This is a genomic window from Streptomyces sp. NPDC086777, from assembly GCF_040702065.1.
Lineage (GTDB): Bacteria > Actinomycetota > Actinomycetes > Streptomycetales > Streptomycetaceae > Streptomyces.
In genome coordinates, this window is record NZ_JBFBJI010000049.1 from 1 (window position 1) to 57671 (window position 57671).

Sequence of the window (57671 nt, forward strand, 5' to 3'; positions counted from 1 at the left end):
GTCGGAGACGCGGAACAAGCGGCGCAGAGTGCTGTTCATCGGCGGTGGCGTGGTCGCCACGCTGGCGATCGGCACCGCCGTCGCGATGGCCGTGGGCGGATCGAGCCTCAAGTTCTCAGCGAGTCATTTCGAAAACTCACGGCGGAGCGACTTCACCCGTCGGACGAAATCCAGTCCGAGATCGAGGTGAATCCGGATGCCAAGCGTTTCCTCATTCCCGAGGGACAACTCCACCTGATCAATTGCTCGGACTGTCGCACGGAACGACTCCGTATGTCGGTGCAACGGTTTTAGAACACGATCCGGCATTACGGGTGCGCGTGCACGCCCGTCTCATTCGTGGAGGCGATCAGGCCTTCCCGCTCTCTCGCGGCGTCCCGGGCTGTTCGTCGAATGATGCCACCGTGCAGTCGACGTTTTCTTCCGCTCCAGGCGGACCGTACGGACGGTCCGCCCTTTTTCTGCGACCAGGCAGCCTGTGTGCTCCGGATCAGTCGAGTGCACCCCATATGGATCCACAAACTTGATCACGTTATCAAATCGTGACTACCGTGTTTGCGAGATAGTGATTGACGTGCATTGAATCCGGGTGGAATCTCGGAGCTGTCAAAGGGTTCTCACAGATGGATCCATTTGATCGTCTTCTCCGGGCTGGACCCGGAACGCACATCCCCAGGCCGCGAAGCCCCGTTCATGCCGCAACGCAGGCCTCGTCGCCTTCTTGAAGGAGCGCGCTGTGAAACACCGCACAACTGCTGCCATGACCTTTGTCGTGACCAGCACCCTGATCGCTGTCCTTGCCGGCTGCAATGCCGGAACGGCCGATGCGGGTGGGGGAAAGGGAAAGACCATCGGACTGGTCCGGTTCTCGGGGTCGGACGTCTATGCCAACAGTGCACTGGACGCCATTGCCGCCTACGGCAAGAGCAAGGGCTGGAAGATTACCGAGGTGGACGCCAACGGAAGCGTCGACTCCGCCAACACGGCGTTGACCAACCTGGCCACCAAGGGTGTCGATGCGATCGCCATTTCCGTGTTCCCCACCGAGGCCCTGGCGTCGGGAGTCGCCTCGGCGCAGTCTGCAGGCATCCCCGTGGCCAACTGGGGCGGCGGCCTCGGCCCGGGTGTGCCGATCGCCGCGGACGTGTCGGTCGGCGAGCCGATGGCGAAGCGCGTGGTGGACGACCTGGGCGGCAAGGGTGCGTTGCTGGCACTCGGCTACCGTCCCGGTCTGCCCTGCCAACGCCGTGAGAAGGCCCTCGACGATGCCGTGAAGAAGACGGACATCAAGTTGGACGCTCAGCAGGTCACCATTCCCGGCCAGGTGGAGTCGGCGGACAAGGCGACGCAGGCTTGGGCGCAGGCCCACCCCAAGGGCGGCAAGCTCGCCGTGTGGTCCTGCTTCGACGATCCGGCCACAGGTGCTGTGGCCGCCCTTCAGCAGCTGGGCCGCAGCGACGTCAGGACGTACGGCCTGAACGGCACTGCCGAGGCACTGTCCCTGGTGAAGGCCGGGAAGCTGACCGCGACCGAGTGGATCGACGGGCCGTCCCAGGGACGCGAGATAGCCAAGCTGATGGAGAAGTACTGGGCAGCGCCCAAGGACTTCAAGCCGGTCGAGATCGACGGTAACTACAAGATCATCGACAAATCCAACGTGGACGGCTTCCTGGCGGATCACCCCGAGCTGAGGAAGTAGTCATGGCGACAGCGGAAACGGCGTCCGGCGCCGACGAGCCGGCACCGTCGGACCAGACGTACCCCCTGGTCATGGTGCGTGGGCTGGCAAAGAGCTACGGAGCCATTCGCGCCCTTCGTGGCGTCGACATCTCCTTCCGCCGGGGTGAGATCCACGGGCTCGTCGGAGCGAACGGAGCCGGCAAGTCCACGTTGATCCGTTGCCTGGCAGGGCTGGAACAACCCGACGACGGGTCCGTCGTGGTGGACGGCGGGACCACCCACATACAGGGGCCGGCCGGTGCGGCCGACCTCGGGTTCGCCTTCATCCACCAAGAGCTCAACCTGGTGAAGTCCTTCACGGGCGCGCAGAACATCATGCTGGGCAGCCACCAGGGTTCCATACTTCGCCCGCGACGGTTCGGCGGCGTGCCTCGGGCAGTGCTTCGTGCCGCCCGCCGGGTCGGGATCGACTTTCCTCTGGACGTTCCCGTCTTCGAACTGACCGTTCATCAGCAGTGGCTCGTCACCATCGCCCGGGCGCTCGTCGAGGACCGAGTCCTCATAGCCATGGACGAGCCGACCGCCTCGCTGGATGCGCAGGAAGCGGTGAAACTGCTCGGGGTCGCACGAGAACTGGCCGCCTCCGGTGTGGCAGTCGTATTCATCAGTCACCGCCTCGACGAGGTCACGGACGTGTGCGACAGAGTTACCGCGTTCAAGGACGGGGCGGTGTCCCTGGCGCTGCCGCGAACGGAGATCACACGCGAGAACCTCGTGCGAGCCATCGTCGGCCACGGAATCACACCCGGTGCCGGTGTCACGGCCTTCGAGCCCACGGAGCGCACGCGGGTGGCCCTGAGCCTGCAGGGCGTAAGCCGTGGACGAACGGTCCGCGACGTGTCCCTCGCCCTCCACGAGGGCGAGGTCGTCGGTATCGCCGGCCTCGTCGGATCCGGCCGGACGGAGCTGGCACGGCTGATCTTCGGTGCGGACCGGCCCGACAGCGGCACGATGGTCCTGGACGGCAAGCCGTACCGGCCCCGTTCCATCCCGTACGCCGTCAAACGGGGTGTCGCCTATGTCCCCGAGGAGCGGCGCTCCGAGGCGCTCTTCCTCACTCATTCGGTGGAGGACAACCTCCACATCACGGTCTGGGACCGCCGGCGCATCCACAGATGGTTGCCGCTCATCGGGCCCCGCTCCTCCCGAGCCGCGGCCGACGACACCTGCCGCGCCCTCGGGATCAAGACGGCCGATTCACGCAGCCCGGTCGTGGGCCTCAGCGGCGGCAACCAGCAAAAGGTCGTGATGGGACGCTGGCTGGCCACCGCGCCGAAGATCCTGATTCTGGACGAGCCCACGCGGGGGGTGGACGTGGGCGCGCGCGCGGACATCTACGCCCGCATCCGTGAGGCGAACGAATCAGGATCCGCTGTCCTTGTCATCTCCTCGGAGTTCGAAGAGCTCCTCGAATGCAACCGCGTGCTCGTCATGGCCGAAGGCCGCATCGTCGGCGAGCTGACATCCGACGAGATCACCGTCCCCAACATGCTGCACCTCTGCTATGCGTGACCCGCGTCGCGCGATCGAGAAACTGGAGCGACCTGCCATGGAAGGCACAATCGAACAATCCGCGAAGACGTCGGCTGCGCAGGGGACCGCTCCGGGCAACGCACAGCGCATCCTGGTTCTGACGGGCAGGTACGGAACCCCGGCTGTCCTGGTCCTGCTGCTGATCGGCTTCACCGCGGCCGACCCGCAGACGTTTCTGACGGGGCAGAACCTGCTGAACATCCTCAATCAGAGCGCCACACTGGCCATCGTCGCCGGCGGCCTCACCCTGCCCCTGGTGGCCGGCAAGTTCGATCTCAGCTTCGCCTCGGTGATCAGCCTCTCCGGCATCCTCGCCGTCGGTTTCCTGGAGCGCAGTGGCCTGCCGTGGCTCGCCGCCATCCTGCTGGCCCTGGTGGCTGCCGGATTCATCGGGTTGGTCAACGGTTTCCTCGTGGCTCATCTTCGGATCGACCCGATCGTCGCCACCCTCGGCACCAGCACGATGCTGCTGGGCATCAACTACGCCTATTCCAACGGCACCCCGATCACCCTCCAGGGCGGTCCCTTCACCGAGGTGGCACGCGCCTCGGTACTGGGCGTCCCCGCGCCCATCATTCTCGCGGTGATCGTGCTCGGCGGCCTGTGGGTCGCGCTGAACTTCACACTGCTCGGGCACCACATGCAGGCCGTCGGCGCCAATCAGGTGGCCGCGCGTATGGCCGGGGTACGGGTGGCCCGCACCACCGTGATCGCCTTTGTCGTCTGCGGCCTGTGCGCGGGCTTGGCCGGGATCGTGCTCTCGGCGCGCATCGGCAGTGGACAGGTCACGGCCGGCGACGGATACCTGCTGAATGCCTTCGCAGCGGTCTTCCTGGGAGCGTCGGTCCTCAGGGACGGTGATTTCCACATCCTGGGCTCGCTCGTGGGTGTACTCATCGTCACGGTCACCTTCAACGGCCTGTCCCTGCTGGGCGCCGAGTCCTACGTTCAGTTCCTCTTCCAAGGCGGGATTCTGGTGGCCGCCACGGCGTTGAGCAGCACCAGCCGGCGAATGCTGCTTGCCTCGGCGCGGCGCTGACGGGGCGAAGGGCCCGGTCCGGCCCGGCGGCGTTCACGCATCCCCGGGCGTCGCCGACAGTCGAGGCAATGGATCCATTAACCTCTCCGTCGAGGTGCGCACCACGCTAAAATTGCCGTATGCGACATGTGAATATCACAGAATTGAAACACGGCATTGTGTGTGGATCCATTGAGTGTCAAGGTGGAAGTCGTCGGAGCCTGGTCGAAGACGACACGAGCCGCGTGTCCCGCCGCTCCTCTGTGGAAGAAAGCTGATGCCATGACGCAGCCCCCGCACCCCCTCCGCGTTCCCGCGCTTGAGCCCCTGATGGAGCCCTGGATCGAGAAGCTAGGAGCCGCTCTGGACGCCCTGCAGGCCGACCGTCTCGACGATCTCGCCGCCGCGCGCGCGGCGTACGCCGACTGGTTCGCCTCGCGCTTTCCCGCACCGGACGGCGTGACCTACGAGGACGGTCAGGCCAACGGTGTACCGGTGACACGCGTGCGTCCCGGCGACACAGTGGACGGCCGGGTTCTGCTGTACCTGCACGGCGGTGGATACCTGGCGGGCGCGCCGAAGGGCTATCGCGGCCTGGTCGGCCGCTATGCCACCCGTCTGCGCGCCGAGGCTGTGATCCCCGACTACCGTCTCGCTCCGGACGCCCACTACCCGGCGGCGATCGACGACAACCTGGCCGCTTACGAAGCCCTCCTCAAGGAAGGCTGGGATCCCGGCTCCATCGTGGTGTCCGGTGACTCGGCGGGCGGGGCCATGTCCATCGCACTGATGGTCGCCGCCCGCGACGCCGGTCTGCCGCTCCCAGCGGCGGCGGTCGCGATCTCCCCCTGGGCGAACCTGGAGCACACCGGTCGGTCCATCGCGACCAAGGCCGCAGCAGACCCGCTCTGCACCCCTGAAGCCCTGCGCACGATGGCTCTCAACTACCTGGGTGACAACCCGCTCAGCAGCCCGCTGGCCTCGCCGGTGTTCGCTGATGTCAGCGGCCTGCCCCCGGTACTGGTCCAGATCGGAGAGCGCGAGATCATGCTGAGTGACGCCGTGCGCCTTGCCGAGCACCTCGCCGCCGCCCAGGTGCGGGTGAACCTGGAGGTGTGGCCCGGGATGCCACATGTGTGGCACCTGTTCTCCGGGGAACTGGCCGAGGCGGACGACGCTCTCGACTCCGCTGTGGCCTTCCTTGACGCCCGCCTCCCCGCGGCATGAACATCCCTTCCTGTCCACTGCGGCCAGAGGGTTCCCCGTGCTGATGCCGAACACGTCTGCGTCGGCAGTACGCCGTCGAGGCCGGAGAACTCCTCGGACCCGGCAAGGCGGAGAGGCACATCGCGTTGAGCAGCTCACGGTGGAACTGTCGTGGCCTGCGGAGATCGCCGCTGTCGCGGCCGGAGTCACGCGGCGCCGCTGCGAGTCCGGCGGATCCGGCGAGCCGGTCGGCGGTGCCGCAAGGTCCCGACGCATGCCGGTCCGTTCGGCGATGACGAAAGCGTCCTCGACGTCCGTCTTGGCCTCGCCTCGGTAGGAAGCCCAGGCCCGGCGTGCGGTCAGACCACCGGCTGGCCGTGGCTGAGCAGCAGAGTGGCTCCGCCGTCGTCGAGGTCAACCGCGCACGGCATGTCGGTGTCGAGTGCCAGGTGTCTGCGATCAGTTCCAGCAGTGCCGTCCTGTCGTTCAGGACCCGTCGGGACAGCAGCCATTCAGCCCGTGCTGATCACCGCGTAGTGGTGATGTTCCGTGCCGATGTCTGCTCCGGCCCGTATCCGGGGCACCGTCACCCCGGCCCGCTCGCGAGTCGTCGCCGGGCCGCGAGCGGCCAAGTCTCTCCAGCCGTCCCACGGCGCAACCTACGCGTCGAACCCGGAACCTCCGGGCTTCGCCGACCTTACAAGTGACCAGTTGGAACCCACACGAAAGGCACAGCTCCCCATGAGCAGTACCGAGACCGAGAAGCGGATCAAGGTCAACGGGACGGAACTCTTCGTCCGTGACACCGGAGAGGAGAACCTCCCCGTCGTCCTGGCCCTCCACTCGCTTTTCCTCGACGGCCGCATGTTCGAGGGCTTCAAGGACGCGGCCGCCGGCAAGTACCGGGTTGTCCGCCCCGACTTCCGCGGTCAAGGCAGGAGTTCGGCCGCCGAAGGCGACTTCATTCATCTGGACACCGTCACCGCTGACATCATCGCGCTGGCCGAAGCCCTCGGTCTCGAGCAGGTGCATCTGCTCGTGCAGTCGATGGGCGGCGACGTGGCCTTCCGGCTGGCGGTCGCCCGCCCCCAACTCGTCAAGTCGATGCTGGTCCTCGGATCCTCCGCCTGCTCCGAGCCCGCCGATCAGCTGGTGACCTTCCGGGAGTGGGTCGACGGCGTAGGCCGCCAGGGCTTCGTGGGGGACGTACTCCAGGAGACCATGGAGATCATGTTCGGAGCCACCACGCGGAGCGACCCCTCCAAGCAGGACATCATCAAGCTGTGGGAGTCGCGGATCGCCGAGGTACCCAAGACTCTGCGCCCCGCCATGGCAGGGGTCATCGAGCGTGGCACCGCCGTTCACCTGCTTCCGCAGATCGGCGTGCCCGTCTTCGTCGTGTCCGGCGAGGAGGACAAGCCACGCCCCGTCCCGTGGCAGGACGAAATGATCGAGCACCTGCCGAACGCCACCCTGTGGCGCCTTGAGGGAATCGGGCACAGTCCCATCCTGGAAGTACCGGATGTGGTCCTGCCCCGCCTCATCGAGTTCCTCGACCAGGTGGAGAAGTCGGGCTAGGAAACCCGTCGGGTCCGCCGCCGGAACGGCGCACCCGGCTCGGACAGGGAGGGCGGTGCCCTCCGCGCGGTGGCCCTCCGCGTGGAGGGCCCACCTGGCACGGCTGCCCGGACGAACCGGGCAGCCGTTGGCGTCACGCTCCGGTGCGCCGGACCTCCGCGGGGCGTACTGCCATGGCGAAGCTGAAATGGAACTGCTTGTTGATGGCGCCGAGGTATCCGACGCCGGTGATGACGTACCAGGCCTTGGCCGGGTAGTTTCCGTACTCCGTGCCCGACCAGTAGTGCTCGGCCTTCAGGTTCTCGAACGGGGCGTGGTTCGCGAAGAACTGGCCGAAGGCCGCGGCGAAGTCGAAGGCGCCGTCGTCGTCCACTGCAGGGCGCTCGGAGTCGGGAGCCGGCAGTTCCGGCATGCTGCCGTCCAGTCCCTGGAGGGCTTTGTTGCCCAGAGCCCCGTAGTACAGGCGGGTCCACTCACTGTTCTTCGTGTTGTAGCCGCACAGTGTGGTGCCGTCGAATCCGTAGTCAGCGGGCCCGTCTTCGGTCGCGGGCAGGCGCCAGCCCCCTGTCCAGGAGACCTCGTAGGCGGGGTCCAGACGGATGGCCAGGGTGCCGTCGGAGTTCAACCCCGCAGCCCACGTGAGCTGATTTTCCCAGTTGTTGAACGGTGCCGTGTAGTCGAGCCAGACGATGTCCTGAGCCTCGTCCCAGATCAACTTGTACTCGCTGCCCTGATAGGTGGCGGTCCCGATGACGTCGAGCGAGGTGCGGGTCACCCGCCCGCCGCGGACGGCGATCGCGTAGTTGAACGGCCAGTCCTTCTGGTCGTCGCCCTGGTAGCCGATGTGCGTCCCGAAGTACCAGGCGATCGCGGGATGGTCGGCATACTCGTTCAGCCAGTAGAAGTCGATCTTCAGGTTCTCGAAGGGGCCGGTCTTCTGCAGACCGGCCCCTGGCTGCGGGTACGTGCCGTCCGGCGCCTGGTTTCCCTTGTTGCCCAGGGATGTGTAGTAAAGGTGGCCCAGGTCGCTGCTCGTCACGTTGAAACCGGCGGTCGACTTACCGTCGTAGCCGAACTCGTACGCGGGGTGGGGTGTGGCGGGCAGCCGCCAGTCGCCGTCCCACTCCACGTGGACGCCGCCCTTCAGCTGGTAGGTAAGCGCGCCCTGCTCGTTCAGACTCTTGGCCCAGGCGTCGCCGGCCTCCCAGTTGAGGTGCCCGGTCGAGTAGTCGAGCCAGATGAGATTCCGCTCGGCCTCGTAAATCAGGTGGTAGCTGTTCCCTTGGTACGAGGCCGTGCCGATGACTTCCAGCGCGGCGGTCTCCGGCGTACTGGTATCAGCCGGTTTCGGGTGGGCCGACGTGGTCATGATGTGTCTCCTTCGGCTTCTGGGGTCGTGTGGCTCGGCATGCCGGGGTGCCGCCGTCGGTTCGGCGACCGGAGGGGCGTCGAGACGACGCTGCTGTGATCACTCCGCCGGGCCGCGCCGCCGTGCCGACTGCCGGGGGTGTCCGGCAGCGATCCCCGCACGGACCGAGCGACGTCCAGAGCTCGCGATGCGGCTCCTTCGAAAGAACGTGTCGCGTTGGACCGCACCGGCGCTGCGGACGCTGGCGTGGCACCGGTATGCCGCCGGACTGCGGCCACGTGCAGTGTTCTACCACCTTATGGATCCACAAGTAAGGTGCGTGTAACCGCAAGTGGCTCGTAAACAGGGACAAGATTGGTTGATTTCAGGCCTATATGGATCCATGTGGGATCCCTGGCTTGGTGCATCGCCCGGCAGTTCGCGGTGCCTCTGGAGCGGCTCTGCCGCGCGATGCCCCCTGGTCGGTCCGTGAGTCCGAGGGCCGTGGTGGGCTTTCGTGGCCGACTGGTCATCAGCGGCAGGATGGCACTAGGCTCTTAATGACCGCATGTTCACTATCGGGCGATGGCGTCGCCGCCCCGCGGTGGAAGGGGCCGCCGCCCCGACTTCGCCGAGCGGTGTCCCGCGCAATGACCTGATGAGGTGCTCCATGACCGCCCCCAACCCGCTGACCCTTGATTCCGCAGCTCAGGACCAGTTGTTCCGGCAGGCGCACACCGCTGGAACGTTCAGTGATCAGGAAGTGCCGGAGAGCACCGTGCGTGCCATCTACGACTTGGTGAAGTACGGCCCGACGTCCTTCAATCAGCAGCCCCTGCGCATCGTCCTCGTCCGCAGCCGGAAGGCTCGTGAGCGTCTGGCGTCGCACATGTTCGAACTCAACAAGGAGAAGATCCTCGCTGCGCCGCTGACCGCGATCCTGGCTGCCGACTACGAGTTCCACCAGCACCTGCCCCGCCTGGTCCCGCATGTTCCGGACGCCAAGGACACCATCTTCGCTGCCCGTGAGATGCGTGAGGCGTCCGCGGAGTTCAACGCCGCGCTGCAGACGGCGTACTTCATCGTCGGGGTGCGTGCCGCCGGCCTCGCCGCCGGTCCGATGACCGGGTACGACGCCGCGGGCCTCAGCAAGGAGTTCTTCCCGGAGGGCGACCACAAGGCCCTCGCCGTGATCAATATGGGGTTCCCGCGGGAGGGCTCGTACACCCCTCGCCTGCCACGTCTCGACTACGACGAGATCGTGTCCACCGTCTGAACGATTGCCGACGCCTGCTGAGTGTCCCCGTGGTCTGTTCCGCTGGTCTCGCGCCTCATCCAGAAGCGGGCGGGGCCTCCTGCTGCCCGGGCGGACACCGATGGGGGGCGGCGAGTGCCCTGAGCGCCAGGGTCAGCCATCGCTCCCTGTCGGTCGTGGGTGTCTGGGGGCCGGGGGAGTTGGTCAGCAGCAGAGTGAGGTCGTTTGCTGTGACATCGGCTCGGAGATCCCCGTCCTCGTGTGCGGAGGCGACCAGGAAGGCGATCGTGGATTCGGCGTGGCTCTGGACCTCAGGAGGCAGGCACGGGCCGTCTGTGAGGGTCAGTTCACGCAGCAGTCGTTCCTCTTTGATGTCCACGACAGCGCGGCGGAGCAATCCGGCGAGCTCCGTCCATCCGTCGCTGCGCCCTGCGGTGACGCGGTTCACCGCCTCGGAGTGGGTGGTGGATATCTCCTGGCCGAGCTCGGTGAGGATCGCCTCCAGCAGCTGATTCTTTGCCGGGAAGTGGCGGTAGATGGTACCGACCGCGACCCCCGCCTCGCGGGCGATCTCGTCCATCTCGACGCTGCTCCCGCGGGCCATGATCAGTGCTCGGGCCGCTCGGGTGATGCCCTCCCGGTTACGGGCCGCGTCGGCTCGCAGTCGTACTCCACCGCTTGTCATGCCGACAGCTTACCCATGACCCCCAGTAACATGAACGTGTGGTTCACTATGCGGTGTGTACCACCCATTCACGTCAAGGAGCCGGTGATGGCAACCTGGGGAACGTCTGATATACCCGATCAGCACGGTCGGACCGCCGTGGTCACGGGCGGGAACGCCGGACTGGGCTTCGAGACCGCCCGGGCCTTGGCTGAACGCGGGGCCCACGTGGTCCTGGCCTCCCGGAACGTCGGCAAGACCAAGGCCGCCGCCTCAAGGATCGAGCGGGACCTGCCCGGTGCGGAAACCAGCGTGGTAGAGCTGGACCTGGGCGATCTCGCCTCGGTTCGTGCTGCGGCCGAGCGGATCAGTGCTGACCACGAAACTCTCGATCTGTTGATCAACAATGCGGGAGTGAACAAGGTTCAGGGAGTCACCCACGACGGGTTCGAAGCGCAACTCGGAGTCAATCACCTCGGAGCCTTCGCGCTGGCCGGGCTTCTGCTCGAACGCCTCCTGTCCACCCCGGGATCACGCGTCGTCACGGTCACCAGCGTGGTGCACCGTTCGGGGCGTCTGGATCTGTCGCACCTCGGCACAACGGGCGACGACCACAAGAACTACGCGCGATCCAAACTGGCCAACCTGCTGTTCACCTACGAACTGGCACGACGACTTGCGCAGGGCGGAGCGCAGACCGTGGCGACCGCGGCCCATCCGGGCATCGCCAGCACTGACATGTCCCGCAAGGATGCTCCGCCGGTTGTGGACAGGGTCTTCAGCAATGTGCTGGGGCGTACCCCCGCGCGGGGAGCCCTGCCCAGCCTGCGTGCGGCGACCGACCCTGCTGCCGTCAACGGTGACTTCTTCGGACCGGGCGGTTTTCTCGGACTCTTCGGTACCGCCGCCAAGGTCCGCTCCGGGGGAGCTTCCCACGACGAGAACCTCCAGCAACAGCTGTGGAGGGTTTCCGAGCAGTTGACAGATGTGACCTATCGCCTTCCGGCAGCGTAGAGGACCGGGGCACTGCGTCCTGGCGGACCCCACACGGCGGCATCACCGCGGGGTCAAGGACCGGCTGCGAAGGCAGCCTCCCGGAGGGGCCCGGCCCGCCCTGGTGGAGCTCATCCGTCACCACCTCGCCGAGCAGCAGGAGCCGCGTTCCGCCGTGGAGGTCTCCACAGCGCTCGGCTGAGCGCACCAAGCAGGGCAGGTCCGTGCTCTGTTCCGGCCCACGCCGGCACCACTCCTGAGATGGAGGCGAAAGACCAGGACAGGTCGCAGCCGCCGACCGCTGACACGCTCGACCGGGCACATGGTGCCGTCTCGCCTGGGGACGTCGGCACGGCGGGCGGAGCCGGCAGACGACTGCTGTGCTCCGCCGCGCCGTCGCGGAGCCGGCTGGTGGCGGGACGGCTCTGGCCACCGAGACGGTGGTGCGTCACGGCTCCCGGTTGCGCCGCACATCGATGACAAGGCTGACGGCGAAGGAAGCGGGCAGGAGCACACCGCCCAGCACGGTCAGCCCGGTCTCTCCGAGGGACCCCTCGCGCAGGGCACCGATGACCAGTCCGAGTGCCACCGCCACCGCTGCCGTGATCTTCCAGTCGTCTCCGACGATGAAGTCGATCCAGAACCGTACGAACGCCCTCAGCGTCTTCATCCCGCCTCCTCCGAAACAGCGCGGCCGGATGCGGCACCCGGCGGACGGCGCAGAACGAGAACGAACACGCGACTCAGCAGCAGCCACAACACGAGCAGCGCAAGAATCGCCAAGTCCCCGCCGGGCCATTCGAGGGGCGCCCGACCCGCCCGGAAGACGCCCACCCCCTCAACCGCCCAGTAGGTGCCGAAGGAAGCGAGCAGCAGACCGACCCCGTATTTCAGAGCGTTCTCGTCGATCATCGCCAGCGGTTTGCGCACGATGACCGCCAGGCTCAGAACGACGATCGCAGCGATGACCGCGCCGAGGCCGGCGGCGGGTACGTCACCCGCGTTGAGCCCGAAGGTGATCACGATGAAGACGACCTCGAGGCCTTCGAGGAAGACCCCCTTGAAGGAGACCATGAACGCGAACATGTCCAGCTGTCCACGGCTCTCCCCGGCGGCTTTGGCCGCTTCCACCTCGTCACGATAGATCGCCTCCTCGTCGTGGACGGCCTTCAGTCCCGACGAGCGCAGGATGGCCTTCCTCAGCCACTGGAGCCCGAAGATCAGCAGCAGCCCTCCGATGACGAACTGCATCAGGGACGCGGGAAACCACCGGCCCAGCGCGTAGCCGGCGATCGAGGTCACGACCGCCAGCAGTGCCAGGGCCGTGGCCACTCCTGTGAAAGCCGAGCGCCAGCCGCGGGTGTACCCCATGGCCATGACGATGGTCACCGCTTCCACCATCTCCACAAAGCTGGCACCGAAACTGGTGGCGATCAGTGCCCAGGTCGCGGCATCCACGAACCCTCCTCCTCAGATGCGCGTACGCATGCCCCGCGATACTCCGGCGCCGCGTGCCGCACGTCAGATCTCCGATACGGGTACGGGCAGATCCAGATGGCGCCGTACCTCCTTGCTGAGCAGAGGAAAGACGGCTCGCCAGTCACCGACGATGCCGACGTCACTGTGCTGGAACACCTGCGCCTCGGGGTCGGTGTTGATCGCGAGGACGGTGCCGGCCCGGCCCACTCCCACCATGTGCAGGGGACTGCCCGACATTCCGGCGGCTATATAGAGGCGGGGGGATATGTTGCGGGCAGTGACCCCGACCTGCCGGGAGTGCGGCAGCCAGGACGCGTCGGTGACGGCCCGGGTGGCTGCGACCTCGGCCCGCAGCAGACCACGCAGCTCCTCCAGCTCTCCGTAGTCGGCAGGGACAATGCCACGGCCCACCCCGATCACGAACTCGGCGCGGTCGAGACAGTCGTAGTCGTCGACGCTGCTCAGCTCGCGCCGGACGACCTCCGCCTCGGTGCCGGTGAGCAGGTGACCGGCCGTCGGCAGCGGACCCTCCGGGCGCGGCTTGCGCAGGGAGAGGCATCCGGTGCGCACCGTCAGCAGCTGCACGGCCGACACGCTGTCGACATTCGCGACGTAGTGTCCTCCGCAGGGCTTGCTGCCCACCAGCCGATGAGACCGCAGGCCGGTCGCAGGTTCCGTGACGCGCAGCGAGGTCACGTCGCTGACGAGGCCGGCGCCCCATTGAACGGCGAGTCGCGCCAGCACTTCGCGCCCCCAGGCCGTGGCGGGAGCCAGGATCGCCCACGGCCTGGAAGCCGCTCCTGCGGATGCCAGCGCGGCCGAGAGGGGTCTCGGGTCGTAGCTGGTCGCGGTGAGCAGGGCGTCGGCGCCCCAGCCGAAGAGCTCCTGCCGCCCGGAGGACGGCGGGGCGATCGCGACCACCCGGGCGTTGGCACGAGCGGCGATGGCGGAGGCTTCGCCCAGCAGTGCTCGCGAGCCGGGCCCCACGTCGTTGCCCAGGGCGACGTACAAGGTCCGTGTCCTCCTCCCGGCTCCGGCCACGCCCACGGACGGCGCGGAGTCTTCTGCACTTGCATCGGATGTGACGAACACCCCCCGCCGGGCCAGGAGGCCCACAGCCTCGGCCACGTCGTGCTGCAGGTGTCCGCTGTCGATCAGCTGTCCCTGTCTGCTGCGCGACGCCGGCCGCACCCCACGCACCCGGGTGGGGCTTGTCGTGGCCGTCTGCCGGTCCAGCCCGAGAGCACTCACGTCCAGCCGCCGCACTCGCGATACGGGAGCCCATTGCTCCGGAGGCACCTTCGCCGGGGCGCAGGAGCGCTCGGCGACGGCGATGACCGCAGGCAGGCTTACGGTGATCTCCTCGACCGCCCCGTCCCGTTGCAGTCGCGCCTGCAGAACTCTCCGGGTACCGGTGTCCTGCTGAGGCGTGTCGGCAGGCCCGAGCGACAGGGCGGGCCCCACGAAGGGCAGCCCCAGCAGCTCGGCGACCATCGGGCCGACGACCCCCGTGTCACCGTCGACGGAGTTGCGGCCCACCATGATCAGGTCGGTCTCGCCCAGACCGCGCACGGCGGTCGCGAGCAGCCGGGCCGTGACCAGGCAGTCAGCGCCCGCCAGGGACGCATCACTGATGTGGACCCCCCGGTCGGCACCCCATGCCATCGCCTCACGTACGACGTCGGCCGCGCCGGGCGGCCCCATGGTGACGACCGTGCTGCTCCCGCCCGTGTCCTGCGCGAAGCTGACGGCGTGTGCCACCGCCCGGCGGCAGAACGGGTTCATCTCCGTGAACTGGGCACGGCGTGTGAGCCTGCCGTCGGCGCCGAACTCGGGGGCGGGATCGTCACGCGGAACCTGCTTGGCCAGAGCTACGGTGCGCAGGCCCCAAGCGTCGAAGGCGCTGCTGGACACGGCGGTCATGAGAGGCCGACGCCCACGACGAGGCCGACACCGTAGGTCACCGCGGCGGACAGGCCGCCGAGGAGCAGTTGCCGGGTTCCGCCGTACCACAGGGGCCGGGCGGTGAGACGGGCGACCACGGCGCCCGTGACGACGAGCGCGATCACGCTGAGAAGGAGCGTGATCATGATGTTCGAGGTGCCCAGGACGAAGGGCAGCAGTGGGATGAAGGCACCGATGGAGAAGGCGGCGAAGGAGGAACCCGCCGCCGTCCAGGGAGACGGGAGATCATCGGGGTCTATCCCGAGTTCCTCGCGCGTGTGCACGCGCCAGGCCACCTCGGAGTCGGCGGTCAGTTCACGCGCCACCTGCTTCGCGAGCGCGGGATTCAGGCCCCGGGCCTCGTAGATGGCGGTGAGCTCGGCGAGTTCTCCCTCGGGGTTCTTCTCCAGCTCACGCCGCTCGACGGCGATCTCGGCCTGGGCGAGGTCTGACTGCGAGGAGACGGAGGCATACTCGCCGGAGGCCATGGAACAGGCACCCGCGACGAGGCCGGCCAGCCCGGTCAGGATCACGCTGCTGCCGGAGGCTCCTCCGCCGACGACGCCCGCGACCAGGGAGAAGTTGGATACGAGACCGTCCATGACTCCGAAGGTTGCCGGACGGAGCCATCCGCCGGTCACGTCTCGGTGGGCATGGTGGATTTCGGGGGTGTGCGTGTGGGACAGGGACATCGAGGGTTCTCCAGTAGTGCGATTGGTGCGTGGTCGCCGTGCGAAACGCATGGCTCGAGAAGCGGGCAGGGGTGGGACGCGGCCAGGTGGCCGGGCACGGGCCTCCTGGCCGGCAGGCGGTATACGGTCAGGCCGCAGCCGGGAAGTGGCAGGCGACTTGCCGGTCGGAGGTGCCGTCGAGCGCCCGCAGCCGGGGCGTCTCGGTCGCACATCTGTCGGTGGCCAGCGGGCAGCGGGTACGGAAACGACAGCCCGACGGCGGGTCGATCGGACTGGGCACCTCGCCCTGGAGGCGGATCACGCCGCGTGCACGGGGCTGTGCCGGGTCGGGCTCGGGAATCGCGGAGAGCAAGGCGCGCGTATAGGGATGGGCCGGCCGGGCGTACACCTGCTCCACGGCCCCCTGCTCGACGATCCTGCCGAGATACATCACCGCCACTCGGTCGGCGAGATGCTCGACCACTGACAGGTCATGGGTGATGAAGAGGCATCCGAGGCCGAAGTCGCGCTGCAGCCCCGCCAGTACGTTGATGATCTGGGCCTGAACCGACACGTCCAGCGCGGAGACCGGTTCGTCACACACCAGGACCTCCGGGCGCAGGGCCAGCGCCCGGGCGATGCCGATGCGCTGCCGCTGGCCTCCGGAGAACTGGTGCGGGTAGTGATGGGCATGCGCCGGGTTGAGACCGACGGTATCCAGCAACTCCCTGGCCATCCGGGCGTGATCCGCGCGTTGCCCGACGCCATGGACGCGAAGGGGCTCACGTACGATCTGCTCGGCGGTCATCCGGGGGTTCAGACTGCTGTAGGGATCCTGGAACACGAGTTGCACATGCCGCCGCATCTCGCGCAGTGCCCGTCCCCGCAGACCGCTGAGATCCTGACCCAGGATCTCCACCGAGCCCGCTGTGGGGCGATCGAGCGCCGTGATCAGCCGGGACAGGGTCGACTTTCCACAGCCCGACTCGCCCACCAGACCGAGGATCTCTCCGCGCCGCACCTCGATGTCGACTCCGTCGACGGCCCTGACCTTAGGGCCCCGCCGGCCCGCCAGCAGGCCACTTCCTACTGGTAGATGGCGTACCAGGGAAGAGGTACGCACGGCGATGTCATCCTGCTGAACGGACGGTGGCGCGCCCGCTCTCCTGCGCAGCTCAGGCATGAGCGGACCCCCTCCGGTCGAAGGTATGGCAGGCACACGTGTGGTCCTGTCCGATCACGACCAGCGCGGGAGGCTGCGCGCAGACCTCGGCCACGTCGGGGCAACGGGGACGCAACGGGCATCCCGCCGGCAACGCCGCGAGGTCCGGTGGCTGGCCGGGGAGGGCGCTGAGCGGCCTGCCGCGGGTGCCGGGACGGGGGATCGCCGAGAGGAGGGCCCGGGTGTAGGGATGGCGCGGGGCCGAGTAGAGCTCCGAAGCGGGGGCGATCTCCGCGACCCGCCCGGCATACATGACGGCGACGTCGTCCGCGACTCCGGCCACCACACCGAGATCATGGCTGATGAGGACGAGGGCCATCTGACGCTCACGCTGCATCTCCGCCAGCAGGTCCATCACCTGTGCCTGGACGGTCACGTCCAGGGCGGTCGTGGGCTCGTCGGCGATGAGCACGTCCGGGTCCAGGGCCAGGGCCATGGCGATGACGACGCGTTGCCGCATGCCGCCGGAGAACTCGTGCGGATACTCGGAGGACCGCCGCCTCGCCTCCGGGATGCGGACGGCGTCCAGCATCTCGACCGCCCTGCGCCGGGCCGCCTGCCGGCCCAGTCCCAGGTGGGCGACGTACATCTCGGCGATCTGCTTCCCCACGGTCAGCGCCGGGTTGAGTGCCGACAGAGAGTCCTGGAAGACCATGCCGATCTTGGCACCACGGGTTCGCCGACGCTGCTGCTCCGTGAGGGAGAACATATCGACGCCGTTGATCCTGGCCGCGCCGCCGACCACGCGCGCGGAGGGCGGAAGAATGCCCATCACCGCGCGGACGGCCAGACTCTTGCCCGACCCCGACTCACCGATGACCGCGAGGGTACGCCCCCGATCAACTCGGTAACTCACCGAGTCGACCGCTCGGGCCGGTCCATGACGGGTCGGCAGTTCCACGGTCAGTTCCTCGATGGACAACGCAGGTGCGAGGGCGTCGTAACCGGGCAGCCCGGCGAGCGCGTCGCGTGTGGCAGGAGTGGTGTTCATCGCTGCTCCGGGTCGAAGGCGTGCTTGAGCGCGTCACCCAGCAGGACGAGACACAGGACGGCCGCTGAGAGGAACAGGGCTGGGAACACGAGCAGGTTCAGGTGGTCCGTGAAGTACTGCTGTGCCGAGTTGAGTTGGACGCCCCAGGAGATCGACGGGGCCCGGAGACCTACTCCGAGGAAGGTGAGACCCGCCTCCGCGGTGATCACGGCACCGATGTTGAGGCTCGCCAGAACCGCTACCGGGGTGATGGAGTTGGGCACGACGTGCCGGACGAGGATTCTGACGGGTCCCGCCCCGATGCTGCGTGCCGCGGTGATGTAGTCGAGTCCGCGGGTTTCGAGCACTGCCGATCGCATCACCCGGGTGAGGACCGGCCAGGAGAAGAGTGTCAGGACCAGGGACACGCTGAGGACGCTGTGCACGGCGAACGCCTGCAGGACGACGATCATCCCGATGAGGGTGGGAAAGCCGAAGAAGACGTCCATGACCCGGCTGATGACCATGTCGGTGACGCCGCCGAGGTAGCCCGCCAGGGAACCGAGGACGACTGCCACGATCAAGGTCAGTGCCGTGGTCAGCAAACCGATGGTCAGAGAATTGCGTGTCCCGTGGACGACGTTGGCGTACAGGTCGCATCCCTGGATGTCGAAGCCGAACGGGTGTCCGGCACGCGGCCCCAGGGCGCTGTTGTCCAAAGAACACACCCGCGGGTCGCCGTGCCCGAACCAGCCGCTGAACGCCTGCGGGCAGGCAGCCATCAGGCAGAACAGGAGGACACCGGTCAGCGGGATGAGCAGGCGGGGGCGCCGCAGCAGTTCAAGCGGTCTGACGCCATGGCGTTCGCGCACGCCGGCGGCCTGATGCGGGTCGTCGACGGGCGGGCCGCCCTCGGATGCCGATGCCGTGGCAGCGATCTCCACGTCTCCGCCCGCGCTAACCAAGGTCGATCCTGGGATTGAGGACCCCGTACAGCAGGTCGACAGCCAGGTTCACCAGCAGGAAGACCAGGACCAGGAGGGTGCTGATGCCCACGACCACAGGGCCGTTGTGCAACTGGATGCCCTGGTAGATCTGAAACCCGAGGCCGGGCAGGTTGAAGATGCCTTCGATGAGGATCGTCCCGCTGAGCAGGTACCCGAGGTTGACACCGAGCATCGACGTCACAGGGATCAGCGAATTGCGCAGGACGTGGGCGAGCATGATGCGCCTGCGTCCCAGGCCCTTGGCGACCGCGGTGTCGACAAAGCTGGAGCGCATCGTCTCCAGGACACTCGCCCGGGTCAGCCGGGCGACCTCCGGAAGTCCGAACAGCGCCAGGCAGGAGGCGGGGACGAGATAGCTGAGCGGCCAGCCGTCCGTGACCCCCGAGACCGGCAGCCATCCGAGCTTCACACCGAAGACGATCTGAGCGACGTACGCCGTGATGAAATAGGGGACTCCGAGCACCAGGGTGGAGCCGCCGAGCACGAGGAAGTCGATGATCTTGCCGGCCCGGAGAGCCGCGAGCACACCGAGCCCCACCCCCATGACCGCCATGATCACCCAGGTGGTCAGGGCGAGTTTCATGGTCACCGGCCAGCTGCCGGCGATCACCGACGCCACCTGGTTGCCGTTCAGGTCGACCCCGAAGTCACCCTGGAACAGTCCCAGAAGATAGTGGCCGTACTGGACGAGGAACGGGTCACCGAGGTGGTAGTGCTCCCTGATGGCGTTGGCCATGGAGTCCGAGACGACGGTTCCCGGCCCCGCGAGGGTCTGGACGGGATCTCCCGGCAGGGCATACACCGCGGCGTAGATGACCAGCGTGGTGCCCAGCAGGACGGGGATCGTGCTCAGTGCACGATACAGAAGGTATCGAGGCATGTCCGCACCTCCTTTTGGCTGGTCCACGGGATCAGACAGCGGGTCACTTGACGGTCACCCGGGCGAGATCGGCGTCGGCGAGGTAGTCGATGGCGACGTCGTTCACCCGGGCCGAGTGGACCAGCCCGGTCTGCGGGTAGTAGACGGGCGCCAGCGGGAAGTCGTCGAGCGCCGTGCGCGCGGCGTCCCGAGTCAGAGCATCGGCGTTTGCCGGATCGGCATGGGCGGCCTTGGCGAGTTGCGCGGCGAACTTCTTGCTGTCGTAGCCGGTGACGTTCGCGCCGGAGGAGGTGCTGAACAGGGAGTCGACCAGCGAGTAGGAACTGGGGTAGCTGGCTCCGGTGTACAGCAGGAACGGGCCACTCACGTTCTTGGCGCCCAGGGCGCTGTACATCTGATCCAGCGGCTTGGCCTCCAGGCTGATGTCCTTGATGCCCAGGTTGCTGCGCAGCTGACCGAGGACAGCCTGGAGAACCACCTGCGTGGTGGCATCCTGCTTGGTCCACAGGGTCAGCGAGCCGGTCCATCCGCCGGCCTCCCGCAGCAGTTTCCTGGCGCGCTCCGGGTCGTAGGAGCAGTAGGAGCAGTCCGGCTGTCCGCCGCCGGCCAGAACCTTCGGGACCACCCCGTCGGCCGGCTCGGCGAATCCGTGCAGGAGCGCCCGGACGATGGCGTCACGGTCGATCGCGAGGGAGAAGGCCTCCCGCACCTTCTTGTCCTGGAAGCGCTTGTCCCACAGCGGGAAGCCGAGATAGACGACCGCCGGCGCTCCGGCGGTGATGACCTGATTCCTGTACGTCTTACTCGCGGTGCTCAGGTCGTTCCCGTTCACCGTGGCGATGTCAACCGCCCCGGCGCGGAAGCTGGTGAACGCGGTGGTGTCGTTCTGGAACCCCTTGACCGTGATGGTCTGTGCGTTGCCCTTGGTGCCCGCGTACCCGTCGTAGCGTTCGAGCCGGACCTGCTGAGCACCGTTGGCGATGCCGGGAGAGGCGACCTTGTAGGGGCCGTTGCCGATGGGCAGCTTGTCGAACGCGCTGAAGTCCTTGCTCCGGAAGGCCGCCTTGGGCAGCGGTGCGAAAGGCGTTCCGGCGATCAGCGCCGGGAAGGTCGACAGCGGTGCGTTGAGGGTCACCTTCAGCGTCTTGTCGTCGATGACCTTGACGCCGGAAAGCTTGTCGGCGCTCGGCTTGCCCTTGGCCGGGTTGAGCACGTCGTAGCCCTTGAAGTTCATGAAGAGATAGTTGAAGGGCATGGCGTTGGGGGCGTACGCGGTGGCGTTCCACGCGTTCGCGAAGGACTGGGCGGTGACCTTCTCGCCGTTCTGGAACGTCCAGTCGCGCAGGGTGATGGTCCAGGTCTTCTGGTCCTTGGAGGTGATCGACCGGGCGACGGCGTCGACCACCTTCCCGGAGGCTGTGTCCACCTTTGTCAGGGGTGTCCAGATGGCCTGGGCGACACCGCTGTCGCCGGCCTGGCCGGGCAGAAAGTGACCGAGGTACGAGGTGGGAACGCCCACGGAGTAGGAGCCGCCGGAGCGGTCGCCACCGGACTCGTCCTGGCTGTCGCCGCTGCAGGAGGTCGTACCGACCAGGGCGGTGGCGGCGAGGGCGGCGATGGCTGTGGTGCGCACGGTGCCCCTGCGGGGCTGGTGGGTGTACGTCGTCATGCCAGACTCCGTTGAATGGGATCAGCAAACGGGTGTGATAGGGGACAGCACCAAGGGAGGTTCGGCTGCGCCGCGGCGCAGCCGATGTGCTTCAGCGCAGTCCTTCTTCAGCGGGTGCCGGGGGATGGTCGTTGTCCCCCAGGACGCGCAGGATGTTCTCCCCCGCCAGAGCCCTCAGTTCAGCCGGGCTCCAGTTCCGGTCCGCCAGCTCCCGCAGGAGTGCCGGATAGCTGCCGACATCGCGCAGGCCGTCGGGCATGGTGCCGGCCCCGTCGTAGTCCCCGCCGATGCCGATGTGCGCGAGACCGGCCACCTCGCGTACGTGCTCGATGTGATCGGCGACCTGAGTGAGCCGGGCATGCGGCTGCGGATGGGCCGTGGTCCAGCGCTCCCAGTGGCCGGCGGCCTCCGGAGCCCCCCATGCGAGGCCGGCCTGCGTAAGGCTCTGTTGTGCCTCGGCGTACCAGTCGGACACGTCCTGAGAGACGAAGGCCGGCACAAAGGTGATCATGCAGACGCCGCCGTTGGTCCGGAGTCGCTGCAGAACCTCGTCGGGTACGTTGCGCGGGTTGTCCACAAGTGCCCGACTGGAGGAGTGGGTGAACACTACCGGGCTCGTCGACGTGTCGAGCGCGGCGTGCATGGTGGTGGTCGCCACGTGTGAGAGGTCGACCAGCATGCCGCATTCGTTCATTGCGCGTATCACCTCGTGCCCGAATGGCGTGAGCCCGCCGACGTTCGGCACATCCGTGGCCGAATCCGCCCAGTCGACGTTCTCCGCATGGGTGAGGGTCAGATATCGCACACCGCGTTTGCGCAGGTCACGCAGCACGGTCAGGGAGTTGTCGATGCAGTGCCCGCCCTCGGCGCCGAGCAGCGAGGCGACCCGGCCGTGTGTGAGCGTGTCGCGCACGTCGTCGGCGGTGGAAGCGAAGGACAGGTGATCCGGATACCGGTCGCACATCCCTCGCACCAGGTCGATCTGAGCCAGCACTTCCCTGGTGGCGCGCGAACCCCGTATCGAGCTCGGAACGTAGACGGACCAGAACTGCGCTCCGACGCGGCCGGCGCGGAGCCGCGGCAGATCGGTCTGGAGACACGTCTGGGGTGCGGAAATGTCGAGTCGGTCGAGATCGCGGTCTGCCTTGTCCCACAGCGCCCACGGAAGATCGTTGTGGCCGTCGATGACGAGGAGATCGTCCGGCAATGCGGCGGTGTCGTTCACGGGACCATCCTGGTCGGGCCGCTGGTCGGAGTCATTGTCGAGTCCGCCGAATTCCTTCGTATTCGGCTGGGGGTGGCGACAACAAGTTTCTCGGATCATGCCGAGAGCACGGGAAAGGCCCTTTGTGCTGGCCGTCTGAGGCAAGGCTTTCCTATTCTGAGCCTCACGCTTTTCGGGCTCCCTTTTCATGGTCCAAGTCGAGGTATCGGCGCATGGCGTCCGCCAGCTCAGGGTTGTAGTGGGAGTCGGCGCGGCTGTCGAGGGCCGTGATGACGCGGGCGGCCACCGCGGGTGGCTTCTCCTGGCTGGCCTTCGCTTTGCCGACCATGTGCGCCGGAGTGAGACGGAAGCCCGTCACCCCGGGGGCGATCCGGTGGGCGTAGTCGCCGGCCTCGGCCAGGCTCCATGGCTGTGGACGATCCGCTTCGAAGTGATCGACCGTGGCGTCCAGCAGGGCAAAGGTGTCTTCCGCGGGCAGGATCTCCGGTACACCGCGTAGGTGGACCACGAAGAAGTTCCACGTCGGAACGTAGGGGCCGGTGCGGTAGAACGAGGGCGACACATAGCCGTTGGGTCCCTCGACGATCAACAGGGCTGGATGCCTGCCGAGCTCGTGCAGCTCGGCGTCGGCCCGGGCAAGATGCCCGAGCACGGTGGCGTCCGCGCGCTCAGGGTCGAGGACCACCGGCAGATGTGAGGCGACCAGCCCCGAATCCGGCACCCAACTAACCAAAGTGCACCAGGAATTGGCGCGAACCAGATCCCGGATTCCAGTCATGTCGTCGATAGCGTAAAGCGGTTGTTGCAGCATGTGTCGTCCGTGATCAGTCGAGGGCGGGGAACGGTGATACGGCGCTCGGCCGGGCCGGCCGAGCCGTGTGGACGGAACTCATTTGTCCCAGGTGGAGACGGAGCCAGGTGACAAGCCGTGTCTGGGCGTCGCTCAGATCGAGACCGAAGAGTTCTTGGATTCGCTTCATCCGATACCGCAGCGTGTTCTCGTGCACGGAGATCATCGCTGCCGCTCTTGCCGCTTCACCGAAGGAATCCAGATAGGCCAGCAGGGTTTCCGCGTAAGTGGTCGAGTGCCGCTGGTCGTAAGCGAGAATTCGCTGTACCGGGTCCGCAGGAAGTGACATTTCCGCAGCCCCTCGGCGCAGCAGTTCGATAAGGGCGATGCGGCTGTGCACATCGTCGGCGGAGGCCACGGCGACGTCGCCGGTGTCGGGTGCCGTGGCTTCAAGGACGAGATCCGCGATCCTGCGGCAGGCCGGCACCTCACCCAGGCCGGCCATCGGTCCGGCGATCCCGACATGGACGGCTGACTCGGTGGAGCGGTGGACGGCCAGGGCCATGTCATGGGCCGTCCGGCGCAGACGTTCCGGTGTCGGCCCGCCGGCGTCCGCGGCGGGTACCAGGAGATACAGAGTCCCTCCCGACATGGCGCACACGGCCCGGGAGTGCAGTGCTTCACCGTACATGCGGACGACGTCGGCGATCCTGTCGTCGCCGGCCCCGTGGGAATAGCCGCCCGCGTACCGGGTGACTGCCACCACCGTCGTGGTCATGTCGCGGTCGAGGCCCAGCTGTTCGGCGGCCGCCTGCTCCGAGATCCGGTCCTCGAGCAGGGCCGTCAGAGTCGTCGCACGGCTGTGGTACGAGGAGGTGCGGAACTCGCGTTGTCGCGCCAGTCGGAGCGCGACTGTGGGTGCGGCATCCCGCAGTGCTTCCTCGGCGGCGGGTGACAGGGCCGAATCCTGATCCAGCACCCAGAGCAGGCCGAGGACTTTACCGCCCGCCCGAACGGCCACGGCCAGGCGATCGGAGTGCAACGCTTTCGCGGGGGATATCCGCACCACGCCATGCGCGCGGCGCACCAGGTCATAGGCGTCTTCGTCCGCCGCGCCGAAGCAGGCACGCCGCCGGAGAATGGTCTGCCGTCTCGCCTGGTCGGTCTCCTGGTGCGTCAGTGTCGAGTGGGCGAGCACCCGGCCACTCGGGTCCTCAAGAACGGTGGCCCCGCCGACCGCGCACGCGATCTCGTTGGTCAGGCCGAACAGGTCGTCGTCCGGCCGCGATCCGTGAGGTCCGAGATGGCGGGCCACGGCGGCCACCGCCGCGATTACCGTGTCCAGGTGCTGCCACGCGACATCGTCGGGCGTGATCAGCAGACATACGCCGGCCGCGTTCGCCTCGTAGACAGCCGCCGAGTAATCCTCGCCCCGCGCCTTGAGGACCACGGCCCGGTAGCCCTCGGCCCCCGCCTGCCGGATGGCGTCGAGCGTATCGGCGCGGGCCGGTGAGCCGCCCACCGCGAGCAGGATGCCGTCTGCCTGCGGCGGTACGCGTTCCCCCATGTCGTGAACGACGGCGCCGGAGACGCGGCCGTCCACTCCGCGCGGTGCACAGGCCTGGTGCAGGAGGCTCTGCCCGGCCTGGGTGAGGAGGGTGGCGAGAGTGCTGGTCCACTCATGTGCCGCGGGTGCGGTGGAGTCGGATCCGGCGAAGTCACCGGAAGGTGTGTGAAGCGCCATCGTTGACCGCCTGTATGCCGAGGTTCAAGTGCTGTCCTGCCGCGGATCGATGCGATTGCGGCTGAGTCGTGGTGGCCGGCAGGTGCGAGGGCGCCCGGGGGGTGTCGGCTGAGACCCGTTGTTCGTCCGGGGAGGCGAGGCTTCACGGACACGGCTAGGGCGTCCAGGTGTGCGTGGAGAACAGGCCGGCGCGCCGCTCGTGGTCGTAGGTGTACACGCGCTCGCCCCGGACATAGGCGGCTTCGACGCGCTGCATCACATCGAGTGGGTCCCCGCTCCACACGCACAGGTCCGCGTCCTTGCCCGGCTCCAAGGAGCCGAGCCGGTCGGCGATGCCGAGCACCTGGGCGGGGTTGATGGTCAGGGACTCGATGGCGGTCGCCCGGTCGAGTCCCTCCTTGACGGCGAGGGTGGCCTGGTGGACGAGGAACTGGATGGGCACCACGCAGTGATCGGTGGCGATGCAGATCCGCACCCCCGCCGCCGCCAGTATCCCGGCGGTGCGCAGGGAGCGGTTGCGCAGTTCATTCTTGGCACGGCCTACGATCAGCGGGCCGAGGATGACGGGTATGTCGCGCTCGGCGATGAGGTCGGCCAGTTCGGCCGCCTCGGTGCCGTGGTCGATGACGAGGTCGTAGCCGAACTCCTCGGCCAGCCGGAGTGCTGTCGCGATGTCGTCGGCACGGTGGACGTGTTGCCGCCAGGGAATCTCGCGGCGCAGCACCCGGCCGAGGGCTTCCAGGTCCAGGTCGCTCGGAGTGCTCTCGCGGCGCTGCTTGTCGTAGTCCCGGGCGCGTTCGAGGGCTTGCCGGATCACGGCGGCGATGCCCATCCGGGTGCTGGGCATGCGTCCCTGGCCCCCGTAGTGCTTCTTGGGATTCTCACCGAGTGCCGACTTCATGCCGCAGGGCTCCCGCAGCACCATGTCCTCGACCGTACGGCCGGACGTGCGCAGCGCGACGCTCTGGCCTCCGATGGGGTTGCAGGAGCCCGGGTTCACCCCCACGGCCAGCACACCACCGGCGACGGCGTCACGAAAGGCGATGTCGTTGTGGTTGATTCCGTCCAGCGCCCGAAGCCGGGCGGTAACCGGATCGGTGGCTTCGTCATGGTCGTCGCCGGCCCAGCCCTCACCGTCCTCCAGCGTGCCGATGTGGGTGTGCGCGTCGATGAGTCCGGGCAGTACCCATCTGCCGTCGAGGTCGACGACGTCGGCGTCTGCCGGGACGGGCAGACTCGCGTCGCCCACGGCCTCGATCCTGCCGTCATGAATCAGCACGGTCCCGTTGTCGATGGAGCGGCCGGACACGGGTACGACGTGGCCACCGGTGAGCGCGATGGTCGAGTTGGCCATGAGGGATTGCCTTCCGAGGTGAGATCACACGGTGGAGCGGTGGTGGGCCGGGGCGGGGGAGTCGTCGGCGGGCTCGTACAGGACGCGCTCGGGAGCGTTGCGAACGGCGACGACGAGCACCACGAGGGCGAGCACGGCGTCGGCGCCGAGGGCCGAGGGAGTACTGAGCAGGCCGAGGTTGCCGGCGGCGCGGTCGGCAGCGGGATAGGAACCCAGGTAGCCGATGAGGGTGAGCCCGCCGTACCACAGCAGGATCCACCAGCCGTGGCGCAGGTGGACGGAGGTGCGTTCCCCGTCGCCGCGTTGCCGGGCGAGAACGAAGAGAGCGAACCCCATCAGGGCAACGACCATGATCTTCCAGGTGACGTCCCAGCCCGTCCAGTAGATCATCAGGTTGCACATCCATAGGGCGAGCCAGGCAAACGTGCGAGGTGCCCGCAGCCGGAACGGCCGCCGGCGTCCGCTCCCTCCCCGAGCCGTTCGGTGGCGGATGTCGTGCGGGACGTCTCGGCCATCACACGTCACCCGGCCTCCTCGTCATCCCGTCCAGCGCGCCGTACACCGTGTCGCCGTCCAGAAGCGTGGCAAGGACCGGGATGCCGGCGATCTCCTGAGAAGGCACCGACCGCGGGTCCTTGGCGAGCACCACCATGTCGGCCCTCTTGCCGGGAGACAGGGTTCCCAGGAGGCGGTCGAGGTGGCAGGCGCGGGCGGCGTCCCGGGTGTACGCGGCGAGTGCCTGTTCCACGGTGATCGCCTCGTGGGGCCCGATCGGCGATCCGGAATGGGAGCGACGCTCGACCATGAACTGCATGCCTCTCAGAGGCGCGCCGTCCGACACGGGGCGGTCCGAACTGGCGGCCAGGGGAACACCGCGCTCGACGAAGGCACGGCCCCGGTACATCCAGGGTGCCCGCTCGGGCCCCATGACGGTCGCGTAGTCGTCTCCGAACTCGTAGAGAAACGTGGGCTGGACCACGGCGAACACATCGAGGGCGGCGAGCCGGTCCAGCTGGTCCGGGCGGACCAGGCCGCAGTGCTCGATACGATGCCTGGCATCGGTCCGCGGGTTCTCGCGCTGAGCGCGCTCCAGCGCGTCGAGGGCGACATCGATCGCACGGTCACCGATGGCATGGAGGGCCACCTGCCACCCGGAAGCGTGCGCGGCACTCACGGTCCGGGCGACGTCCTCCGGATCACGCGCGAGGATCCCCGACTCGTCGCTGCCGTTGTACGGCCTGCCCAGCGCGGCGGTCCGGGCCATCATCCCGCCGTCCAGCCACATCTTCATAGCGCCGACGGACAAGCGGGCATCCCCGATCCCCGTGCGCAGTCCCAGGTCGAGTCCGATGCGGGAATCCGCTTGTGGATGCGCCGGAAGATCGTGCAACTGGTCGGCCACGACCATCAGCTGCGTCCGAAGGGACAGTCCCCGGGCGTGAGCTCGCTGGTAGTCAGCGAAGGCCGTCCGGCTGGATCCGGTGACGGCGCTGCCCACTCCTGCCTCGGCGCAGGTCGTCACGCCTTCGGCATTGCAGATACGAGCGGCGGCGAACAGCGCCGCGTCCAAGGCCGAAGGTTCGTACGGCGACCTCAGGGCCTGGACGAACCGCCTGCCGTCCTCCAGGAGGAGCCCGGTGGGCCGCCCCGCCGTGTCGCAGTCCACCCCCTCCGCTCCCCGGGCGCTGTCGGGCAGGCGGTCCAGTACTTCGCCGTTGACCACGGCGGCGTGTCCACTGGTGTGCAGGAGATGGACGAGCCGCCCCTCGGAGACTTGGTCGAGGTCGTGCCGGGTCAGGTGCCGGCCCAGCGGCCTCTGGTCGTACCCGACGGCCTCGACCCAGCCACCCGGCTCCGTGCGGCGAACCGCGTCCGTCAGGGTGCGCAGCACGGCCTCGATGCTGTCGCACGCGGCCAGGCTGACCGCTCGAGAGGCGAGCCCCGTCCACACGAGGTGGGCGTGCGCGTCGACGAATCCGGGGACCACGGTCGCTCCCCGTACGTCCACGGTGCGCCGTGCGGGGAGGTCGGTGACCTCGTCGTCCAGGCCGACGATCTGGCCGTTCCACACGCCGATGGCGTGTGCGTAGGGCCGGCGAGGGTCCATGGTGATCACCCTGGCGCCGGTGATCAGCGTATCGAGCCTCATAGGGCATCCGTTCTAGAACACTTTGGCGGGTGTGACGGAACGCTAGATTCGGCCATGTGCAACTCGCAAGGCCTGCGTTGTAATTTCCAGGTTTCTCCTGGCGGCTTTGCCTTTTCGAAACCCGCCCGTCGGGGGGTTGCTGTACTAGTACACTGGTCGCGTGGATCAAGCGATTGCTATACAGGGCCGCACTTCGCGCGAGGTGGCCGCCAGCGTGGAGGAGGCCGTACGCGAAGGGCGTGTCGCTCCGGGCGACCTGCTGCCGTCGGTCCGGTCACTCGCGGCCCGCCTGGGCCTGAGTCCGGCCACCGTCGCCGCCGCCTACCGGGACCTGCGTGGGCGAGGTGTGCTCACCGGCACCGTCGGCAAGGGCACGCGGATCAGCCCGCGTCCCCCGCTGGTCAGCAGGGTCGCTGTGCCCCTGCCGGAAGGTATTCGCGACGTCAGCGACGGCAACCCCGATCCCTCTCTCCTGCCCTCGCTGAACGACGTGGCTCACGCCCTGCGCATGCCGCCCTACCGCTATGGCGATTCCACGATGGTGTCCGGTATGAGTGAGCTGGGCGCGCGCGTCTTCGGAGAGTTCCAGCTGGCCGAGGAGCAGATCTGTCTGACCAGCGGGGCCATGGACGGGATGGAGCGGATTCTGGCCGCCTGGTTGCGCCCCGGCGACAAGGTCGTCGTCGAAGACCCCTGCTACACAGGGGTACTGGATCTGGTGCGGGCCGCGGGACTGAACCCCGTGCCCACCCTCGTCGACGACCGCGGCCTCGTGCCCGGCTCACTGCGCGACGCCCTGGCCGCACGGCCGGCGGCCGTCATCCTCACTCCACGGGCGCAGAACCCGACGGGTGCGGCGCTTGACGCCGACCGCGCTGACGAACTGGCCACTGTGCTGGACAGCCATCCCGATGTGATCGTAGTGGAGAACGACCACGCGAGCTCCGTCTCCGGAGTTCGCTATCACACGCTCATCCGGTCCCGCCGTCACTGGGCAGTGCTGCGCTCGGTCAGCAAGACCCTGGGACCGGATCTGCGGTTCGCCTTCCTCGCCGGTGACCACACCACGGTGAGCAGGGTCGAGGGCAGGCAGAAGCTGGGCGCCGGATGGGTCAGCCACGTACTCCAGCACATGGTGCTGGGCATGCTCTGCGCCCCCGAGACCGAGGAGCTCATGGCCCGGGCTCGGGACACATACACCCGGCGGCGTGAGCAGTTCATCGGTGAACTCGCGCACCGAGGCGTGAACGGGAGGGGCACCTCCGGGCTGAACGTGATGATTCCCGTGCCTGAAGAGGCCGCCACGCTCCGTCGGCTCCAGGGCCTCGGCTGGGTTCTGCGAGCCGGTGAACCACATCGTCTGGCTACACCGCCCTTCATCCGGGCGACGATCGCCACACTCGACTCCGAGGACATCACGGCGCTCGCCGACGCCGTGGCAGGCACCCTGCGGCCGAGATCACGAAGCCACTTCGCCTGATGCTGGACGGCACCGGCGCCATGGGCTGATGTGGTCTGTTCCTGTGTCACAACTGAATCGCCTTCACCTCCAGGAACTCCTCCAACCCATAGGTGCCGAGCTCCCGCCCGATGCCCGACCGCTTGTACCCCCCAAAGGGCGCGAGCGGGTTGAATCGGGCGCCGTTGATGTCCACAGCGCCGGTGCGCATGGCGCGGGCGAATCTCACCGCGTGTTTCTCATCGGCCGACCAGACGGCTCCCGCCAGGCCGAACTGCGAGTGGTTGGCGATGGCCAGGGCCTCTTCCTCGTCCGCGTAAGGCAGCACGGACAGGACAGGGCCGAAGACCTCCTGCTGCGCCACCGTGGCGTCGGGAGCGACGTCCGCGAGCACGGTCGGCGCGACGTAGTAGCCGCGTTCCATGCCCTCCGGCTGCTCCCAGCCACCGGTCACCAGCCGTGCGCCCTCGTCGACCGCCGTACGGATGAGAGCCCGTACCCGGTCCCGCTGCGCGGCCGACACCAGCGGACCGAGCCTGGTCGACTCGTCGAGAGGGTCCCCGAGGGTGTGTCGCCCGGCCGCGCTCGCGGCCAGTTCCACTGCCTCCTCGTAGGAGTCCTGGTGCACCAGCAACCGTGTCCAGGCGGTGCATGTCTGACCGGCGTTGAGGAAGGCATTGGCCACCCCGCTCTTCACCGCCGTCTCGATGTCTGCGTCAGGAAGCAGCACATTCGCGGACTTGCCACCCAGTTCCAAGGTCACTCGGGTGATATTGCGAACCGCGAGAGCGGCGGCATGCGACCCGGCCGCCACCGAGCCGGTGAAGGACAGCACGTCGATGCCGGGATGGGCTGCCAGTGCCTGACCGGCTTCGGAGCCGTACCCGGGCACCAGATTGACCACCCCCGCCGGCAGTCCCGCTTCGTGCAGGATTTCCATGAGCGCGTAGGCCGACAGCGGTGCCACCTCGCTGGGCTTGACGACCACGGTGCAGCCGGCGGCCAGCGCCGGAGCGAGCTTCGTGACGAGCTGGTGCAGCGGATAGTTCCACGGCGTGATCGCGCCGACGACGCCCGCCGGTTCCTTGGCGGCGACCGTGTTGCCGACACGTTCGTCGAAGTCGTACGTGCTCAGCAGATCCGCGTAGCTGCTCAGGACGGTCTGGGGGAGAGCCACCTGGATCCGCTTCGACGTGCGGATCGGGCATCCCATTTCCTGTGAGATCGTCGTCGCGATCTCCGACGACCGGGCGGCCAGCCCTTCCTGGGTCCGCCGCAGCAGAGCCGCCCGTTCCGCGGGCGTTGTCTGGGACCAGGTGGCGAACGCCTCCTGCGCGGCCGCGACCGCCGCGTCGATGTCGGCCGCCGTACCGCACGGCACTTCGGCGAGCCGCTCTTCCGTCGCCGGATTCTCCACCTCGATCACCTGATCGGAACACGGTGTCTCCCAGACACCGCCGATGAACAGCTGCTTTCGGTCCAGCATGAGTCCTCCTCGATCCAGGGGTAGGGCTGATATGACTGACTGAGCGCACATTCACTACACTGATGTCGACCCGAAGGAGACAAGACATGAAGGCATCGAAGCGGGCGTCCGAGGCGGGTCCCGAGAGGTTTGAGGCCACTCAGCTCGACGACGATTCCGCGAAGCTGTGGGAGTACGGCTTTTCCGAGGTCGCCCAGAAGATGCTGACATCCGCCGTGCGGTGCTTCGCCGCCAAGGGCTTTCACGCCACCACCACGCGTGACATCACCTCAGGCGCGAAGCTGAGTCCCGCGGCCCTCTACGTCCACTTCGACTCGAAGGAGGACGTGCTGTACACGATCTCCAGAGTGGGTCACAAGAGCGCGCTCGCGGTGACCCAAGGGCCGGAGGACGACGACCCCGCCCAGCACCTGCGCAGCACATTCGCTCGCTATGTGGCCTGGCATGCTCGCTACCACGTCACCGGCAGGGTGAACCAGTACGAGATGGCCGCGCTGTCTTCGGAACACTATGCGGAGATCCTCACTGTCCGGCACGAGACCAACGACGTCTTCCGTAAGATCGTCCTGCGAGGGGCCGCCGAGGGAAGTTTCGTGCCGGTGGACGTCAACCGGGTGGTGCGGGCGATGAACTCCCTCGCCATCGACCTCGTCCGCTGGTACCGGCTGGAAGGTTCCGACTCGCCCGAGCAGCTCGGAGCGTTCTATGCGGAGGTGGCCCTCGGCATGGTCACCAACCCGGCCCTCGCCGCGGCGTCCGCCTCGCCGTCCAGGCGCCGCGGAGGAAAGTGAGATCGGGCACCGCTGCCCCTCACAGACCGAGGTCACGGCCTATGAGTTCCTTCATGATCTCGTTCGATCCCGCCCAGATCTTGGTCACCCGGGCGTCCTGCCAGGCCCGCGCGACGCGATACTCGCGCATGTAGCCGTAGCCTCCGAAAAGCTGAACACATGCATCCAGTACCTCGTTCTGCACCTGTGCGGTCCACCACTTGGCCTTGGCCGCCTGCACGGCGGACAGCCGCCCCTGCGCATGAGCGAGCAGACACTGATCCACGAACGCCTGCGTCACGTCGACCTTGGTGACCAGTTCGGCCAGTACGAACTTGTTGTACTGGAAGGCCCCCACCGGTCGGCCGAACGCGTGCCGTTCCCTGGCGTAGGCGATGGTCTCCTCCAGCAACGGCCGTACGTGAGCGATGTTGGTGATCGCTCCGTTGATCCGCTCCTGGGGCAGCCGCTCCATCATGTAGGCGAATCCGCGGCCCGGTTCGCCCAGAAGCGCCGATTCGTCGAGGACGACATCGTCGAAGAACAACTCGGCGGTGTCGGACTCCGGCTGCCCGACCTTGTCCAGCTTCCGGCCTCGCCGGAAGCCCGCTTGCGCCGCCTCCACCAGGAACAGGCTGATGCCTCTGGCGCGTTCACCCGGTCCCGTGCGTGCCGCAACGACCACCAGATCCGCGCCGGTGCCGTTCGTGATGAAGGTCTTCGCGCCGTTGAGGACCCACTTACCGTTCCTGCGCACCGCCGTGGTACGCAGGGAAGCGAGGTCGGAACCACCGGACGGCTCCGTCATCGCGATGGCGCTGACCAGTTCGCCGCTGCAGAAGCCCGGCAGCCACTGCTTTCGCTGCTCCCTCGTGCCGAGCTCCACCAGATAGGGAGCGACCACGTCGTAGTGGATGCTGAGACTGGAGGCCACAGCCGCGCCGACGGCTGCCAGTTCCTCCGTCAGCACCGCGCTGAAGCGGTAGTCGCCGGCGTCGCTCCCGCCGTACTCCTCCGGTACCCCCAGACCGAGGAACCCCTGCCGGCCGGCTTCCCGCCACACCTCGCGGGGCAGAAAACGGTCCTCGATGGCCTGCTCGTGGACGGGCTTCACGTGCCGGTCCACATACGTTCGTACTGATGCGCGGAACGCATCATGATCGCCATTGAATACAGTACGCACTTCGCAACCTCCACTTACTAAGCGCACAGTCACCTTGAGGTCATACGCAACCGCTGTCAAGCAAGGATTCTAAATGTGCAGGTCAGATGCCTGTTGAGGCTTCAATGCCTGCACCCTTCTTGACATCCGGTCCGCACGCAGATGACTATGCGCTCATTCACGCCGCCCCGACTGTCGCATTCGGACAGAGGGAGCAAGGCATGCCGTCGCAGCCGAGGAGATGCACTGTGATCGCCCCCAGGAAGAACGGCACCATCGAGTGCGAACAGAGAGGCGGTGTCCTGCTCGTCACCTTCAACCGGCCCGAGTCCCTCAACGCCCTGACGCTGGACATGGACGCCCAGTACCGCGAGGTGCTGTCAGCGGCTGCGGCCGACCCGGACGTGCGGGCCATCGTGGTCACCGGTGCGGGACGGGCCTTCTGCGCGGGAGCGGACATCGCCGCACTTGAGGCGCTCGCATCGGATCCGGACCGGGAGCACTTCGGCACCGCCTTTCACACGCCACTGCTTCTCGACAAACCGCTGATCGCCGCGGTCAACGGTGGCTGTGCCGGGCTCGGACTGGTCCAGGCGCTCTTCTGCGATGTGCGGATCGTCGCGGAGGAGGCCAAGCTCGTGACCTCCTTCGCACAGCGGGGTGTAGTCGCGGAACACGGGCTCACGTATCTGCTCGGTGCCGTCGCCGGCGCAGGCCATGCGCGCGATCTGCTGCTGTCGAGTCGGGTGATCGACGGTAGGGACGCCGTTCGCATGGGACTCGCCACGCGTGCGGTGCCGAGGGCACAAGTGGTGGAAGCCGCCATGGCCTACGCCACCACCATCGCCGACACCTGCTCGCCCACGTCGCTCGCCGTGATCAAACGGCAGTTCCGCCGGGACTTCCTCGCCGACTACCAAAGGGCCGCCGCCCACGATCTCGGCCTTCTCGCGGAGGCGTTCCGTGGCGCCGACTTCGTCGAGGGCGTATCGAGCTACCGGCAGAAGCGCTCCCCGCGATTCCAGGGAATTGCGCAGACCCTCGGTACCACCGTGCCACCGGAGTCCGCCTCATGACGGCGGAGTACACGCTCGTCTCGATCTTGGAACGGAACGCGCTCTCTCCCGCGACCGCCGGGCGGCCGGCCTTCACTCAGGGCGCCGAAGTGCGGACCTTCGCCGATCTGTACGCCAACGCGAACCGGTTCGCCCACGCCTTGCTGGAACTGGGAGTCGGCAAGGGCGACCGTGTCGGTGTACTGATGGGGAACAGGCTCGAATGGCTTGAGGCACTCTTCGCCATCACCTCGATCGGCGCCGTGTGCCTGCCGGTCAACGTCCTGCTGACCGGCCACGACGTGAACACCGTGCTGCAGAACGGGGCCCCGCGCGTACTGATCGTCGATGAGCACGCCCAGGCGGCCCTCCACAGTATGACGGCGGTGCCCGGGGCGGTCGTGACCGTCGGCCACGTCGACGTACCCCCCGGCATACGCACGCACACCTACAAGGACCTGTTGCTCTTCGGCGTCGAGGAGGCCCCGCAGATCGCGGTCTCGGGTACCGAGCCCGCGATGATCTACTACACGTCCGGGACCACCTCCGCCCCGAAGGCCGTGTTCCACACCCACCAGCGGGTCCTCTGGAACGCCCAGCACCAGATGTCCGACCTCGCGTTGCGGGACGATGAGAAGTATCTCGTCGTGCCTTCGTTCTCCTGGAGCGCGGGCCTCCATCACATCACCCTGGCGCAGCTGTGGACCGGCGGATGTTCCGAAGTGCTCCCCACCGGCTCCGCGACCTTGAAGAGGGTCGTCGACACCGTAGAGCGGGCCGGCATCGCCAGGGCCTTTCTGGCGCCCACGCTGCTCAAGCAACTGGCCGAAGACCACGAGCTGTTGGAACGCGTGCGGGTGAGCTCACTCAACCGCGTGATGAGCGGGGCCGAACCCCTTCCTCCGAGCCTTGTCTCGTATCTCCATCAAGCGCTGCCGTCCTGTTCGATCACGCAGGCCTACGGCATGACCGAGATGCCTCTGATCGCTGCCTGTATCGAGCCGGGGGAGGCACGCGCGCACCCTGCCAGCACAGGGCGGGCCAGCACCATCGCGACAGTGGCGGTGCGACGATCCGACGGCAGGGTCGCCTTCGAGGGCGAGGGCGAGATCCTGCTGCGCTCTCCCGCCACAACGACCGGTTACGTGGGGAACGAAGCGGCGACCGACCAGGCATTCCGCGATGGCTGGTTTCACACCGGTGACAGCGGCCGTCTGGATCCGTCCGGCCTCCTCACGGTGACAGGACGCACCAAAGACGTGATCATCACCGGCGGCATCAATCTGTACCCGAGCGAGGTCGAAGAGGTGATCCTGCGCCTGCCCGGGGTGGTCGAGGCAGCCGTCATCGGTGTTCCGGACGATCGGTGGGGCGAACGGCCCATGGCCGTCGTCGTCACCGGCGCCTCGCACCCTCTGACCGAGTCGGAGGTCATGCGTCACTGCGCCCGGTCGCTCTCCGCGTACAAGCGGCCCAGTCAAGTGCTGGTGCGCACCGCCCCGCTGCCGAAGACCGTCACCGGCAAGATCCTCAAGCGGGGGCTGCGGGCCGAACTCGCCGGCAGCCCCCAACCCGGTGCGGACCCGCCCCGGTCGGACGGCGTTCCGGAGCAGTCGACCTGACGTCCCTCGGACCATCTCGTTCTCATCACTCCGTAACCTCTCTGAAGGAGCGTGATCTCGTGGGCGCAACCCCCTCTCGCGTCGCTGTTGTGACGGGTGCTGCCCGTGGTATTGGCGCCGCGACGGCTGTAAGACTGGCGCACGACGGCATGGCCGTGGCCGCGCTGGACCTGGACGAAGAGTCCGCCGCCGAGACGGCGAAGACGATCTCCGAGTCGGGCGGCAGGGCGGTGGCCGTCGGCGCTGACGTAGCGGATGCGGCACAGGCCGACCAGGCCGTCCGCCGCGTGGCTGATGCTCTCGGGCCCCCGACCGTGCTGGTGAACAACGCGGGAATCACCCGGGACAACCTCATCTTCAGGATGTCGGAATCCGACTGGGACGACGTCATGGCCGTCCACCTGCGAGGGTCGTTCCTCATGACACGAGCCGTGCAGACGTACATGGTCGCGGCACGTCACGGAAGGATCGTGAACCTCTCCTCCACCTCGGCCCTGGGCAACCGCGGTCAGGTCAACTACGCGGCGGCGAAAGCCGGGCTGCAAGGCTTCACCAAGACACTAGCCATCGAACTGGGCCAGTTCGGCATCACCGCCAACGCCGTGGCACCGGGCTTCATCCTCACCGACATGAACCGTGCCGTGGCCCACCGGCTGGGCGTGCCGTGGGACGACTACGCGGCCGCTTGCGTGCGCGACATTCCCGTCGCGCGAGCCGGGACGGTCACCGATGTGGCCAACACCGTGTCCTTCCTTGCCGCCGAGGAAGCCGGTTTCGTCTCCGGACAGGTGATCTATGTCGCCGGTGGTCCCACGGACTGACCTTCCCAGGCTCACACGCCGAGCCGTAATTCCTGACTCCTCGACACTAAGGATGAGTACACCATGCGCGTTTTCGACGGAATCGGCGAACTCCGCGAGCATGTAGGCGAGCACATCGGTTTCAGTGACTGGCACGACGTGACCCAGCGTCAGGTGGATCTCTTCGCCGCAGCGACCGGTGACCACCAGTGGATCCACGTCGATCAGCAGCGGGCTGCCAAAGGTCCGTTCGGCAGCACCATCGCCCACGGCTATCTGACGCTGGCCATGCTTCCGTCGCTGGTCTCGGAGATCTACGCCGTGACGGATCTGTCGATGCTGGTCAATTACGGGGTGAACAAGGTCCGCTTCACGGCACCGGTGCCGGTCGGCTCGGCCCTTCGGGCAGGCGGCGAACTGCTGTCGGTTGACCTGAACGGCGATCACGCACAGGTCGTCCTGCGGGTCGTCGTCGAGAGGGGAGGCCACGACAAGCCCGTGTGTGTCGCGGACACTGTGTCCCGGCTCGTTCGCTGAGCTCTCCCGACCGGGCGATGCCCGGCGCGCCGATTTTGTCCAACACTCCTGCAGGAGCAGTACATGCGAGAAGCAGTGGTTGTTGCCACCGCCCGCACCCCCGTCGGCAAGGCCTACCGGGGCTCCTTCAACGACACACAGGGCCAGCACCTGGCCTCCCACGCCATCACCGGGGCACTCGCACGGGCGGGACTGGACGGTGCCGAGGTCGATGACGTCGTCCTGGGCTGTGCCATGCCGGAGGGCAGCACCGGATACAACGTGGCGCGCCAGGCCGCACTCCGCGCCGGCCTCTCTGTGGTGGTCCCCGGTATGACGGTTGACCGACAGTGCGCCTCCGGCCTCATGGCCATTGCGATCGCCGCAAAGCAGATCGTCGCCGACGGAATGGGCGTCACGATCGGCGGTGGCGTGGAGTCGATCTCCCTGGTGCAGAACGATCTCCGGAACGTCTACCGGAGCCGGGATCCGTGGCTGGCGCAACAGGAGGACTCCGTCTACGTCTCCATGTTGGAGACCGCGGAGAACGTGGCCGAGCGCCACCACATCAGTCGCGAGGTTCAGGACAACTTCGCCCTGACCTCGCAGCAGCGCATGGCGCACGCACAGGCGCGAGGAGCATTCGACGACGAGATCGTCCCTTTCACAGGGACGCATCTGGTCAAGGGAACGTCAGCGGAGTTCACTCTGTCCATTGACGAGTGCAACCGTCCTGCGACGACCTCGACCGGACTCGCCGGGCTCAAGCCCGTCCTGGACGACCGCCCCGGGCACCGTGCGTCCGTCACCGCAGGCAACTCCTCCCAGCTCTCGGATGGCGCTTCCGCGAGTGTCCTCATGGAGGCCAGAGAGGCTTCGAGGCGTGGTCTAGAACCCCTTGGCGTCTACCGTGGCATCTCAGTGGCGGGTTGTGGACCTGGCGAGATGGGCATCGGCCCGGTGTTCGCCGTGCCCAAGCTGCTCGCCACGCATGGTCTGTCCGTCGAAGACATTGACTTGTGGGAACTCAACGAAGCGTTCGCCTCCCAAGCCGTGTTCTGCAGGGACCGTCTCGGTATCGATCCGGAGAGGCTCAACGTCAACGGTGGCGGGATCGCCATGGGACATCCCTACGGGATGAGCGGGGCTCGGCTCGTGGGGCACCTGCTGATCGAGGGCAGGCGGCGCGGAGCCCGGTACGTGGTCGTCACCATGTGCGTCGGTGGCGGCATGGGGGCGGCGGGTTTGTTCGAGGTCTGCTGAGCACGGGGAAGCCGGGAGGCGAATCGGTCGTGGCCCTCGTGTCCCATATGCAGGTCCACCAAGTGGGCCGTTCCCTCTGCCAGTGCCACGGCTTCGGCCACTGGTCCGTAGCCCTAGGCCTCAACGGTGTAGGTGCCTGGAGTGAGGTTGTACAGGATGTAGGTACCGTCGGAGACGGTCAGCGTCGAGCCCACCACTTCGCCCGATATACCAGGCAGGGTGCTGCGAGCGTCGGCAGGGGGCCCGTGACCTGGTGGCGCAATGCCGATGCTGCTGATGCAGACGATTTGCGAAACATCGGAGGCGGCCAGCCCCACAGTGCGCCGTGCCCCGGACACGGCGGTCCCATTGCTGATCACGGTGGGCGACAACCCGCAACGGCTGGACAGCGAAGCGTCGTTCGCTGCGCTGTGCAGAGTCAGCCCTGTCGAGCGTTCCTCGGGGCGCCGACAGTTCCGTCGCCTCAACCGCGGCGGCGGCCGGCAGGCCAACGCGGCGCTGCACCCCATCGGGTTCATCCGCCTGCGGGGCGACGCGCGCACCCAGGACTACTACGAGCGCCGGATCAAGGAGGGCAAGACCCGGCGCGAAAACGTCCGGTGCGTCAAACGCTACGCGGCTCGGGAGGTCTTCCACCTGGTCAAACAGCTTCATCCAGCACCCCGCTCATAGGGGCTGTGTGATAGCGGGTGATCGGCGAAGCCCCTGACGGGGACCTCTTTATAGAACCGTGTGACGACGAAGACGCACAGGAGCGTTCCGGTGCGGCTTTGTCGAGATGGGCTGCGCTGGCGCTGCGAGGCGGTCGGCGCCTCATGCGGTCCGGGTTCCTGTGACGCTTTGAGGGTGCGCCTGATGTTCCATGCCGCTCACGGCGCGCCCCGGCCACGGATGGGTGGAGCACGAAGGACCGGAACATCCAGAGAGTGACCTCATGGGATGTGAGTGAGCGCGTTCGACACCTACTCGCACCCGGCAGTGGGTGGCGTTCTCGGCTTCCCGTCGCGGGCTGAGGCGGCTCCGGCCCCGTAGTCTGCGGTGCGGGATGAGCTGGCTGGTGCCTCCGTAGCCGCGTTCGGCGACGGTAGGTGCCCCTCGGCAGGAAGAGATCGGGAGCCCGGCGCCGACAGGACACCCGGGCCGGTCTTCAGCCCTGTTCCCGGTGTGGGGACGGATCCGGCGGGAAGGCCAGACCGGTGACGGTGCCGGCCTGGACGATCGGGCCGTGCTGGGTGCCGCCGGAGACGGTGTTGTGCACCGTGCCCGAGCGGCCCGCTGCGGCGGCCTCCAGGCGGCGCAGCGACGCTCCGAGAGCACTCAGGTCCTCGCCGGCGAGCGCCCCGGTTTCCACCAGCGCGCAGAGACGGGTCTGCCACTCGGCCGCGATGTCGGACGCGGCGTGCTCGTCCATTGCGGTGCCGGTGGGGAGCAGCCGCGCACGCGCGTCGTCCAGGCCGCTGATCGCGACGGTGTCCGCGCCCGCACGTGCCAGGAACCGGCCCATCAGTGCGCGGGCGTGAGTCCAGGAATCGGTGACCATGAGGGAGACCAGGGTGGTGGCTCCCGATGCCGCCATCGCGGCCAGTTCTGCGTCCATCGCGTCCTCCTGGATGCGCAGGGATGAAATGTCCCGGTCGGCGGTCAGTCCGTCTCGGCCGGCGCGCCGGGGGCGGGGGCCGGTTCCGCTCCGGTCTCGGGGGCGGGAGGTCTCGGCGGATCGAATCGGCGTAGGAGGTCCTCCGCTGTCTCGTGGCGGTTGTGCTGCTCGATGAGCTGCGAGAACTGTCGGGCCAGCATGGCCCGCCGGTCGTCGTCCTCCGTGAAGCCCATAGCTTCGAAGAACCCCGACAGGTGGTCTGCAGCCGAGGGCTCACGGGCTGGGAGATCGGCAGACTCCGTGCCGATGTCCGGCGTCCCGGGTCCTCCTGGCCGGTTCGGCAGCATCTCGAGCAGGCGCTCGGGGATGTCGGTGTCGTTGGCAGCGGAGGTCAGCTGCGCCAGCAAGGGGAGGTCGGCCACGGTCTTCGCCACGTGCTCGTCGTTCTTCGTGAGCCACCACACGACGGCGCTGCCGGTGTCCTTGAGGGCGTCCTCGCCCAGATACCGGCGCTTGCTCTGCTCGTACTTGCGCTGGTGCTCCCAGACCGCCTCGTCCTTACGTACGCCGGCGAGCCGGTCCAGACGCTCCTGGTCCTCGTCGGGCAACGTGAGGCTGACGTCCTCCGCCATCGCCCGGAGGTGGCCCGTGGAATCCGGGCACATGCGGCTGAGGGCGCCGCCGAGTTCGTGCTGAAGGAGCGAGGCGTGGCCGGGTTCCTGCTTCTCGGCAATCGCGCGAGCCCGGCTGAGGACCGCGTCGACGGCGAGGCCGGCTGGGTTGACGACCGTGCCGCGCCCCGAATCGTCGGCGAAGCACCACCGCACGGTCGCCGAAAAGACGAAGTGGTAGTCGTCCCAGAGACTCGGGAGCGCGACTCGGTTGACGCGGTACTCGGTCCGCTCCACCGGGGCAGCCGTGAGCTGCTCCTCGAAGCTGACCGGTACCGGGCCGCGGCGCTGCGAGGCCACCCGGAAGGTTACGGCGGGCAGCACGAGAAGAAGCGCGGCCAGCGCCGGCCAGGTCCAGCCGGGCCATCGCTGCACCAGGCCGACTATGGTCAGCAGCAGGCCGCACAGAACAGTGAAGAACATGGTCGTCGTCTTGCGTGCGGTCGTCATGATCGACCCCCTCTGGCCGATGCCGACGGGGCGGCAGGACCGAGGTTCTGTGCCACGCCGATCTTGTGGAGCAACAGGTCAGTCGTCTTAGTGGAGTGGGCGCCGACGCCGGGAGAAGCGAACTCCGCTTGGCGTGCGGACGCGTACAACGCGGCGAAGGCGGCGCCCCGGTCCTCCCCGCATCGGTCGGCGGCAGCGACCAGCAGGTCGAGAAGGACCTCCCCGCGGTCACCGGCGCCCTCGGCCGCCCAGTGCAGCCAGCTCTGTATCTCTGTCCGCGGTGCCACGCGTCGTCCTTCCGGCCGCGACACCGCGTGGGTCAGCACAGCGCGCCAGCACGTGATCAGCGAGCGTTGTACCCCGCCCTCGTCGACCAGGGCGCGGGTGGTGACGGAGCGGTCCGTGAGCGGCTCCGGATCGCTGACGCGCAGAAAGATGGCCAGGTCGGTCGGTGCGAGGTCGCCGCGTGCCAGCCGGTCGAGCAGCTTTCGGCGCAGCCGTCGGCTGTCGGCCACCAGGTCGCACAGGACCTGCAGCGCATGGGCCGTGCCGCGCTCACGCCGGGCGAGATGGTGCAGCCGGATCAGAGCGTGGTCCGGATGGTCCAGCGCGAGGACGTCGGCGCAGACCTGGATCAGCACTTGGGCGAACTCACCGGTCAGCCGGCGGTACGCGCACCACTGGTAGATCCGCTCGCGGAAGTCCCTGCCATGGGCGGGGTCCGTGAGACCGCAGGTGAGCGCCTGGACCGCGGCCTCCGACCGGGCTCTGCCCGCTCCCTGCGCGCTCCACCGTTCGGCGAGCGCGGCGAGGGCGTCGGTCCGCCCGGTCCGCAGGTACTCACCCGCCAGCCGGGCCACCAGTCCGTCGCGGACGACCGGCACGAGATGCGGGTCGCTCGACTCGACGACTCGCGCGGCCCACGCGCCGAGGTGCGGCCGCAGGTCGGGCATGTGGTCCCAGAAGTGGGCGCGGACGGCGGAGTCGTAGTCCAGCTCGGTGAACCGCACGCGACCGTCCGGCCCGGAGCGGGCCGAGATCTCCGACAGCCGCTGGGCGAGGTCCTTGCGCTGGAGGAGCGGAGTCTCCTCCTCAGGGGCCCCGACCGTGCTCAGCAGAAGCGCGGCAGCCCGGTGGACGACGTCGGCGTGCGCGCCGTGGAGCATGGACACGGCGATCATCAGGGCGCGTTGGGAGGCGTCGGGCAAACCGGCGACGCGGTCGGCGACTTCGGCGCGGCGCCCGGCGCGCGCCCGTTTCGCGGCCGCGCACCACTCGGGGAACCCCTCGCCGGGTCCGGCCGTTTCGCGGGCCCGCCGTATGCGGTCGGCGAAGTCGGCGATCTCCCGCATGGGTGTGCGTTCGCTCAGGAACTCGTCGACGGTGACGTCGTTCCGGAGAAACTGCTCGCACGGCACGCCGTGGGCGCGCAGGTGGCGTCTGAGAACCTCCATGGGGAAGGCCGGCGGTCCGATCTCGACACGGTAGTACTGGAGGTCGGGATCGAGGGCCTCGTCGTGCGGCATGACTACGACGAGATGGGCCCGCCGCTCGCGCACTGTCTGGCGCAGGGCGGGCAGACCTCCCCGCGCCGCATGCCAGAGACCGGCCTCCGCGGTGGACAGGTCGAGCAGCAGCCGGTCGTCCGGGTCGACGAAAGCTGGGTCGTGCAGCGGCAGCTCGTCGGGCAGGAGTTCGCGGAAGGCCCCGCCGGGACGGTGGTATTCGCGCAACAGTACGCGAGCCGTGGCCGAGCGGCCGCTGCCGGGAGCACCGTCGAGGATGACGCTGCCCGTCTCCTCGAGCGTGTTGCGTGCCCTTCCCATGTTGACCGGAGCGACCAACACCCGTCGGACCCAGCGCAGTTGGTCATCGGGAAGCTGCCGGAAGACCGGCTTTCGGGGTTCGTCGGCAACGGCGCCGAGGTTGACGTAAATGTGGCCGTCGCCCGTGTGCGTGACGCCCCGCGTGCTCTCGACCCGAGTGGTGTGTTCTGTGGTCACCGTCGGTCGTCCTGGGGCCGCTCCGGCTCCCCGAACCGCTGGTGGACGTCCCCGTGGTGGTCGCCCTCGGTGTACGTCGTCCCGGTGCCCGAGATGTAGCGGTCGCCCGCCACATGGCGTGAGTTGTCGTAGATGCTGCCGCTGCCCGTGTGGACCGTGCCGTGGGAGTTCTTCACGATCGTGCCACCGACGTCACCGCTGAAGTGGCCCGCTTGGACGGATGTTCCGCTCACGTCCCCGATCGAGTTGTGCACGGTGGCCGACGACGACGGCTCGCCGGGCTCGATCAGGTCCCGCAGCTCGGGCACCAGCTCGGCGACCAGATCACCGATACGCCGGACGCCGGCCTCGGTGTCGTGGGTGCTGTCGAACGGTACGGACTGCAGATCGGCGAGCCGCGCCAGCTCCGGGGGCAGGGCCGCTTTGCTCAGCCGGTCGGTCTTGCGGCCGTCCAGCACAGGGACGACGATGAGCCCGCACTCGAACGCGGCCTGGATCTCCTTGCGCACCCAGTCGTCGGGGTCCTGCAGCCGACTGCGGAAGTTCGTCCAGTCCGGTCCTACGACGGCCAGCAGCACGGAACTGTGGCGTAACGCGGTCAGGAGAACCTGGGGGTAGGCGTCCCCTGGGGTGATGGACCTGGACGCGCGGAAGACACGGTCCGCGCCGAAGCGACGTGACAGCTCCTGGTCGAGGAGAGCCGCGGTCCGCTCCCCGTCGCCGGTACGGTAGTTGATGAACACGTGGGGCATGCCAGTGACTCCTTCAGATGGTGGACGGGCGCGACAACGTGCCGAGTTGCGGTCCCAGCCGGCGTACGGAGGAATGGTTCGCGTGGCGCGCCAGGGCGCGGGCAAGCCGCCTCAGGTCGGTCGTGACCGTGGCGGAACCCACAGCCTCCACGCCGTCGAGCAGGGGCGCCGTCAGGTCGCAGGCGTGGTCGATCTCGCCGGCCGACGCGTAGGCGAGTGCGCGGCGGACGCCGTACCTGACCTGGGTGCGGACCGCGTCCGTGCCGACCAGGGCGAGTTGTCGGTCCAGTTCCTTGCTCGCCTCGCGCGGCCGCCCGAGATCGACCAGGCACCAGCCGGTGACCATACCGACCGGATCGGGAAGGTGCATGGTGCCGATCACCGGCTCGTCGGTCCTTTCGTCCTGGAGGGCAAGAAGCGCACGCGCGCGGTCCAGCGCGTCCAGACAGGCCCGGTGGTCACCCGCCAGGGCGTGCCCCTGGGCTTCGCGCTGTGCGGCGAGCCCGCGGATCCGCGGGGGCAGGGCCCTGCTTTGCGCGCGACGGGCCAGAGCGACTGTCTGCTCGGCGTCGTCCCGGTACAGCGTGATCAGGGCCCGGCGGACCAGCGCGTAACCGGACAGTGCCCGGTCGCCGCCTTCGGCCGCCAGATCGACCGCGCGCTGCGTCCACCACAGAGCCGCCCGCTCGTCCCCGGTCTCCTGCACCAGCCAGCCGACGTATTCGGCGTACCGGGAGCCGAGGGCCAGCAGGTGGCGACGGGTGCCGCTGTCACAGTGGGCGGACAGTTCCCGCAGGGTGTGGGTCTGTGCGATCAGAACGGGCAGGAGGAGACCGGGCGCCACCGTCTGGCCGAGTCTGCGGTAGTGGGTGAACAGCAAGCGGGAGGCTTCCAGCATTTCCGCGCCCGCGGCCGGCGAGGTCGGGCCCGCGCTGTCGGACCGCCACGCCATCAGCGAGGCGACACCGGCGCCCACGACTTCCCGTCGGCCCACGGGCTGGAAGGTGTTCGGTCCGTCCGGCGACAACTGCATGATCCAGTCCTCCTCCTGGACATGGCCCGGCGCCGGAACGACGGGCGGGTCGGTGGTCGCCGGTGCGAGCAGGGCCAGCAGGGCCCCGCCGGCCCCGAGGGTGGCGTCGCACAGGCGGGCGAGGTCACGGCTGGGGGCCTTCAGGCCCCGCTCCACCTTGCTCAACTGCGCCTTGCTGTAGTGCACGGACCCGGACAGGGCGGTGAGGCTGAGCCCTGCTTCCAGACGCCGCTTCCTCAACTCCTCGCCGAACCCGGTGGCTGGCTGTGGCACGGAAACCTCCAACCCCTCCCGCCTTGGCCGAGTCGGCGCTGCACGAAAGCGTGCGGCAGTCGGGCCGGGGCGGACAAGGCGATCGATGCTGTTTCCCGTTTCCTTCTCCGACATGGGAACGCGGCATGCGCGGCAGGGAGGACCGGAGAACCGGACTACCTGGAAGCCGTGCCGAAACGGGAAGCTCCGCAGCGCAGCGACTGGGAGGACATGCGAGCCAGGAGGGCGAGGTCCGCCGGATTCCTCCCGCCGTGTGAGATCTCGTGAGGGAGGCATCGACGGCAAGCCCCTGCAGACGCGGCTGGCGGGGGCTTCCGAGCGGGTGTGCTGCAGTGTCCGGCGGCAGCGTACTCCTCGGGCTCTGCTGACCCGCGCGTGCGGTGGATGCGGGGCCCGTGGCGAGCAACAGATCGTAAGCGTCGCTTCTGCAAAGCTGGAGGCGTCTGAGGCGATGCCTGGTGATGACAGGGTTTGTGTGGTCTCCCGGAACGGCTACAACGCCGCCGAACTGATTCGATCGGTGTCTGCACCGTGGACGCCCGCCTGTGGCATGCAGCGGTCCGAGACGCGGCCCGAGGCAACCAATCGACCAGCGCCGACCGCTCGATCGAGGCTGCGCCGAAGTCTGGCTGTCACATTTGTGCCGTGCGATCCGACTTCTTGTACGAGAGGGCACGGAACGGCCGTGCCGGAACAGGACAGGACGAGGAAGCGGACACGCGGATCGTCATCCTCGGTGCGAACGGCGGCACCGGCCGCCAACTCGCCCAGCAGGCACTCAAGGTCGGCCACGAGGTCGTTGCGGTGACGCGCAACCCCGACGGCTTCCCCATCGCGGCCACGCGCTTGACGGTTGCCCGAGCGGACGTGCATGACCGGGCAGCGATTGCGCGGGTGGTCGAGGGCAGTGAGGTGGTGCTCTCCACGTTGGGGGTGCAATTCAGCCGGAAGCGGGTCACGATCTACAGCGACGGGACCGCGTCCATCGCCGATGCTATGACGACCCACGGGCTCAAGCGGTTGGTAATCGTGAGCTCGGCGGGCACTGAGCCGACTCGGCACGCCGACGCCGGGTTCCTGTTGAACCGGGTGAAGAAGCCCATGGTCACCCGGACGATCGGCAAGACGACGTACGCCGACATGCGCCGCATGGAGGCCTTCTTGCGCCAGTCCAACCTGGACTGGACAGTCATGCGTCCTGGCGGCCTGTTCGACGTGGAGCAGTCCGGTGACTGCGAGCTGGCGGAGAACCGCTCCGAGCGAGTGTTCACCAGCCGCGCCGGCCTGGCCGCGTCGATGCTGGCCCAGGCCACCAGCTGGATGTGGATCGGCAAGTTGGTCGCGGTCAACACCACCAAGGGTGCTCCCACCGTGCTGCAGATGATCCGCCGCGAAGCGTTCGGCAGCCACTGACCACGACCGGCACAGACAACCGTCGGCAGGAGACACTGATGAGGAATCACCATCCCGGAGTCACCGAAACCAGCACCGCGGCGTGGGAACGTCGCGCAGCCCTGGCCGGCCCGGTGGATTTCACGATGGGGCTGCTTGGGGGTGCGGCTGCAGACGAGCAGATTTCCGAGCAGACGTCCGGCCATGGGCGGGAAAGCCTAGTGGCGAGGGCGGAAGCGGCCGACATGGTCGGCGAGGATCAGCTCTGTCAACGGCCATTGAGATGCCCAGGTGGGCGGCCGTCGGGTGTCCGGGCTGGTGGCCATCAAAAATCCATGCCGGTGGCCAGCGGTGTTCCTGGGGCCGGGTCAGGTCAAGGGGACCACTCCCTTGCCGGCAAGGGCCTCGGCGAGGCAGTGTGAATCGCCGGAGGTCGTCACCAGGTGAGCGTGATGCATGAGGCGGGCGGTGCTGGCCCCGGCGAGTGACTTGGGCATGATCGTGTCGAATCCGGAGGGCTGGATGTTGCTGGTCACCGTGATCGAGCGGCGTTCGTATGCGGCGTCGATGATCCGGTAGAACGCCTCGGCAGCGTCCTCGCCGACCGGAAGCAGGCCGACGTCGTCGATCACGATCAGATCGGCCCGGCAGATCCGGGCGACTGTGCGGGCAGTCGAGCCGTCGACCTTCGACTTGCCGATCGCGGCGGCAAGGGTTTCCAGGGTGAACCAGGCGACCCGCAGGTCCTTCTCGATCGCGGCCTGGGCCAGATCTTCGGTGAAGTGCGACTTTCCGGTCCCGGACGGGCCGGCGATCACCAGGTTCTCCGCGCGGCCGATCCACTCCAGGGTGATCAGGGAGTTCTGCGTGGGTTCGGGGATGGTGGAGTCCTCGGCCCGCCAGGACGCGAGGGTCTTGCCAGTGGGGAAGTTCACCGAGTGGCGCCGGAGGCGCCTGCTTGCTGCGTCGCGGCCGGTGACCTCCTCGGAGATCAGCAGCCGCAGGACCTCGGCTGGGTCCCACCGCTGGGCCCGGGCGGTTGCCAGGACGTCGGGTGCGGCCTTGCGCATGTAGGGCAGGCGCATGCGGCGCATTAGCTTGTCGAGCTCCTCGGGCAGGGCCGGAGCCTGGGGAAACGTCACGGTCGGTAATTCCTTCGTGGGTCGCAGTGGGCGCCGATAGGCTCGGCGGATGATCAATATGGCGGTGCGTGGTGACAGCGGGAACGTCGTGGCTCGCGCCAAAGCCGGTGTGGAGTGGACGGCCGGCTTCGCGGATCTGGACCCGGCGGAGTTCCCGATGCTCTGGGCCCTGACGCCGTATGGGGATGCGGTCTTCAACCAGCGGCAGGTACCGCTGCTGCTGGCGGAGCTCGACCGGCTTCCTGTCGACTTGGGCGGTGACTGGGTCGGTCAGGCCCGCGAGCTGTGCCAGGTCGTGGAACGCGGGCTGCACGTGTATCTGTGGTTCATCGGCGACTGACTAAGGTCAGTCTGCCCTCGGCTCCCCAGCCGTCGTCTCCTGCCGGCCCAGGGCTTGCCAGGCGATGGTGCCGTTCTGGACGGAGTGGGCCTCGTCGGCGCGGACGACCTGGCCGACGGGCTTGCTGGCCGCAATGTGCTCCAGGATGGAGACCAGGTCGTCCTCGGCGAAACGCCCGGCCGCAGCCGCGAGTCCGAGGGCCTGGTCGACCCGGTCGCTGCCCAGGACCACGGCGAGCTCGACGGCATGGGCCATCTAGGGGCGGATGCGGGACGCCCCGGCGGGGCCGGCCTCCTTCAGCCAGCGCCCGGCTCCCGGGCCGATGCCCACGAACGCGACCTCCGCCTCCGAGCGCGGCTGGAGCCTGGGCTGGTGAACCGAGCGGCCGTCGGGGTGGTCGGGGTAGTGCGCATCGATGATCTGCGGGACGCCAGGCGTGGACAGCTGGTGACGCCAGATCTCCGACAGGTCACCGGACTTGGTGCGGGCCGTGATCGACAGCTCGTCGCCGACGACCCGGCACCAGACCCTGGCACCGGTGTAGCCGGGCGGGGCCGAGTAGCGCACGGAGTTGAAGCTGACGGTGCGGTCGGAGCCGACCACCCGCTCCTCGCCCAGCGCAAGTGCCAGGGGCTCGACCGGCAGGATGTGCAGCGTGGTGCGTTCGATGTCGAGCCGGTCGGCTGGGATCTGCCCGGTCGCCCGGTGCCGGCGCGTGTTCACCGTGTCGCACCAGATCCGGCAGGCGCCCGCAAGCTCGGCGAAGGAGTCGTAGGTGGGCAGCAGGTTCGCCTCTGTGGGGACCAGGTCGGCCTTCGCGATGCGGACCGTGGCCTCCGCGCCGCCCTTGGACTCGGGGTCGTAGGGAACGCAACTGACGACCTGGCAGCCGTAGTGCCGGCCCGCGGCGACCATCTGCGGGTGCCGGACCGGGATCCCGGCGATGTGCTCGACGGTGACCGTCTTCGCGTTGTCGGTCAGCACGTAGGTCGGAGCCCCGCCGATCCGCCGCAGCGTGGTGTCCAGACAGGCCACCAAGGTGCCCAAAGTGCAGTCCCAGACCGGGATCACCACCCGGAACCGGGACCAGGACAGCCACGCGCAGAACAGCCAGGTCCGCCGCCCGCCGATCTTCGGACCCTCGCCCCAGTCGAACTGCAGCCACCGCCCGGGCTCGGGCCTGTTGACTGAACTACGGGACGTTCTCTCCTTGTTCTTCGGACAGGCGGGAAGCGGGGTGGTTACGGTCCCCTGCCATGACTGAAGGTGAGGATGTTCCAAGGAACTTGAGCTCGCTGGTGGTTCCTCGGGTGGGCTCGCTCGTGGAGGCTGGCGATCTATGGGAGCCGTAACAGCTGGTTGATCCCGTGGGGGTCCCGGTGGGTGCGGTGACCGCGTATATGCACGAGTTGCAGGCGGCGGGTCGGCCCGCGACGACGCAGCGTTCCTACGGCATGGATCTGCTGCGGTGGTTCCGCTTCTTGTGGGCGATCGAGATGCCGTGGAACGAGGCGACGAGGATCGAGGCCCGCGACTTCTCGAGGTGGATCCAGGTCACGGCCAAGCCTCCCCGACGCCGACGTACAGCGCAACGTGCACACCCGCGTACAGACCGGGCCGTGAACCCGATCACCGGGAAGCGGCCGATCGGGACGACCTACGCCTCCTCGACGGTCGCGCACAGCGAGACGGTGCTCCGCAGCTTCTACGCCCACCACCTGGAGGCCGGAACCGGTCCGCTGGTGAACCCGTTTCCACTGGCCAGGGCGCCTCGGGTGAACTCGCACCACAACCCGATGGAGCCGTGGCGCCCGCAGCGGTCGGGGCTGTTCCGGCCGCGGCAGCCTCAGCGAATTCCCCGGCAGATCCCTGATGAGGCCTTCAACGAACTGTTCGCGAGGCTGTCCTCGAACCGCGACCGGGCTCTCGTCGCCTTCTGGATCTCGACCGGAGCCAGGGCCTCGGAACTGCTCGGCGTCGTGTCCTCGGGCACGGATCCGGGGCGGCAGCTGGTCACGGTGGTACGCAAAGGGTCACGCGCGATGCAGCAGTTGCCGGCCTCCCCGGACGCGTTCGTCTGGCTGCGGCTCTACCAGCAACAGATACACGGGCTCGTGCCCACCGGCCCGGATGTCCCACTGTGGTGGACGCTGCGACGGCCGTTCCGCGCACTCAACTACCATGCCGCGCGGGCGATGTTCGTCCGCGCGAACGCCGCGCTCGGGTCGAACTGGTCGCTGCACGACCTTCGGCACACCGCGGCCTACCGGCTGGCACGCGACCCGCTCATGCCGATCACAGACATCCAATGGGTCCTCGGACATGCGCGTTTGTCCACGACTCAACGGTATGTCACGCCTACCGCGGAGGACGTCGTCGAAGGAGTCCTGGCCCACCACCGCCGTCAGGCGGAGAGGCAGACAGAGCCTGCGGCGCCGTCGCTGCACTACCGCCCGGAGAGTCTGGACGTCTTGTTCGGCCGGGGGCGGCCATGACCACCCCCGCGATCACTGCCTCGGTGGCCACTCGGCCCTGGCAGCTCAGCGCGGAGGCCGTGGCCCTCTTGAAGAGGTTCCCGCCTCGCACCAACCCGAAGAGCTGGCCCGCGACCCGACAATCGCGGGCCACTGTGGTGGCCCGGATGCTGACGCCGCCGTTCCTGGGACACGATTCCAAGACTCGCTGCAATCGGAAGCTGACCCTGCTCAAGGTGCTCGACTGGCTGGAGATGCAGCCCGGCAGCACCTGGCAGGAGCGGTGGGATGTCAGCGGGGCGGGCATCGACGGACACGTGGACTGGCGGATCCGCCTCATCAGCGACCTGAAGGATGTCGACAACCTTGGCCCTCGCGGCGAGCGGATCTTCAGCATCCTCGGCATGGGCCTGGTCCAGCTGATCGGTGGCGATGTCCTGCGGCCGGATCTGGGCTGGCTGATGGCCACCAGCTCACCACTTCGGATCGCGAACGAGATGGAGCGCGTCCGCGATGGCGAGGCCATCGCAAAGCTTCGGGCCCTGCGGACCTCGAGCACGGTCGGCGACTCCACAGTGCTGCCCGCGATCGAGAAGATTGCGCTCATCATGGCGGCCAAGGGCGGCACGGTTGTGGACGTCACCCCTGGCGACTGCCTGGAACTGCTCAAGACCAGCCGGGAAGTCTTCCCAGGGCCGGCCAAGTCCACCCGACACAGTCCGTTCTTCTACCAACTGCTGCACTCCCTCGGCGTTTTCCCCGCCGACGCGCCGTCTTCGGTCCGCATGTTCAGCACACGCTTCCCTGGCCAGCTGGCGGTCGAGCAGCTCGTCGACCGCTACGACCTGGCCTGTCGCCCTGTCCGCGACCTGTTGGTCGCCTGGAGAAGCACCACCCTGGCATCGACTCGCTCCGGCTCGCACCGGACGTCGCCGCCGTCTGGAAGCGGCGCCTGCAGACCCGGACCGTCCGCACCTCCGATGAGCACGGCCAGGTCGCGGAGACCACGGTGGAAAGGGCCACCGCCTCCGACACCCTGATGACGGTGCGGGCGTTCTACCTGGACCTCGCGCAGTGGGCGCTCGACGAACCCTCCCGCTGGGGCCCATGGGCCGTCCCCTGCCCGGTCCGCGCCGACGACGTCCAGCATCGCAAGATGAAGTCCCGGCAGAAGGCCCGCATGGATCAGCGCACCCGCGAGCGACTTCCCGTCCTGCCGTCCCTATGCGAAGCGGTCGACCGGAACCGCAAGGCCGCCGCCGCCCGCTTGGAGGCCGGCGGACGGGCCCGCCCCGGCGAGTTGTTCACCGCCGAAGAGCAGACGCTGCGGCGCGCGATCCTCAAGCAGAGGGTTGTCGGGATCCTAGCGTTCTCAGCTGCCACCGTCCTTGACGCCTCCTCGCAGGCCCCACTCATCCAGGCCGGAGTAGATCAACGCAGTGCGACCCCGCGGGAAAGACAGGGCCTCGGCCTCCCCTGAGTAGATCGCCACCAGTGAGTCGGCCCCTCGCCACCAGGTGTCGGCCACGCCCAGCACTTCGTGCACTGGCTCGTACTCATCTAGCACGATGCCGTCGACCTCGTCGCCAGTGATCTTGACGATCTTCTTTGCCCACATGGACGCGTGGTGGGTCAGTGCGAGCGACTCCACCCAACCCTCTACAGTGGCATGGAGGGGCGACCACTGACCTGCGTGAATGCCAAATTCACCAGACGGCCCGATCATGAACGAATAGGGAACCGCTGTCCGCTGCATACCCGCTTCGAACCACCACCCTTCGGACGCGGAGCCTTCGGGAGAGTCCGCTGCGAAGTACCTCGGGCCGCCGTCGTACTTGGATGCGGGGGGCAGGACCAGGCCACCCCATCGCTCTTGATATGCCGCCATCCGGTCGATGACCATCGCGGGGATGTCTCGCTCAAGCCACCACTGTCTGTGTTCCTCGACCGATCGGACGTCGACCTTGACGCCGTGCGCGCGGACGAACGATCGGGCTCGTTGAGTCAGGCCATCAGGCACATCGTTGAAGAGGTTGAGATTCACCAGCGTGACGCTACTGCCAAGTCTCAACCTCGACAGTTCAGAGAAGCCGGGTCCAACCAGTCCACAAGAACGGCCGAAACGACGAAGACGGCATCGTGGTTGAAGCTAAACGGCGGTCAAGATCAAAACGGAACCGACAGACCAGCGTCGCGCAGACGATCCAGAGCGACGGACATGCACTGCTGGACAGTCCTTCCGTCAGCTCGCATCCCATGCGCCAATGGGCCGCCGCTGGCGGCGAACGTCCACGCCGACGCGTTGTCAGCCAGCCTCTCAGCGTCCATTCTGATCATGGCGTTCACACCCTGCTCGCCCAGCCACTCCAGGATCAGGAGTGTCACGTCCTCGACGCCGCGTACCTCATCGATCTTCGGCCAACGGCCTCGGCTCCCAGTCATCACTCCGACCCTATCGAGGACTTGAAGGCGGCCGAGGGGCCCCAACCGGCAAGTTCAGAGAAGGGATCCACGGACGGTAGGTCCGCCGCTTGCCGGCCTTCCACGCGGTCTTCGCCGCGTTCACCGCCCGTCGGGTCGAGCGCGCGCTGCCCCGGAAGCCCATCTTCACCAGCCTGTCGTGGACCACGTCGGCGCGGATCGTCGCTTTCGACTGCTCGACCCACTCCTCGATCTTCTCCAGGAACGCGTCGATCATCTTCGGTCGCGGCTCACGCTCGAACGGGTTCCGCCCGCTGGCACGGGCCTCGACGTACCGCTTGACCGTCTTCGGGTCGTGTCCCGTGAGGGCGGCCGCCGACCAGACCGCCTCGGTCAGGTCGTACGCCTCGAATATCTCCATGATCTCTCTGTCAGACTTTGTCACAGGACCTCTTCGACGGATTCACTGATGCTTCGCAAACACCAGCAAACCGGATGAAGGGGTCTCCTTCGTCTACGGAAGCGATCAGGAACACCGCAGGCCGGACGGCCATCCACCTGGATTTCTGGTGGCCATCAGCCGGGACTCAACTGGCCGCACACCTGGACTCTGCCACGGCCGCCGACAAGCTCGGCGTCCTGCGGCACATCAGCGATCCAGCATCTGTCACCGAGGTGACACTTATTTCTGTCGTCCAAGAGGTACTGGCGGTGAGCAGGGCGCACAGGAGATGAGCGAGGGCGCTCTCTGCGGTCAGGAAAGTCCCGATGCCCGAAGCACCGCTTGGACCGTCTCGCCGTCGATGCGATGCCCCAGCCGCTCCATGACGTCCGCTCCCAGACGCAGCGTTCCGCGGTCCAGGGAGTGCCGGAAGCCCGTGTCGAGCGCGTGCCAGAGCAAGGGGCTGGCCGCGAGGATCCGGGGATCGAGTTCCAGCCGGTTGCCGAAGGTGTCGCGGAGGACCAGGTGGGAGGAGACGCCGTCGTACTGTCGTACGGCCGTCAGCGCGTCGGTGTGGACGATGCGTCGGCGCCAGGGAGTGCGGACCGCGAGCCAGCCCGGGCCCGCGCTCACCCGTGGCGGCAGCAGGAGGGCGCACACGGCGGCCGACAAGGTGAACCAGAGCAGGGCGCGGAGGGGCGTCAGGCTTCCCGCGTCCCAGTCGACCAGGAAGGCCATGGCACAGAAAACCAGGGCGCAGCCCACCGCGAGGCGGGCGCTGCCGCGCCAGTGGCGGTCGCCGGCCGGGGCCGCCGGTCCGCTCCGTTCCATGTTCCCGACGCTAGGCGGCCGTACGGCCGCCGGCTGCCGTCGCTGACGGGGTCCTGACGCCGTCCGGGCGAATCTTGACGGGATTCTGACGCGGTCGCCGGAGCTCAGCCGGTGTGCACACGCGGGCGGCGTGCAGGGTCGGGTTCCGCCTCGCGCAGCACTTCGCGGGTGACGGGGGCGACCTCACCCTGGCCGAAGAGGAGGAAGCGCAGGTTGACGCGGAGCGGCGTTCCTCGGGAGCGGCTCGAGTGGGGCGGGCGACCGACGGTTCGCTGGTCCTCGTCGCCCGCCCCTGTGACGTAGGGCGTCGATCAGTTCCGACCGGCCTTGCGGCCGTGGTTGGCCTTCTTCTTCCGGTGAGCCTTCTTCTTGCGGGCGCGCTTGGACACGTACATCAACTCCCCTGCCGGTAGCAGGCCTTCAGGCGCTGCGGCCGACCAGCAGGTCCGCCAGCTTGTTCAGGCGCCTGACGGTGCGGTCCTCCGTCGCCGCCGGAGCCGGTTCGACGCGTACGTCCCGGTCGTAGTAGGCGCCGTTGACGATCTCGACGGCCGGGTCACAGAGCCGGACCACGTGCGCGGCGCCCTCGGCGGGGGAGCTGCCCTCGTGGGCGTACAGGGGGAGCAGCGTGGTGTCGCAGACGCCGGGGTGTACGGAGACCGCGGTGACGCGCGGGTCGGCGGCGAACACCGTGAGGGCCAGCTGGGACTGGGCGTACGCGGCCAGCCGTGAGTAGCTGCGCGAGCGGTTGGGGTCGGACCACTGGATGGAGGCCGTGCGGTGCAGGGCCGACGAGACGTTGACGACGCGGCCGCCCGGGTCGCTCGTCAGGGCCGGCTCCAGCAGGCAGGTCAGCAGGTAGTGGGCGAGGAAGTTGACCTGGAAGGCGATCTCGTTGCCGTCCGCGGTGACGGTGTGCCGCTCGGGCGCGGCCATGCCCGCGTTGTTGACCAGGACGTCCAGGTGCGGGCGGGCGGAGACGACAGCGCGGGCGAGCGCTTCGACCTCGTCGAGGTGGGAGAAGTCCGCGCCGTACGGATGCAGTTGGGCGCTCTGGAGGCCTGCCGCGGCGACCAGGCGGGCCGTGGCCGCCTGTGCCTCCTCGGTGGTACGGCCGTGCACCAGCACGGTGGCACCGCGCTCGGCGAGCTGGCGCGCGGTCTCGTAGCCGATGCCGGAGGTGGCGCCGGTGACCAGGACGGTACGAGAGGAAAGGGTGGAGTCGGACATGATCCAATCCGGAGGATGCGGGCACGTCGGGCGGCCCGGCGACGGGGCGGCGGTGGACGTGCGGTGACGGGATGAGACGGGGCGCCGTGTCGTGTCACGGCGCCCCTGCGGTCACGGAAAGCGCGTCAGAGGGACGCGGGTGTTTGCGGGTTGCGCGGCGCACGACGGGGCGGCCGAGCGAAGCGAGACGGGGGTCCCCCCGGCCGAAGGCTGGGGGAGGGACTCGGCGGCCGGTCGAAGAGGAGCCAGGCGCTGTTCACACCGTCCATGGAAGCCGTGCCACACGCCCCCGGCAAGCCTGAGTCACCTTCTCTGACGGCGCTCTGACGTGCACATACGTGTCCTTGACGGGGAATCCGGGCGGCAGGGGCGCGGTTCGGCCGAGGCCCGGGCGGCGGCCACCGCCTCGGTGCGGGCGCTGCGCAGGTCCGTGCCCCGGCGCCGGTCCAGCAGACGCAGGGCGACCGTGTCCGTACGCGCCTTGCGCAGCGACTCGGCCTGCGCCTTGCTCCGGCCCTCCGTGACGGCCTCGGCGAGGTTGGCGAAGACCACGGTCAGCCACAGCCCGGCGCTGATGACCCAGGTGAAGACGGCCGGATGCAGCAGTGCGGACAGGGTGGTCGGCGCGGCTCCCACGGACACCACGAAGAGCCCGGGGTTCCTGACCAGGGCCCTCGGGTGCAGTTTGCGCAGTGCCTCGGGGGAGGGAGCTGACGAGCTGTGCGGGTTCGAAGGCACCGCTCCGCGCGCGGCGTCGGGCCCCTCCTCCCGGCGCGGGTCCTGAGGTGCGCTGAGGGGGGAGGGGGGACGGCGGGACCTGCTCGGGCGCGGCGGGATGCACGAGACCTTCGTGGTTCGGCGCGGCATGCGTCAAGGCATGCCGACCGACTGGTCGGTGGACTGGTCGGTGGACGGAAGAGCCGGGTCCGTGCGGTGCCGGGGCCCCGGCACCCGCCCCCCCCCCGAACCCCCCACTCCCCCCGACCCATCCCGGCGTCCGTAACCCGCCCCACCCCCCCCCCCCGCCGCCAGGTGCGGTGCCGGGGCCCCGGCACCGCACGGACGTGCGGACGTCGGCGCGGGAAGACGACGGGACGCCACACGCTGGCGCCTGTCTTCGGGACGGGCACCAGGCCGCCGCGAGCGGCGCCCGGATTGAGGACTCCGGAGCCGGTGAGGCCGTTGACGCCCCGGCCTCGGCGGCGGACCACAGGAACCTATCCGCGAACGGAGGCGGAACAACCCTGTTCAGCGCGGAATTTGCGGCTTTCATACGGGTCCGGCCCGAGCGCCGTCAAGGTCCCGTCAAACCGGCCTGGCGCGCCGTCAGAAGGCCGTCAACGCCGACCGTCCATGGCCGGATGCGGTCGCAGACTGGGCGTCAACGGGGGGACGGGCGACCGTCCGTAGCGTGACGGGGAGGGACCGTGACCATCACGGCCGGTACATCGCACAGACCTCAGCCGGAGGCCGGCGAGCAGCTGCCGCAACCGGCGGTCACCCCGCCCGGAGGCAGCCCCGGACCGCGGCGGGGAGGGGTGCCGCGGCCGGGCGGTCCTGGGCGCCCCCCGAGGCAGCAGGCCGTGGCCGCGCGGGCCGCTCTGCGCCGCCGCTACTGGGCATCCGTGCCCGCGCGGCTGCGCCTTCTGCGCGCGGCCACGGCCCTGCTCGCCGGCACACTCGCCGTGCTGCTGCTGGTGGCCGGGCTCACCGCCCTGGGCACCTGGAGCAGCGTCGCCGGCCACGACGCGCCCCGCACCACCAGCGCGGCCGATCTCGACCTGGCCCTGAACGACATGGACGCCCAGGCCGCCAACATCCTCCTGTCCAACGGCGACGCGGGACAGGGCCGCCTGCGGACGCCGTACGAAAAGGCGGTCGGATACTACGGCGACGCCCGGCGCGAGATCGGGCACGATCTGAGCATCCTTGCCGTCGCCGCGCAGGGCAGCCGGGCCGACGAGAAGACGGTGGAGTCACTGACCGACGGCTTCGCCGAGTACCAGGAGCTGATCGGCAGGGCCCTGGAGAGCGACGGACACCAGGGC

The 57671-nt window shown here is 68.2% G+C and carries 50 protein-coding genes and 4 pseudogenes (1 of these 54 running past the window's edge); 21 read left to right on the top strand and 33 right to left on the bottom strand.

The window, feature by feature from the left end:
• The 6 genes and pseudogenes from AB0472_RS40360 to AB0472_RS40385 all read left to right on the top strand — a co-directional run.
• A pseudogene (locus tag AB0472_RS40360) lies at positions 1-190 on the top strand (hypothetical protein); the annotation flags it as partial.
• A 570-nt stretch (positions 191-760) separates the two neighbouring features.
• Positions 761-1699, top strand: coding sequence for a sugar ABC transporter substrate-binding protein (locus tag AB0472_RS40365; protein ID WP_366364346.1), 939 nt, complete (start codon positions 761-763; stop codon positions 1697-1699).
• Between the two features lie 2 nt (positions 1700-1701).
• Positions 1702-3252, top strand: coding sequence for a sugar ABC transporter ATP-binding protein (locus AB0472_RS40370; protein WP_366364347.1), 1551 nt, complete (start codon positions 1702-1704; stop codon positions 3250-3252).
• A gap of 37 nt (positions 3253-3289) precedes the next feature.
• Entirely contained in the window at positions 3290-4312 is a 1023-nt protein-coding gene (locus AB0472_RS40375; protein WP_366364348.1) for an ABC transporter permease, read from the top strand.
• 261 nt (positions 4313-4573) lie between these two features.
• Entirely contained in the window at positions 4574-5518 is a 945-nt protein-coding gene (locus AB0472_RS40380; RefSeq protein ID WP_366364349.1) for an alpha/beta hydrolase, read from the top strand.
• Between the two features lie 720 nt (positions 5519-6238).
• Entirely contained in the window at positions 6239-7075 is an 837-nt protein-coding gene (locus AB0472_RS40385; RefSeq protein ID WP_366364350.1) for an alpha/beta hydrolase, read from the top strand.
• A gap of 133 nt (positions 7076-7208) precedes the next feature.
• Here the strand turns inward: AB0472_RS40385 and AB0472_RS40390 are convergent, their stop codons facing one another.
• On the bottom strand, positions 7209-8444 hold the full coding sequence (locus tag AB0472_RS40390; RefSeq protein ID WP_366364351.1) for a hypothetical protein: 1236 nt from the start codon (positions 8442-8444) through the stop codon (positions 7209-7211).
• A gap of 649 nt (positions 8445-9093) precedes the next feature.
• On the opposite strand from AB0472_RS40390, the gene AB0472_RS40395 reads away from it, so the two are divergent.
• On the top strand, positions 9094-9699 hold the full coding sequence (locus AB0472_RS40395) for a malonic semialdehyde reductase (RefSeq protein WP_366364352.1): 606 nt from the start codon (positions 9094-9096) through the stop codon (positions 9697-9699).
• Between the two features lie 55 nt (positions 9700-9754).
• On the opposite strand, the gene AB0472_RS40400 is transcribed toward AB0472_RS40395, so the two are convergent.
• Positions 9755-10363 carry a helix-turn-helix domain-containing protein gene (locus tag AB0472_RS40400; RefSeq protein WP_366364353.1) on the bottom strand — a complete coding sequence of 203 codons (609 nt, stop codon included), beginning with the start codon at positions 10361-10363 and terminating at the stop codon, positions 9755-9757.
• Between the two features lie 87 nt (positions 10364-10450).
• Here AB0472_RS40400 and AB0472_RS40405 point away from each other — a divergent pair, with 87 nt between their 5' ends.
• Positions 10451-11356 carry an oxidoreductase gene (locus AB0472_RS40405; RefSeq protein WP_366364354.1) on the top strand — a complete coding sequence of 302 codons (906 nt, stop codon included), beginning with the start codon at positions 10451-10453 and terminating at the stop codon, positions 11354-11356.
• Positions 11357-11783: 427 nt separating this feature from the next.
• Here AB0472_RS40405 and AB0472_RS40410 read toward each other — a convergent pair whose 3' ends face one another.
• The 15 genes from AB0472_RS40410 to AB0472_RS40480 all read right to left on the bottom strand — a co-directional run bounded on the left by AB0472_RS40410 (position 11784) and on the right by AB0472_RS40480 (position 28439).
• Positions 11784-12005 (bottom strand): hypothetical protein, encoded by a 222-nt coding sequence (locus tag AB0472_RS40410; RefSeq protein ID WP_366364355.1) that lies wholly within the window; start codon positions 12003-12005, stop codon positions 11784-11786.
• A complete protein-coding gene (locus AB0472_RS40415; RefSeq protein ID WP_366364356.1) occupies positions 12002-12793 on the bottom strand; it encodes a hypothetical protein in 792 nt (263 codons plus the stop codon). Before AB0472_RS40415 ends, AB0472_RS40410 begins: the two co-directional genes overlap by 4 nt.
• Before the next feature lie 63 nt (positions 12794-12856).
• On the bottom strand, positions 12857-14728 hold the full coding sequence (locus AB0472_RS40420) for an FAD-binding protein (RefSeq protein ID WP_366364357.1): 1872 nt from the start codon (positions 14726-14728) through the stop codon (positions 12857-12859).
• Between the two features lie 5 nt (positions 14729-14733).
• The gene (locus tag AB0472_RS40425) at positions 14734-15450 is read right to left on the bottom strand and encodes a VIT1/CCC1 transporter family protein (protein WP_366364358.1); all 717 of its coding nucleotides are present in this window, start codon (positions 15448-15450) and stop codon (positions 14734-14736) included.
• Positions 15451-15577: 127 nt separating this feature from the next.
• Positions 15578-16612 carry a dipeptide ABC transporter ATP-binding protein gene (locus AB0472_RS40430; RefSeq protein ID WP_366364359.1) on the bottom strand — a complete coding sequence of 345 codons (1035 nt, stop codon included), beginning with the start codon at positions 16610-16612 and terminating at the stop codon, positions 15578-15580.
• On the bottom strand, positions 16605-17642 hold the full coding sequence (locus tag AB0472_RS40435) for an ABC transporter ATP-binding protein (protein WP_366364360.1): 1038 nt from the start codon (positions 17640-17642) through the stop codon (positions 16605-16607). The genes AB0472_RS40430 and AB0472_RS40435 overlap by 8 nt, the downstream gene beginning before the upstream one ends.
• Positions 17639-18565 (bottom strand): ABC transporter permease, encoded by a 927-nt coding sequence (locus AB0472_RS40440; RefSeq protein ID WP_366364361.1) that lies wholly within the window; start codon positions 18563-18565, stop codon positions 17639-17641. Before AB0472_RS40440 ends, AB0472_RS40435 begins: the two co-directional genes overlap by 4 nt.
• 13 nt (positions 18566-18578) lie before the next feature.
• A complete protein-coding gene (locus tag AB0472_RS40445; RefSeq protein WP_366364362.1) occupies positions 18579-19508 on the bottom strand; it encodes an ABC transporter permease in 930 nt (309 codons plus the stop codon).
• 43 nt (positions 19509-19551) lie between these two features.
• The gene (locus AB0472_RS40450; protein ID WP_366364363.1) at positions 19552-21177 is read right to left on the bottom strand and encodes an ABC transporter substrate-binding protein; all 1626 of its coding nucleotides are present in this window, start codon (positions 21175-21177) and stop codon (positions 19552-19554) included.
• Between the two features lie 91 nt (positions 21178-21268).
• Positions 21269-22402 carry a dipeptidase gene (locus AB0472_RS40455; RefSeq protein ID WP_366364364.1) on the bottom strand — a complete coding sequence of 378 codons (1134 nt, stop codon included), beginning with the start codon at positions 22400-22402 and terminating at the stop codon, positions 21269-21271.
• Positions 22403-22565: 163 nt separating this feature from the next.
• Positions 22566-23213, bottom strand: coding sequence for an FMN-binding negative transcriptional regulator (locus AB0472_RS40460; protein WP_366364365.1), 648 nt, complete (start codon positions 23211-23213; stop codon positions 22566-22568).
• Between the two features lie 13 nt (positions 23214-23226).
• On the bottom strand, positions 23227-24936 hold the full coding sequence (locus AB0472_RS40465; protein WP_366364366.1) for a helix-turn-helix domain-containing protein: 1710 nt from the start codon (positions 24934-24936) through the stop codon (positions 23227-23229).
• 154 nt (positions 24937-25090) lie between these two features.
• A complete protein-coding gene (locus AB0472_RS40470; RefSeq protein WP_366364367.1) occupies positions 25091-26290 on the bottom strand; it encodes an amidohydrolase in 1200 nt (399 codons plus the stop codon).
• Positions 26291-26314: 24 nt separating this feature from the next.
• Positions 26315-26680, bottom strand: a complete 366-nt coding sequence (locus tag AB0472_RS40475) for a hypothetical protein (protein ID WP_366364368.1) — start codon at positions 26678-26680, stop codon at positions 26315-26317.
• 124 nt (positions 26681-26804) lie between these two features.
• Entirely contained in the window at positions 26805-28439 is a 1635-nt protein-coding gene (locus tag AB0472_RS40480) for an amidohydrolase (protein ID WP_366364369.1), read from the bottom strand.
• A 160-nt stretch (positions 28440-28599) separates the two neighbouring features.
• Here AB0472_RS40480 and AB0472_RS40485 point away from each other — a divergent pair, with 160 nt between their 5' ends.
• Positions 28600-29919 (top strand): aminotransferase class I/II-fold pyridoxal phosphate-dependent enzyme, encoded by a 1320-nt coding sequence (locus tag AB0472_RS40485; RefSeq protein ID WP_366364370.1) that lies wholly within the window; start codon positions 28600-28602, stop codon positions 29917-29919.
• 46 nt (positions 29920-29965) lie between these two features.
• Here the strand turns inward: AB0472_RS40485 and AB0472_RS40490 are convergent, their stop codons facing one another.
• On the bottom strand, positions 29966-31384 hold the full coding sequence (locus AB0472_RS40490) for an aldehyde dehydrogenase family protein (RefSeq protein WP_366364371.1): 1419 nt from the start codon (positions 31382-31384) through the stop codon (positions 29966-29968).
• Between the two features lie 86 nt (positions 31385-31470).
• Between AB0472_RS40490 and AB0472_RS40495 the strand changes: the two genes are divergently transcribed.
• Positions 31471-32175, top strand: coding sequence for a TetR/AcrR family transcriptional regulator (locus tag AB0472_RS40495; RefSeq protein ID WP_366364372.1), 705 nt, complete (start codon positions 31471-31473; stop codon positions 32173-32175).
• Positions 32176-32194: 19 nt separating this feature from the next.
• On the opposite strand, the gene AB0472_RS40500 is transcribed toward AB0472_RS40495, so the two are convergent.
• Entirely contained in the window at positions 32195-33337 is a 1143-nt protein-coding gene (locus AB0472_RS40500; protein WP_366364397.1) for an acyl-CoA dehydrogenase family protein, read from the bottom strand.
• Positions 33338-33564: 227 nt separating this feature from the next.
• Between AB0472_RS40500 and AB0472_RS40505 the strand changes: the two genes are divergently transcribed.
• From AB0472_RS40505 to AB0472_RS40530, 6 genes and pseudogenes are all read left to right on the top strand, one after another.
• Positions 33565-34392 (top strand): enoyl-CoA hydratase-related protein, encoded by an 828-nt coding sequence (locus AB0472_RS40505; protein WP_366364373.1) that lies wholly within the window; start codon positions 33565-33567, stop codon positions 34390-34392.
• Positions 34389-35993 (top strand): class I adenylate-forming enzyme family protein, encoded by a 1605-nt coding sequence (locus AB0472_RS40510; RefSeq protein ID WP_366364374.1) that lies wholly within the window; start codon positions 34389-34391, stop codon positions 35991-35993. Before AB0472_RS40505 ends, AB0472_RS40510 begins: the two co-directional genes overlap by 4 nt.
• Positions 35994-36052: 59 nt before the next feature.
• Positions 36053-36814, top strand: a complete 762-nt coding sequence (locus AB0472_RS40515; RefSeq protein ID WP_366364375.1) for an SDR family oxidoreductase — start codon at positions 36053-36055, stop codon at positions 36812-36814.
• 63 nt (positions 36815-36877) lie between these two features.
• Positions 36878-37330 carry a MaoC family dehydratase gene (locus AB0472_RS40520; RefSeq protein WP_366364376.1) on the top strand — a complete coding sequence of 151 codons (453 nt, stop codon included), beginning with the start codon at positions 36878-36880 and terminating at the stop codon, positions 37328-37330.
• A gap of 63 nt (positions 37331-37393) precedes the next feature.
• On the top strand, positions 37394-38572 hold the full coding sequence (locus AB0472_RS40525; RefSeq protein ID WP_366364377.1) for an acetyl-CoA C-acyltransferase: 1179 nt from the start codon (positions 37394-37396) through the stop codon (positions 38570-38572).
• 348 nt (positions 38573-38920) lie between these two features.
• Positions 38921-39244, top strand: a pseudogene (locus AB0472_RS40530) (transposase); the annotation flags it as partial.
• Between the two features lie 270 nt (positions 39245-39514).
• On the opposite strand, the pseudogene AB0472_RS40535 reads toward AB0472_RS40530, so the two are convergent.
• The 6 genes and pseudogenes from AB0472_RS40535 to AB0472_RS40560 all read right to left on the bottom strand — a co-directional run.
• Positions 39515-39676, bottom strand: a pseudogene (locus AB0472_RS40535) (IS5/IS1182 family transposase); the annotation flags it as partial.
• Between the two features lie 43 nt (positions 39677-39719).
• Positions 39720-40169 (bottom strand): hypothetical protein, encoded by a 450-nt coding sequence (locus AB0472_RS40540; protein WP_366364378.1) that lies wholly within the window; start codon positions 40167-40169, stop codon positions 39720-39722.
• Between the two features lie 44 nt (positions 40170-40213).
• Positions 40214-41290: a hypothetical protein gene (locus AB0472_RS40545; protein WP_366364379.1), complete on the bottom strand. Its 1077-nt coding sequence runs from the start codon at positions 41288-41290 to the stop codon at positions 40214-40216.
• A complete protein-coding gene (locus AB0472_RS40550; RefSeq protein ID WP_366364380.1) occupies positions 41287-43293 on the bottom strand; it encodes a hypothetical protein in 2007 nt (668 codons plus the stop codon). The genes AB0472_RS40545 and AB0472_RS40550 overlap by 4 nt, the downstream gene beginning before the upstream one ends.
• Positions 43290-44045 carry a toll/interleukin-1 receptor domain-containing protein gene (locus AB0472_RS40555; RefSeq protein ID WP_366364381.1) on the bottom strand — a complete coding sequence of 252 codons (756 nt, stop codon included), beginning with the start codon at positions 44043-44045 and terminating at the stop codon, positions 43290-43292. The genes AB0472_RS40550 and AB0472_RS40555 overlap by 4 nt, the downstream gene beginning before the upstream one ends.
• Positions 44046-44058: 13 nt before the next feature.
• Positions 44059-45351 carry a helix-turn-helix transcriptional regulator gene (locus tag AB0472_RS40560; RefSeq protein WP_366364382.1) on the bottom strand — a complete coding sequence of 431 codons (1293 nt, stop codon included), beginning with the start codon at positions 45349-45351 and terminating at the stop codon, positions 44059-44061.
• A gap of 645 nt (positions 45352-45996) precedes the next feature.
• Between AB0472_RS40560 and AB0472_RS40565 the strand changes: the two genes are divergently transcribed.
• Positions 45997-46764, top strand: coding sequence for an NAD(P)H-binding protein (locus AB0472_RS40565; protein ID WP_366364383.1), 768 nt, complete (start codon positions 45997-45999; stop codon positions 46762-46764).
• Positions 46765-47111: 347 nt separating this feature from the next.
• Here the strand turns inward: AB0472_RS40565 and AB0472_RS40570 are convergent, their stop codons facing one another.
• Positions 47112-47837: an ATP-binding protein gene (locus AB0472_RS40570; RefSeq protein ID WP_366364398.1), complete on the bottom strand. Its 726-nt coding sequence runs from the start codon at positions 47835-47837 to the stop codon at positions 47112-47114.
• A gap of 97 nt (positions 47838-47934) precedes the next feature.
• On the opposite strand from AB0472_RS40570, the gene AB0472_RS40575 reads away from it, so the two are divergent.
• Positions 47935-48225: a hypothetical protein gene (locus AB0472_RS40575; RefSeq protein ID WP_366364384.1), complete on the top strand. Its 291-nt coding sequence runs from the start codon at positions 47935-47937 to the stop codon at positions 48223-48225.
• A 6-nt stretch (positions 48226-48231) separates the two neighbouring features.
• Here the strand turns inward: AB0472_RS40575 and AB0472_RS40580 are convergent, their stop codons facing one another.
• Positions 48232-48480, bottom strand: coding sequence for a hypothetical protein (locus AB0472_RS40580; RefSeq protein ID WP_366364385.1), 249 nt, complete (start codon positions 48478-48480; stop codon positions 48232-48234).
• The gene (locus AB0472_RS40585; RefSeq protein ID WP_366364386.1) at positions 48481-49272 is read right to left on the bottom strand and encodes a hypothetical protein; all 792 of its coding nucleotides are present in this window, start codon (positions 49270-49272) and stop codon (positions 48481-48483) included.
• A 332-nt stretch (positions 49273-49604) separates the two neighbouring features.
• Here AB0472_RS40585 and AB0472_RS40590 point away from each other — a divergent pair, with 332 nt between their 5' ends.
• On the top strand, positions 49605-50720 hold the full coding sequence (locus AB0472_RS40590) for a site-specific integrase (RefSeq protein ID WP_366364387.1): 1116 nt from the start codon (positions 49605-49607) through the stop codon (positions 50718-50720).
• The gene (locus tag AB0472_RS40595) at positions 50717-51739 is read left to right on the top strand and encodes a hypothetical protein (protein ID WP_366364388.1); all 1023 of its coding nucleotides are present in this window, start codon (positions 50717-50719) and stop codon (positions 51737-51739) included. Before AB0472_RS40590 ends, AB0472_RS40595 begins: the two co-directional genes overlap by 4 nt.
• A gap of 332 nt (positions 51740-52071) precedes the next feature.
• On the opposite strand, the gene AB0472_RS40600 is transcribed toward AB0472_RS40595, so the two are convergent.
• From AB0472_RS40600 to AB0472_RS40620, 5 genes and pseudogenes are all read right to left on the bottom strand, one after another.
• Positions 52072-52743: a hypothetical protein gene (locus tag AB0472_RS40600; protein WP_366364389.1), complete on the bottom strand. Its 672-nt coding sequence runs from the start codon at positions 52741-52743 to the stop codon at positions 52072-52074.
• 408 nt (positions 52744-53151) lie between these two features.
• On the bottom strand, positions 53152-53541 hold the full coding sequence (locus AB0472_RS40605; RefSeq protein ID WP_366364390.1) for a hypothetical protein: 390 nt from the start codon (positions 53539-53541) through the stop codon (positions 53152-53154).
• A 333-nt stretch (positions 53542-53874) separates the two neighbouring features.
• Positions 53875-54393 carry a hypothetical protein gene (locus AB0472_RS40610; RefSeq protein WP_366364391.1) on the bottom strand — a complete coding sequence of 173 codons (519 nt, stop codon included), beginning with the start codon at positions 54391-54393 and terminating at the stop codon, positions 53875-53877.
• Between the two features lie 420 nt (positions 54394-54813).
• Entirely contained in the window at positions 54814-55623 is an 810-nt protein-coding gene (locus AB0472_RS40615; RefSeq protein ID WP_366364392.1) for an SDR family NAD(P)-dependent oxidoreductase, read from the bottom strand.
• A gap of 432 nt (positions 55624-56055) precedes the next feature.
• Positions 56056-56464 (bottom strand): annotated as a pseudogene (locus tag AB0472_RS40620) (potassium-transporting ATPase subunit B); the annotation flags it as partial.
• 742 nt (positions 56465-57206) lie between these two features.
• On the opposite strand from AB0472_RS40620, the gene AB0472_RS40625 reads away from it, so the two are divergent.
• Positions 57207-57671, top strand: the 5' portion of a protein-coding gene (locus AB0472_RS40625; RefSeq protein WP_366364393.1) for a hypothetical protein. 948 nt of this gene lie beyond the right edge of the window; the window shows 465 of its 1413 coding nt (coding positions 1-465); the start codon lies at positions 57207-57209; its stop codon lies off the right edge, out of view.

What these genes read in the sequence shown, in the direction of transcription:
- AB0472_RS40365 (WP_366364346.1), top strand. Translation starts at nt 761, where the DNA reads ATGACCTTTGTCGTGACCAGCACCCTGATCGCTGTCCTTGCCGGCTGC.
- AB0472_RS40370 (WP_366364347.1), top strand. Translation starts at nt 1,702, where the DNA reads ATGGCGACAGCGGAAACGGCGTCCGGCGCCGACGAGCCGGCACCGTCG.
- AB0472_RS40375 (WP_366364348.1), top strand. Translation starts at nt 3,290, where the DNA reads ATGGAAGGCACAATCGAACAATCCGCGAAGACGTCGGCTGCGCAGGGG.
- AB0472_RS40380 (WP_366364349.1), top strand. Translation starts at nt 4,574, where the DNA reads ATGACGCAGCCCCCGCACCCCCTCCGCGTTCCCGCGCTTGAGCCCCTG.
- AB0472_RS40385 (WP_366364350.1), top strand. Translation starts at nt 6,239, where the DNA reads ATGAGCAGTACCGAGACCGAGAAGCGGATCAAGGTCAACGGGACGGAA.
- AB0472_RS40390 (WP_366364351.1), bottom strand. Translation starts at nt 8,444, where the DNA reads ATGACCACGTCGGCCCACCCGAAACCGGCTGATACCAGTACGCCGGAG.
- AB0472_RS40395 (WP_366364352.1), top strand. Translation starts at nt 9,094, where the DNA reads ATGACCGCCCCCAACCCGCTGACCCTTGATTCCGCAGCTCAGGACCAG.
- AB0472_RS40400 (WP_366364353.1), bottom strand. Translation starts at nt 10,363, where the DNA reads ATGACAAGCGGTGGAGTACGACTGCGAGCCGACGCGGCCCGTAACCGG.
- AB0472_RS40405 (WP_366364354.1), top strand. Translation starts at nt 10,451, where the DNA reads ATGGCAACCTGGGGAACGTCTGATATACCCGATCAGCACGGTCGGACC.
- AB0472_RS40410 (WP_366364355.1), bottom strand. Translation starts at nt 12,005, where the DNA reads ATGAAGACGCTGAGGGCGTTCGTACGGTTCTGGATCGACTTCATCGTC.
- AB0472_RS40425 (WP_366364358.1), bottom strand. Translation starts at nt 15,450, where the DNA reads ATGTCCCTGTCCCACACGCACACCCCCGAAATCCACCATGCCCACCGA.
- AB0472_RS40430 (WP_366364359.1), bottom strand. Translation starts at nt 16,612, where the DNA reads ATGCCTGAGCTGCGCAGGAGAGCGGGCGCGCCACCGTCCGTTCAGCAG.
- AB0472_RS40435 (WP_366364360.1), bottom strand. Translation starts at nt 17,642, where the DNA reads ATGAACACCACTCCTGCCACACGCGACGCGCTCGCCGGGCTGCCCGGT.
- AB0472_RS40445 (WP_366364362.1), bottom strand. Translation starts at nt 19,508, where the DNA reads ATGCCTCGATACCTTCTGTATCGTGCACTGAGCACGATCCCCGTCCTG.
- AB0472_RS40450 (WP_366364363.1), bottom strand. Translation starts at nt 21,177, where the DNA reads ATGACGACGTACACCCACCAGCCCCGCAGGGGCACCGTGCGCACCACA.
- AB0472_RS40460 (WP_366364365.1), bottom strand. Translation starts at nt 23,213, where the DNA reads ATGCTGCAACAACCGCTTTACGCTATCGACGACATGACTGGAATCCGG.
- AB0472_RS40465 (WP_366364366.1), bottom strand. Translation starts at nt 24,936, where the DNA reads ATGGCGCTTCACACACCTTCCGGTGACTTCGCCGGATCCGACTCCACC.
- AB0472_RS40470 (WP_366364367.1), bottom strand. Translation starts at nt 26,290, where the DNA reads ATGGCCAACTCGACCATCGCGCTCACCGGTGGCCACGTCGTACCCGTG.
- AB0472_RS40475 (WP_366364368.1), bottom strand. Translation starts at nt 26,680, where the DNA reads ATGATCTACTGGACGGGCTGGGACGTCACCTGGAAGATCATGGTCGTT.
- AB0472_RS40480 (WP_366364369.1), bottom strand. Translation starts at nt 28,439, where the DNA reads ATGAGGCTCGATACGCTGATCACCGGCGCCAGGGTGATCACCATGGAC.
- AB0472_RS40490 (WP_366364371.1), bottom strand. Translation starts at nt 31,384, where the DNA reads ATGCTGGACCGAAAGCAGCTGTTCATCGGCGGTGTCTGGGAGACACCG.
- AB0472_RS40495 (WP_366364372.1), top strand. Translation starts at nt 31,471, where the DNA reads ATGAAGGCATCGAAGCGGGCGTCCGAGGCGGGTCCCGAGAGGTTTGAG.
- AB0472_RS40510 (WP_366364374.1), top strand. Translation starts at nt 34,389, where the DNA reads ATGACGGCGGAGTACACGCTCGTCTCGATCTTGGAACGGAACGCGCTC.
- AB0472_RS40520 (WP_366364376.1), top strand. Translation starts at nt 36,878, where the DNA reads ATGCGCGTTTTCGACGGAATCGGCGAACTCCGCGAGCATGTAGGCGAG.
- AB0472_RS40525 (WP_366364377.1), top strand. Translation starts at nt 37,394, where the DNA reads ATGCGAGAAGCAGTGGTTGTTGCCACCGCCCGCACCCCCGTCGGCAAG.
- AB0472_RS40540 (WP_366364378.1), bottom strand. Translation starts at nt 40,169, where the DNA reads ATGGACGCAGAACTGGCCGCGATGGCGGCATCGGGAGCCACCACCCTG.
- AB0472_RS40545 (WP_366364379.1), bottom strand. Translation starts at nt 41,290, where the DNA reads ATGACGACCGCACGCAAGACGACGACCATGTTCTTCACTGTTCTGTGC.
- AB0472_RS40555 (WP_366364381.1), bottom strand. Translation starts at nt 44,045, where the DNA reads ATGCCCCACGTGTTCATCAACTACCGTACCGGCGACGGGGAGCGGACC.
- AB0472_RS40570 (WP_366364398.1), bottom strand. Translation starts at nt 47,837, where the DNA reads ATGCGCCGCATGCGCCTGCCCTACATGCGCAAGGCCGCACCCGACGTC.
- AB0472_RS40575 (WP_366364384.1), top strand. Translation starts at nt 47,935, where the DNA reads ATGATCAATATGGCGGTGCGTGGTGACAGCGGGAACGTCGTGGCTCGC.
- AB0472_RS40580 (WP_366364385.1), bottom strand. Translation starts at nt 48,480, where the DNA reads ATGGCCCATGCCGTCGAGCTCGCCGTGGTCCTGGGCAGCGACCGGGTC.
- AB0472_RS40595 (WP_366364388.1), top strand. Translation starts at nt 50,717, where the DNA reads ATGACCACCCCCGCGATCACTGCCTCGGTGGCCACTCGGCCCTGGCAG.
- AB0472_RS40605 (WP_366364390.1), bottom strand. Translation starts at nt 53,541, where the DNA reads ATGGAGATATTCGAGGCGTACGACCTGACCGAGGCGGTCTGGTCGGCG.
- AB0472_RS40610 (WP_366364391.1), bottom strand. Translation starts at nt 54,393, where the DNA reads ATGGAACGGAGCGGACCGGCGGCCCCGGCCGGCGACCGCCACTGGCGC.
- AB0472_RS40615 (WP_366364392.1), bottom strand. Translation starts at nt 55,623, where the DNA reads ATGTCCGACTCCACCCTTTCCTCTCGTACCGTCCTGGTCACCGGCGCC.